The 57,671-nt window shown below is 39.2% G+C and carries 47 protein-coding genes and 2 pseudogenes (1 of these 49 running past the window's edge); 21 read left to right on the forward strand and 28 right to left on the reverse strand.

Annotated elements, in window-relative coordinates:
* Window positions 1-105 precede the first annotated feature (105 nt).
* Window positions 106-1,695, reverse strand: a complete 1,590-nt coding sequence (locus A33S_RS0107160) for an L-lactate permease (protein ID WP_017176677.1) — start codon at window positions 1,693-1,695, stop codon at window positions 106-108.
* A gap of 249 nt (window positions 1,696-1,944) precedes the next feature.
* Here A33S_RS0107160 and A33S_RS0107165 point away from each other — a divergent pair, with 249 nt between their 5' ends.
* Complete coding sequence (locus tag A33S_RS0107165; RefSeq protein ID WP_009382252.1) at window positions 1,945-2,406, forward strand: AP2/ERF family transcription factor; 462 nt, start codon at window positions 1,945-1,947, stop codon at window positions 2,404-2,406.
* Between the two features lie 83 nt (window positions 2,407-2,489).
* On the opposite strand, the gene A33S_RS0107170 is transcribed toward A33S_RS0107165, so the two are convergent.
* The 8 genes from A33S_RS0107170 to A33S_RS0107205 all read right to left on the reverse strand — a co-directional run bounded on the left by A33S_RS0107170 (window position 2,490) and on the right by A33S_RS0107205 (window position 13,801).
* Window positions 2,490-3,200: a poly-gamma-glutamate hydrolase family protein gene (locus tag A33S_RS0107170; RefSeq protein ID WP_009382254.1), complete on the reverse strand. Its 711-nt coding sequence runs from the start codon at window positions 3,198-3,200 to the stop codon at window positions 2,490-2,492.
* Window positions 3,201-3,315: 115 nt separating this feature from the next.
* A complete protein-coding gene (locus tag A33S_RS0107175) occupies window positions 3,316-4,182 on the reverse strand; it encodes a fructosamine kinase family protein (protein ID WP_009382255.1) in 867 nt (288 codons plus the stop codon).
* A 176-nt stretch (window positions 4,183-4,358) separates the two neighbouring features.
* The gene (locus A33S_RS0107180; RefSeq protein ID WP_009382256.1) at window positions 4,359-7,223 is read right to left on the reverse strand and encodes a DEAD/DEAH box helicase; all 2,865 of its coding nucleotides are present in this window, start codon (window positions 7,221-7,223) and stop codon (window positions 4,359-4,361) included.
* Between the two features lie 4 nt (window positions 7,224-7,227).
* Window positions 7,228-7,620: a (deoxy)nucleoside triphosphate pyrophosphohydrolase gene (locus A33S_RS0107185; protein ID WP_009382257.1), complete on the reverse strand. Its 393-nt coding sequence runs from the start codon at window positions 7,618-7,620 to the stop codon at window positions 7,228-7,230.
* Window positions 7,621-7,757: 137 nt separating this feature from the next.
* The gene (locus tag A33S_RS0107190; RefSeq protein ID WP_009382258.1) at window positions 7,758-8,105 is read right to left on the reverse strand and encodes a DoxX family protein; all 348 of its coding nucleotides are present in this window, start codon (window positions 8,103-8,105) and stop codon (window positions 7,758-7,760) included.
* A gap of 231 nt (window positions 8,106-8,336) precedes the next feature.
* Entirely contained in the window at window positions 8,337-9,713 is a 1,377-nt protein-coding gene (locus A33S_RS0107195; RefSeq protein ID WP_009382259.1) for an MFS transporter, read from the reverse strand.
* A 13-nt stretch (window positions 9,714-9,726) separates the two neighbouring features.
* Window positions 9,727-12,759 (reverse strand): NADH-dependent flavin oxidoreductase, encoded by a 3,033-nt coding sequence (locus tag A33S_RS0107200; protein ID WP_009382260.1) that lies wholly within the window; start codon window positions 12,757-12,759, stop codon window positions 9,727-9,729.
* Window positions 12,760-12,871: 112 nt separating this feature from the next.
* Window positions 12,872-13,801 (reverse strand): FAD:protein FMN transferase, encoded by a 930-nt coding sequence (locus tag A33S_RS0107205; RefSeq protein WP_026048976.1) that lies wholly within the window; start codon window positions 13,799-13,801, stop codon window positions 12,872-12,874.
* Between the two features lie 307 nt (window positions 13,802-14,108).
* On the opposite strand from A33S_RS0107205, the gene A33S_RS0107210 reads away from it, so the two are divergent.
* Window positions 14,109-15,308 (forward strand): putative multidrug effflux MFS transporter TcaB, encoded by a 1,200-nt coding sequence (locus A33S_RS0107210; RefSeq protein WP_009382263.1) that lies wholly within the window; start codon window positions 14,109-14,111, stop codon window positions 15,306-15,308.
* A 398-nt stretch (window positions 15,309-15,706) separates the two neighbouring features.
* Here the strand turns inward: A33S_RS0107210 and A33S_RS0107215 are convergent, their stop codons facing one another.
* On the reverse strand, window positions 15,707-16,318 hold the full coding sequence (locus A33S_RS0107215; protein WP_017176679.1) for a YIP1 family protein: 612 nt from the start codon (window positions 16,316-16,318) through the stop codon (window positions 15,707-15,709).
* 223 nt (window positions 16,319-16,541) lie between these two features.
* Here A33S_RS0107215 and A33S_RS0107220 point away from each other — a divergent pair, with 223 nt between their 5' ends.
* The 5 genes from A33S_RS0107220 to A33S_RS0107240 all read left to right on the forward strand — a co-directional run bounded on the left by A33S_RS0107220 (window position 16,542) and on the right by A33S_RS0107240 (window position 20,937).
* Window positions 16,542-17,708, forward strand: coding sequence for a permuted SH3 domain-containing protein (locus A33S_RS0107220; protein WP_017176680.1), 1,167 nt, complete (start codon window positions 16,542-16,544; stop codon window positions 17,706-17,708).
* The gene (locus tag A33S_RS0107225; RefSeq protein ID WP_009382269.1) at window positions 17,705-18,385 is read left to right on the forward strand and encodes an ABC transporter ATP-binding protein; all 681 of its coding nucleotides are present in this window, start codon (window positions 17,705-17,707) and stop codon (window positions 18,383-18,385) included. The genes A33S_RS0107220 and A33S_RS0107225 overlap by 4 nt, the downstream gene beginning before the upstream one ends.
* Window positions 18,382-19,557 (forward strand): ABC transporter permease, encoded by a 1,176-nt coding sequence (locus tag A33S_RS0107230; RefSeq protein ID WP_017176681.1) that lies wholly within the window; start codon window positions 18,382-18,384, stop codon window positions 19,555-19,557. The genes A33S_RS0107225 and A33S_RS0107230 overlap by 4 nt, the downstream gene beginning before the upstream one ends.
* Window positions 19,558-20,072: 515 nt before the next feature.
* The gene (locus A33S_RS0107235; protein WP_009382272.1) at window positions 20,073-20,315 is read left to right on the forward strand and encodes a hypothetical protein; all 243 of its coding nucleotides are present in this window, start codon (window positions 20,073-20,075) and stop codon (window positions 20,313-20,315) included.
* Window positions 20,316-20,670: 355 nt separating this feature from the next.
* Window positions 20,671-20,937 carry a hypothetical protein gene (locus A33S_RS0107240; RefSeq protein WP_009382274.1) on the forward strand — a complete coding sequence of 89 codons (267 nt, stop codon included), beginning with the start codon at window positions 20,671-20,673 and terminating at the stop codon, window positions 20,935-20,937.
* Between the two features lie 80 nt (window positions 20,938-21,017).
* Here the strand turns inward: A33S_RS0107240 and A33S_RS0107245 are convergent, their stop codons facing one another.
* The 4 genes from A33S_RS0107245 to A33S_RS0107260 form a co-directional block, all read right to left on the reverse strand.
* Window positions 21,018-22,667: an FAD-dependent oxidoreductase gene (locus A33S_RS0107245; protein ID WP_009382277.1), complete on the reverse strand. Its 1,650-nt coding sequence runs from the start codon at window positions 22,665-22,667 to the stop codon at window positions 21,018-21,020.
* A 619-nt stretch (window positions 22,668-23,286) separates the two neighbouring features.
* Window positions 23,287-24,519 (reverse strand): acetylornithine deacetylase, encoded by a 1,233-nt coding sequence (locus A33S_RS0107250; RefSeq protein ID WP_009382279.1) that lies wholly within the window; start codon window positions 24,517-24,519, stop codon window positions 23,287-23,289.
* A gap of 217 nt (window positions 24,520-24,736) precedes the next feature.
* A complete protein-coding gene (locus tag A33S_RS0107255) occupies window positions 24,737-25,363 on the reverse strand; it encodes an ABC-2 transporter permease (protein ID WP_009382281.1) in 627 nt (208 codons plus the stop codon).
* Window positions 25,360-26,214, reverse strand: a complete 855-nt coding sequence (locus A33S_RS0107260; protein ID WP_017176682.1) for an ABC transporter ATP-binding protein — start codon at window positions 26,212-26,214, stop codon at window positions 25,360-25,362. The genes A33S_RS0107255 and A33S_RS0107260 overlap by 4 nt, the downstream gene beginning before the upstream one ends.
* Window positions 26,215-26,652: 438 nt before the next feature.
* Here A33S_RS0107260 and A33S_RS0107265 point away from each other — a divergent pair, with 438 nt between their 5' ends.
* Complete coding sequence (locus A33S_RS0107265; RefSeq protein WP_017176683.1) at window positions 26,653-28,608, forward strand: fructose-bisphosphatase class III; 1,956 nt, start codon at window positions 26,653-26,655, stop codon at window positions 28,606-28,608.
* Between the two features lie 434 nt (window positions 28,609-29,042).
* Complete coding sequence (locus A33S_RS0107270; RefSeq protein ID WP_017176684.1) at window positions 29,043-30,032, forward strand: choloylglycine hydrolase family protein; 990 nt, start codon at window positions 29,043-29,045, stop codon at window positions 30,030-30,032.
* A 493-nt stretch (window positions 30,033-30,525) separates the two neighbouring features.
* Here the strand turns inward: A33S_RS0107270 and A33S_RS11705 are convergent, their stop codons facing one another.
* The 4 genes from A33S_RS11705 to A33S_RS0107295 all read right to left on the reverse strand — a co-directional run bounded on the left by A33S_RS11705 (window position 30,526) and on the right by A33S_RS0107295 (window position 35,748).
* Window positions 30,526-30,891 carry a hypothetical protein gene (locus A33S_RS11705; protein WP_009382287.1) on the reverse strand — a complete coding sequence of 122 codons (366 nt, stop codon included), beginning with the start codon at window positions 30,889-30,891 and terminating at the stop codon, window positions 30,526-30,528.
* Window positions 30,892-30,933: 42 nt separating this feature from the next.
* Window positions 30,934-32,706: an ABC transporter ATP-binding protein gene (locus tag A33S_RS0107285; RefSeq protein WP_017176686.1), complete on the reverse strand. Its 1,773-nt coding sequence runs from the start codon at window positions 32,704-32,706 to the stop codon at window positions 30,934-30,936.
* A complete protein-coding gene (locus tag A33S_RS0107290; RefSeq protein ID WP_017176687.1) occupies window positions 32,687-34,480 on the reverse strand; it encodes an ABC transporter ATP-binding protein in 1,794 nt (597 codons plus the stop codon). The genes A33S_RS0107285 and A33S_RS0107290 overlap by 20 nt, the downstream gene beginning before the upstream one ends.
* Window positions 34,481-34,875: 395 nt before the next feature.
* Complete coding sequence (locus A33S_RS0107295) at window positions 34,876-35,748, reverse strand: nuclease-related domain-containing protein (protein ID WP_009382290.1); 873 nt, start codon at window positions 35,746-35,748, stop codon at window positions 34,876-34,878.
* A 271-nt stretch (window positions 35,749-36,019) separates the two neighbouring features.
* Between A33S_RS0107295 and A33S_RS0107300 the strand changes: the two genes are divergently transcribed.
* The 3 genes and pseudogenes from A33S_RS0107300 to A33S_RS0107310 all read left to right on the forward strand — a co-directional run bounded on the left by A33S_RS0107300 (window position 36,020) and on the right by A33S_RS0107310 (window position 38,046).
* Window positions 36,020-36,274: an autorepressor SdpR family transcription factor gene (locus A33S_RS0107300; RefSeq protein WP_009382291.1), complete on the forward strand. Its 255-nt coding sequence runs from the start codon at window positions 36,020-36,022 to the stop codon at window positions 36,272-36,274.
* 21 nt (window positions 36,275-36,295) lie between these two features.
* Window positions 36,296-36,931 carry an SdpI family protein gene (locus tag A33S_RS0107305; protein ID WP_009382292.1) on the forward strand — a complete coding sequence of 212 codons (636 nt, stop codon included), beginning with the start codon at window positions 36,296-36,298 and terminating at the stop codon, window positions 36,929-36,931.
* Window positions 36,932-37,098: 167 nt separating this feature from the next.
* Window positions 37,099-38,046 (forward strand): annotated as a pseudogene (locus tag A33S_RS0107310) (DUF1002 domain-containing protein).
* A gap of 492 nt (window positions 38,047-38,538) precedes the next feature.
* On the opposite strand, the gene lip reads toward A33S_RS0107310, so the two are convergent.
* The 3 genes from lip to A33S_RS0107325 form a co-directional block, all read right to left on the reverse strand.
* Window positions 38,539-39,972 carry a YSIRK-targeted triacylglycerol lipase gene (gene lip, locus A33S_RS11710; RefSeq protein ID WP_009382294.1) on the reverse strand — a complete coding sequence of 478 codons (1,434 nt, stop codon included), beginning with the start codon at window positions 39,970-39,972 and terminating at the stop codon, window positions 38,539-38,541.
* 417 nt (window positions 39,973-40,389) lie between these two features.
* Entirely contained in the window at window positions 40,390-41,877 is a 1,488-nt protein-coding gene (locus A33S_RS0107320; protein ID WP_009382295.1) for an aldehyde dehydrogenase family protein, read from the reverse strand.
* A 157-nt stretch (window positions 41,878-42,034) separates the two neighbouring features.
* On the reverse strand, window positions 42,035-43,678 hold the full coding sequence (locus tag A33S_RS0107325; protein ID WP_009382296.1) for an alpha-keto acid decarboxylase family protein: 1,644 nt from the start codon (window positions 43,676-43,678) through the stop codon (window positions 42,035-42,037).
* A gap of 203 nt (window positions 43,679-43,881) precedes the next feature.
* On the opposite strand from A33S_RS0107325, the gene A33S_RS0107330 reads away from it, so the two are divergent.
* Complete coding sequence (locus A33S_RS0107330) at window positions 43,882-44,301, forward strand: DUF2871 domain-containing protein (protein ID WP_009382297.1); 420 nt, start codon at window positions 43,882-43,884, stop codon at window positions 44,299-44,301.
* A 486-nt stretch (window positions 44,302-44,787) separates the two neighbouring features.
* Here the strand turns inward: A33S_RS0107330 and A33S_RS0107335 are convergent, their stop codons facing one another.
* Both A33S_RS0107335 and A33S_RS0107340 read right to left on the reverse strand, forming a co-directional pair.
* Window positions 44,788-44,988, reverse strand: coding sequence for a cold-shock protein (locus A33S_RS0107335; protein WP_009382298.1), 201 nt, complete (start codon window positions 44,986-44,988; stop codon window positions 44,788-44,790).
* A gap of 299 nt (window positions 44,989-45,287) precedes the next feature.
* Window positions 45,288-45,914: a metallophosphoesterase gene (locus A33S_RS0107340; protein ID WP_009382299.1), complete on the reverse strand. Its 627-nt coding sequence runs from the start codon at window positions 45,912-45,914 to the stop codon at window positions 45,288-45,290.
* Window positions 45,915-46,197: 283 nt separating this feature from the next.
* Here A33S_RS0107340 and A33S_RS12235 point away from each other — a divergent pair, with 283 nt between their 5' ends.
* Window positions 46,198-46,374: a hypothetical protein gene (locus tag A33S_RS12235; RefSeq protein WP_017176688.1), complete on the forward strand. Its 177-nt coding sequence runs from the start codon at window positions 46,198-46,200 to the stop codon at window positions 46,372-46,374.
* Between the two features lie 68 nt (window positions 46,375-46,442).
* On the opposite strand, the gene A33S_RS0107350 is transcribed toward A33S_RS12235, so the two are convergent.
* Entirely contained in the window at window positions 46,443-46,775 is a 333-nt protein-coding gene (locus A33S_RS0107350) for an antibiotic biosynthesis monooxygenase (RefSeq protein WP_009382300.1), read from the reverse strand.
* A 212-nt stretch (window positions 46,776-46,987) separates the two neighbouring features.
* Between A33S_RS0107350 and A33S_RS0107355 the strand changes: the two genes are divergently transcribed.
* From A33S_RS0107355 to A33S_RS0107365, 3 genes are all read left to right on the forward strand, one after another.
* On the forward strand, window positions 46,988-48,256 hold the full coding sequence (locus A33S_RS0107355; protein WP_017176689.1) for a purple acid phosphatase family protein: 1,269 nt from the start codon (window positions 46,988-46,990) through the stop codon (window positions 48,254-48,256).
* A gap of 431 nt (window positions 48,257-48,687) precedes the next feature.
* Window positions 48,688-49,449, forward strand: coding sequence for a threonine/serine exporter family protein (locus tag A33S_RS0107360; RefSeq protein WP_009382303.1), 762 nt, complete (start codon window positions 48,688-48,690; stop codon window positions 49,447-49,449).
* A gap of 13 nt (window positions 49,450-49,462) precedes the next feature.
* Entirely contained in the window at window positions 49,463-49,927 is a 465-nt protein-coding gene (locus A33S_RS0107365; protein WP_009382304.1) for a threonine/serine exporter family protein, read from the forward strand.
* A 250-nt stretch (window positions 49,928-50,177) separates the two neighbouring features.
* Here the strand turns inward: A33S_RS0107365 and panC are convergent, their stop codons facing one another.
* Together panC and panB are read right to left on the reverse strand one after the other, a co-directional pair.
* Window positions 50,178-51,020: a pantoate--beta-alanine ligase gene (panC, locus tag A33S_RS0107370; protein ID WP_009382305.1), complete on the reverse strand. Its 843-nt coding sequence runs from the start codon at window positions 51,018-51,020 to the stop codon at window positions 50,178-50,180.
* Window positions 51,004-51,834: a 3-methyl-2-oxobutanoate hydroxymethyltransferase gene (gene panB, locus A33S_RS0107375; RefSeq protein WP_017176690.1), complete on the reverse strand. Its 831-nt coding sequence runs from the start codon at window positions 51,832-51,834 to the stop codon at window positions 51,004-51,006. Before panB ends, panC begins: the two co-directional genes overlap by 17 nt.
* 77 nt (window positions 51,835-51,911) lie before the next feature.
* On the opposite strand from panB, the gene A33S_RS0107380 reads away from it, so the two are divergent.
* Window positions 51,912-52,781, forward strand: a complete 870-nt coding sequence (locus tag A33S_RS0107380; protein WP_009382307.1) for an oxidoreductase — start codon at window positions 51,912-51,914, stop codon at window positions 52,779-52,781.
* Window positions 52,782-53,160: 379 nt separating this feature from the next.
* Here A33S_RS0107380 and A33S_RS0107395 read toward each other — a convergent pair whose 3' ends face one another.
* Complete coding sequence (locus A33S_RS0107395; RefSeq protein WP_009382309.1) at window positions 53,161-53,919, reverse strand: SGNH/GDSL hydrolase family protein; 759 nt, start codon at window positions 53,917-53,919, stop codon at window positions 53,161-53,163.
* A 160-nt stretch (window positions 53,920-54,079) separates the two neighbouring features.
* On the reverse strand, window positions 54,080-55,153 hold the full coding sequence (locus tag A33S_RS0107400; RefSeq protein ID WP_017176692.1) for an AbrB family transcriptional regulator: 1,074 nt from the start codon (window positions 55,151-55,153) through the stop codon (window positions 54,080-54,082).
* 300 nt (window positions 55,154-55,453) lie between these two features.
* On the opposite strand from A33S_RS0107400, the gene A33S_RS0107405 reads away from it, so the two are divergent.
* The 3 genes and pseudogenes from A33S_RS0107405 to A33S_RS12370 form a co-directional block, all read left to right on the forward strand.
* Window positions 55,454-55,846: a lactococcin 972 family bacteriocin gene (locus tag A33S_RS0107405; protein ID WP_017176693.1), complete on the forward strand. Its 393-nt coding sequence runs from the start codon at window positions 55,454-55,456 to the stop codon at window positions 55,844-55,846.
* A 323-nt stretch (window positions 55,847-56,169) separates the two neighbouring features.
* Entirely contained in the window at window positions 56,170-56,832 is a 663-nt protein-coding gene (locus tag A33S_RS0107410) for a hypothetical protein (RefSeq protein WP_009382314.1), read from the forward strand.
* Between the two features lie 388 nt (window positions 56,833-57,220).
* Window positions 57,221-57,671: pseudogene (locus A33S_RS12370) on the forward strand (DUF1430 domain-containing protein); its annotated part runs 156 nt beyond the window's last position; the annotation flags it as partial.

A 57,671-nucleotide genomic window follows, 5' to 3' on the forward strand; every position in this document is an offset into this window, starting at 1 on the left:
GAGCGTCTCGCATCATACGAGACGCCTCCTATTCATCTTATAATTCTCTAGAACCAAATAAACAAGGCGTCTCGCACCAAGCGAGACGCCTTTTCATAATGAAAATTAAAGAATAAATGTCATGAAGATAAAGCCGCTAATACCTACAATTAAGCAATAGAACATTGCTGGTCCTAATGTCTTACGGATAACGCTACCTTCTTTACCTTCCATACCAACAACTGCACAAGCGGCTACTACGTTATGGATACAAATCATATTTCCGACTGCACCACCGATAACTTGTAACGCGAGTACAACGTTCGTGTTCATACCAATTGCTTCTGCAATATTATATTGAACTTCCGCAAACGTTAACGTCGATACTGTCGCACTACCTGTGATAAATGAACCAAGGGCACCTAAGAATGGTGAAATAAATACCCAGTTGTCACCAAATGCTTGTACCATACCATTCGCGATGTATTTCGGCATACTTAATAGTTCATTCGCATTAATACCTGAGTTACTAAAAACATGTACCATCGCAAGTGTAGCCGTTAACGTGATACCTGTTGTTTTAATCGTTTTCAAGGCATCTAAACTTGCTGTCGTGAATACACTAAATGACTTACGTTGAATAAATACGGCGCAAATTGCAGCTAACGCTAAAATCGTTCCAGGTGAGTACAAGATCGCCCATCCTGAAGAAATCTTTTCAAAGCCGAGAATCTGATTCCATGATAAATCAATTGCAGTTAACGTGAAGGCCTTTAACTGAGGCACCACGCGTGTTAATAATAATAACGCTACTACAATTAAGTATGGAGACCAAGCTGCAAATAAGTTCATATCGGACTTTGTCGTCTTACGCTTGAACGAGTCGTCTAGAACATCAAGCCATACTTTCTTAGGAATTAAGAAGTTAAATTTCGCAGTTAACACAGCTACGATAATACCTGTTAACGACGCTAAAATTGAAACGAATTCTGGACCAAAGACATGCGCGTATAGCAACGCTGAAGATGAATACACGATACCGATTAATAACGTCCAAGGTAAGATTTCAAGAATCGACTTCAGTTTGTCCTTCTTACCAAAGAACAATACCATTGTTAACACCATGATTGATGGCACTAACATACCTGTTACTAAGTCGATTAATGTAATCGTCGCACCTGTATCAAAGAACAATGTGCGGTCCGCATGCTTTAACGTACTCAAACCAACGATTACTGGTGTCCCTACTGCACCAAAAGACACAGATGTACTATCCGCAATCAAGGCAGCAGTTACGGCTGTTAAAGGTCTGAACCCAAGTGCTAACATTAACGGCGCTGTAACCATTGCTGGCGTACCGAAACCTGCCGCACCTTCAATTAATGATCCAAATAAGAATCCTACAATAATCACAAGTACACGCATATCGTCTGAGATACTTTGGAAACCTTGGTTAATTCGGTCCACTGCACCAGTACCTCTTAATGTATTTAATAATACCAACGCACCAAATAAGATCAGTAAGATCGTTAATGTCTTATGTGTACCTTGTAAAATAGATGCTAAAACGGCTTTCGTTTCTATTCCCCAAACGAAAAGACCTAGCGTTGTCACTACGATTGCACTGATAATCATCCCTTTTAAAGCAGACATACGTAGAACAACTAAAAATAAGAACGGCACGATGACCGCACTTAATGCTACGAGCATCATCATATAAACCAACCCCTCACACCTTAAGGCATTCATATAATTGATTAAGTCATCTGATGACCTTATCTCTATTATAGTAATCGTTTTCATTACGAATTTCAACAAAATTTTGAATTATATAAATTCACCTAAACAGATTTGAAAAATCAGATTTACACGCTTATAAAGGTATTGTAAAATATAAAATGATATTTAAAATGTTTCGTTTATTACGTAGTTCGCCTTTAAGAAATGAATGTGAGGTCATGATTCGTGGTTAAAAAAGTATATGTAAGAAATATTGATGATTATATATTAGTAGATGATCAAGATTATGAACGTGTTAATGCGTTTCTTTGGCATATTACATATGCACATCAAACGAGACGCTGTTTGGCTTTTATAGAAGGGAAAAAGGTGGCACTGCCGAAGTACATAACTGGTGTTAACCACGCTTATCAAAAGGAGAAGAACCTCGACTTCACGCGCCAAAACATTGGTATCGACGCACATAAATACCGTTATCGCCAACCACAGAAGAATAGCTCATGCCCATATAAAGGTGTGTCCTACCACAAATCGACGGCCTGCTCGAAGAAGTATCGCGCCATGATTTCGCTTGGTGACCGCCAAGTCTTTCTAGGTTATTTCGAGACGGATAAGGAAGCCGCACACGCTTATAACCAAGCCGTTGTGAAATATTGGAACGGCAATGGTTACATGAACGACATATAAAATCCCCACGCCTTGAAGTCTACCTCCTGACACCATCTAGTCAGAAGCGACCTCACTTACGCGTGGGGAAATTCATATATCAATTATTGTGTGATACCGCGATCTACCGCTTGAACAAACTTATCCATCTCTTCTGTATAATTTTGCGCATTACTTCGCGCAGAGCGACTTAAGTCGCCATCTTTGAAGAACGTCTTGACCGTGTCACTTGATAGCTCCAGTTGCACGCCAGCACCCTTTTGATTGCGATTCACAATATTATCAGGGTTCGTACCAGCTATGCCGTCCGTACCAGCAGCTACACGAAATCCTTGAGCCTCGAGCTCGTCTTTAATCTTCGCCTGCAAGTCTTTGTCTAAACCACCAATATAAACGTCATATTCAGACTGCTTCGTCTTATGAATCGACACCGTCTTATTCGAAGCCTTTACCATCTCTAACGCTTTTGGCTCATCGAAATGTGACGACGTAACGTGTAGTTCACTATTATCAGATGCGCGCATACCTTTGAACGTATAATAACTTGAGATCGTGTTACTCGCGATGCGCTTCGCAACCTCTGACGTACCAGGCTCAATACCTCCACCATGTGGCGCCATAACTAACGATTTACGACCTTCATTTAGCGTCTCAATCACCCAGTCCTCACCTTTAGTCGTTTCTGTCATTAGATCCGTCATCGAATCATATGTATCCTCCGCATGCGCTGTACCATGTGGCATCATAAGCGACATAGATAGTACACCTACTGCACATAATCCCGTGATACGTCCAACTAATCTCTTCGTATTCATCGTTACCTCACCTTTACATATAAATTTAATCGTACATCTTTAGCATACCTAAATGATATAAATGACATATAAATTTATTCATAATATTTATTAACCTTTTGAAAAGGCCTTTTAACTAAGCATTCGCACTTTCTAAGATTTTAGACATCGAACGATTCACACCATGACGATACATATCGCCGAACTTCACAAGATGCACAAGCAACAACCAGAGCGCATAGAACTCAATACGCAATTCAGCGCCCTCATCAAGCGGATACGCCGCATGATAAGCCTCATAGAAATCTTGAGAGAAACCACCAAACACCTTCGTCGCACCTAAATCAAACTCACGATCACCATAAAGCGGTGCAGGATCAAATAGCGCCGGCTGACCATTCGTCAAGAACATATAATTGCCACTCCATAAATCCCCGTGCAACAACGACGGCTCAGACTCATGCGCCTTCAATTCATCAACCATAATTTCACGAACCGCTTCATACTGCTTCACATCTTCCTCCTTGAAAAGCCCTTTCGATACAAGGATGTCACGCAAATGATCCATACGCTTTTCAATGAATAACTCAGACCACGTGTCCGTCCACGTATTATCAAACGAAATATCGCCACCTTCGTATGGTAAATCATAGCCAAACTTCGTTTCATTAAGACGATATTGATGAAGTTTCGCAACAAGATGACCCAGTGCACGTTGGTCACCCTCATAACTTTCATCTAAGAAAGTAAGTAGAAGATATGCATTCCCTTCTATCTCACCAGACTCAATCACACGAGGAGCCGTAACATCAGCCTTCTCAAAGTCCTTCAAACCTTGAATCTCAGCCGCATAAAAATCAACCGTACGATTAGGCTGTACCAGCAAGAAATACGTCTCATGCGTCGACTCAATACGGAACGCCTCATTGACAGAACCGCCACCAACAGCCGTTACATGTACTATCGGATCAATCGGAAGTTGTTCAAACCATGCATCATTCATAACATAGCCTCCTAAAAAAGTTGATATATGTATACACCCGTTGTAACAAAAAGTTTGGGTGAAAGCTATTGAAAGGGTATAGGTAACAATTATTTAAAAAATTAGGAATTAGTCTAGATTTTATTCACAAAAATAAGGCTAGAACGAGCAAGTTCTAACCTCACAAAAGTTTTTTATTAAGTTTGAACAATGTATCTATAAATGTCATCTCTAACAGGTGTTTCTAAACCTAATCGCATTGTTACTACACTTTTACCATTAGGCATATGGTCTTCTTCAGCACTTCCGTCAATGACATTCGCTTTTCCTAGGTAATAATATTCCATACCTTCAGCACTTTCTTTTTTTACGAAAAGATAAATTAGTGAATTCGATTCCTTATGATTTAATATAGGTTGCACTTCACTAGATGTTAATTTTCTAGGTGATCTTGTGAACCATTTCATTTCATCTTGGCTTAGAAAACGATCTTCGTATTGAGTATTTTCACTAATATCATCTTCTTTATGATAATTAATAAAAATTGGACAAGTTTGATACTTCATCTTGTAGCCGTTTACAACTCCTGATTCATCACTTTTCCAATTAAGTATTTTGATTACATCTTTTCGCGTATATTTTTTATATAATTCTAACTCAGAACTTGAATTATGATAATTTATGTTCTTAAACATACTAACTTTCATAATATCTTCAAATAACAGATTAAACGGGGGTTTTTTCATGGCTTCCACTAAAGTTTTACTTACTCGTATCTTTTCACCATTAGTCTCAATTAGTGGCTTACCATAAGTCTTTTCAATATCATTTTTGAAATAAGAAAAATCAAAAATCCTTAGTGCCGTGTCTACATCACTTAAAGTAATTGTATTACGCTTTGTTCTTACATCTTCTAGAAGTTCTTCTTGGTTTTTTGACGATCTAACTAATGATTGTAATACTAAGTAATCTACATCACGAATACCCGACATAATTTCACGTGACAGCATCGTAAGATTTTTAGATTCATTACTTGTTAGGACGTTATCCATACATTTTACATAGCGTAGAAATTCATAGTAGTTTTTAAAGTTATCTAGGATGACATTGGGATCTATAGAATGCTGTTCAACGAAATCCATCAACATAGGCGTTCGACCTAAACGTTCTTTTAATTTATTAAAAGCATTTTTAATTACGAGTTTTCCATTTAATGAAACTTTGTTTAAAGACTCAAATATTTTGGTCTTAGCAACTGCCTCAAAATTAATTGTAGACACGCCATCTAACACAGTATTATCCGTTAGAAACTTACGATAATTATCCTTATTTTGTGACTGATCGCCTGACAGAGCAATAGGTATTAAATAGTTATTATCATAGTTACCAATAAAGTCTATCACCGTTACGTAATCTTTATTCGTACTCTTACGTAGCCCTCGCCCAAGTTGCTGAATAAATATAATACTAGATTTAGTTGCTCTTAACATAATAACTTGATTAACTTCTGGAATGTCGATGCCCTCGTTAAAAAGGTCCACAGTTATAATATAGTTAATAACGCCGTCCTTTAATTGCTGCATTACTTCATCTCGATAAACCTGAGAATCTTCACCTGACAAAGCAACCGTTGGAACGTTTAGTGAAGTTAGTTTTGTTGCTAGCTCTTTAGCCTCTGACACATTGCTAACAAATATAAGTCCCTTTAGAACATCACCTGAATAGCCATAGTAATGTGTTTTTTCAAGTATATAGTGTACCCTTTCATCTGAAGCTAATTTTTGTAGTGCTTTAGGGTCATCCTCTTCAACTTCATCCTTCACATATTCCGTTACGCCAAAATAATGAAAAGGACATAAAATTTCGCTTTCAAGCGCTTTTTGAAGACGTATTTCATAAGCAATGTTGTAATCAAACATTTCAAATATATTACGTTCGTCAGTTCTCTCAGGTGTAGCAGTCATACCTAATAAGAACTTAGGTTTGAAATAATTATATACACGTAAATATGATCTAGCTGCAGAACGATGGGCTTCATCAAAAATAACGTAATCAAAATGATTTTCACTAAACTTTTTATATACATCAGGTTTAGAAATTGTTTGAACCGTAGCAAACACATATTTTGCATCTATTTTCTTATTCTTACCTGTTAGCAAGCCAAATTCGTTATCATCTTCAAATGGAAGTACTTTTTTAAATTCTTCGATTGCTTTTTTCAAAATTCCTTCGTTGTGTACAATAAACAACGTTCTTTCTGGTTGATAGGCTCTAACATCTAAAGCACATAATATTGTTTTACCGGTACCAGTTGCAGAAATGATTAATGCTTTGTCTGCTTTCTTATCTCTTAAATTCCTTAATGAATTGAGAGCTTCTTCCTGCATGATATTGGGAACGATTTCTTTCGATATCGTTAATTTTTTCTCAGCTTCCTTTTGAATTTCAACAATTTGCTTGAAATCTTTGACCTTTTGATATTGAAATGTTTCTTCATAAGTTTTAATCCATTCTTCATTTAAAATAAAACTATCATTCCATAATTCTTCAAATTGCTGTTTAACATGATAAATGAGATCGCCGTTTTTATGAGTTGATAAAAATAAGTTTTGTTCATAGTTCTGTTTAAGTGCATCTGATGTAAGATTAGAACTACCCACAATCAATGTAGAATAATTTTCGTGGTCAAAGATATAGCCTTTAGCATGAAATCCTTTTATATCAGTTAAACGAACATCTATATTATCAAGCTTCAATAATTCTCTAAACATTTTTGGGCTATTAAAGCCGAGATAATTTGATGTTAATATTCTTCCTTTTACGCCTTTTTGATTTAGGTCGTATAAGTGAGATTTTAAACTAGCTAAACCACTTTCCGTGATGAATGCTACAGAAATCGTAAATTCACGACATTTATGTAGTTCATCTATAATGGTAGATAATACATTTTCTTTTTTATTATTAATAAGTAACTTAGGTGCAAAGTTGCCTTGGTGTGAAATGGAACGATCTATAAAACCTTTTTGTAATGATTGATTAAAGTCCTTGATCAGCTTTTCCATTTTATTAACCCTCTTTTGCAAGAATATCAACAGCTGGTATATCTGCAGGTGCCCATTCTAATTGGTGTAATTCATTAGCCGCTAACCACTTAATTTCTTTATGTTCTGTTAAAGTAGGTAGTGTTTTATTTAAAACACAACGATATGTAGTTAGTTCAATGATCCCGAAATCGTATTCGTATGTAGTAGTTGTAACTTTGTCTTTAACTTCTAAGTCGCACTTCATTTCCTCTTTAATTTCTCTTTTAAGTGCTTCGACATCTGTTTCATCTTTTTCGATCTTACCACCTGGAAATTCCCACATGAGTGGTAAAGACATAGACTCACTTCTTTGAGCACATAAGATTTTGTTATCAGAAAAGATTACTGCTCCTACAACTTTAATTACCTTTTTCACGTGTAACACCTCTTAGTATTTGTTCTTTATTATATTTTATCAAATAAAAGCTAATGAGTAGAAAAATTTAATTCTCTAAAGTAAAAACTTATAAAATAAAACCTAGGATTTCTCCTAGGTTCAGTTTCTTTTAATATTTATTTTTCGTCGTTTTCGAATAATAGCCAGAAGTTAATTAAACTAATACCAAATGAAGGGATACATCTTAGGATAGAGTCTTTTGCTAGGAAGATGTGTGATAGTGACGCTACGATCATTGTGCCTAAGATGAGTAGGTTAGCAAGGTAACCGAAGACACGTTTCCATAAACCTACGATAAGTCCAATGGCACCTAGTAATTCAAATACTCCTGTCAATTTACTGAAACCATCTGGATAGCCGAAGTCATCGAAGTCTTGATCCATGTTCCCCTTCATTAAATTGAAACTTACTATCACGAAGAAAAACGCGACAATACTTTGTACAATTTTGGCTGCTTTTGACATGTAATACCTCCTCCGAATCAAATTTATTATATATGCATTAGTTTACTTCTAACCTATTTTTTAAAATTTTATACCTGTTTTTGACAAATTTTGGTTACATAAGTACCTAAATTTCTTTCAAGGCAATTTAAACAAGAGCCAAAAATTTAACGATTTGGCTTTTCAAGGAGAAAAAAGAGCTGGGACTATATTAAGTCCCAACTCCGTGTCAAAATTTAAGTCTCTATATATTCACGTTTCTACATTTGATTTAGGAATGACGCTAAACGCCACGATAAAGGCAGTGAGTACCATGAAGGCACCAACAAGTAGTGCTATCGTTGCTGCTACGTGCGGTGTTTGTGTCGCTGCGAGTGTCGCATATACGGTTGTCACAACGGCGATACCGAATGCAGCGCCAAGAGTCGATGTCATCTTAATGATACCTGATGCCATGCCGACCTTTTCAGAAGGGGCATTAGAAACTGCAGTTGATAAGGCTGGTGTCGCGAAGAAACCGAGTCCTAGTCCAATGAGTGAGAAGCCTACAAGCGCTACGGCGTAATACGCAATGCTCGGTAAGAAGTTCAGCGCGAGTAATGAAATGCCGACGCAAATGGCTATTGGACCGACCATTAAAGGTACTTGCGGCCCTTTCTTCTGCATGTAACGTTCGCCGACACGAATCATCACTAAACTACCGATCATATAAGGTATTGTGATGAGGCCAGCTTGTGCGCCAGTTAGGTGTAAACCGTCTTGTGCGAAGATGTTAAATAACGCGAGTGAACCGATTACGGTATTCACAAGCAAGTTCGCAATCGTAGTACCAATATACACCTTGTTTGAGAATAAGCTAAAGTCGATGAATGGATGTTTCTGCCTTTGTTCAAAGATGTAAAACAGGATCAATGTAATGATGAAGATGGCATCGAGCGTTAGGATAATTGGGTTAAGCCATCCGAATTTAGAACCTTGTGTAATGACAATATTAATACTAATCATCATCACGACGAAGATAAAGATACCCATTACATCAAACTTTTTATGCTTACTTGATTCATCTTTAGATTCAGGGATGTCTTTTAACATCAGCATCGCGATCACGGCGAAGATGATTGAGAGCACGAAGATGAATCGCCAGTTCAGATACGTTGCGATGGTGCCTGCGAAGAGTGAGGCGAGCCCTGTACCACCGTATGATCCGAATGACCAGTAACTCAGTGCTTTCTGTCTTTCCTCACCTGAAAAGAACTGATTGATTAACGCGATGGTTGACGGTAATAAACATGCTGCTGAGAGTCCTTGGAAGACACGACCTGCAAGTAATAATGCAGGTATGTTCGTAAGGATGACGCATGCTGAACCGATAATGCTGAGTATGAGACCGATTTGCGCGATTTTTACGCGGCCGAGTTTGTCTGATAAACCACCTGCGACGACGATAAAGACGCCTGTTAATAAGGAGGTCAGACTGACGGCTATGTTCACGACGCTCATGTCAATGTTGTAATCTTTCTGAACGTGTGGCGCGATATTGAGTAACGATTGCGCAAAGAGCCAATACGTGAGTATCCCTAGAATAATACCAATGATGAGTTGTTTACCTTTACGAAAGTTTGCTGTCATCAGATATCACGTCCTATTCTTCAATGACTGGATTTTGTGAAGCGGTTTGTGCTGCAATGCGTCCAAATGTGAAGATGTCAGCTAACGCGTTACCACCTAAGCGGTTACCTGCGTGAATACCACCTGCAACTTCACCAGATGCATATAAACCTTCAATGACTTGGTCATCGATATTGAGTACTTGTGCACGTTCGTTGATGCTTAAGCCACCCATCGTATGGTGAACGGCTGGTTTACGTGGTGTTGCGTAGAACGGTGCTTTCTCAATTTTTAAGTCGAAGGCATTTTTATCGAACGCGTCGTCATGACCTTGGTCGACGAAGCGGTTATATGCTTTGATCGTTTCGACGAGCGCCGCTTCAGGCATGCCTAATTTCTGTGCAAGTTCTTCAAGCGTGTCTGCTTTAACTAACGTGCCATCGTCTAGCTCGTTTTGAATTTTCTCTTCAGATGTGTTCATTGCGAGCGCTTTAATGTTTTCGTCCGCAATCATGTAGAAAATGCCGTCTCTTTGGTTAAGTGCCGCTTTCGATAACACGTCACGACTTTCAAATTCGTTCACGAAACGCTTACCTTCTTTGTTGACGAAGACGAAGTTAGATGGCGTTACAACGAGTCCTGTAAATAACGCACCTGTCTTCGGATCTGAGATTGGCATCATTTGTGAAAAGCCCATGCCAACCAGTTTCGCACCTGCCTGTGTACCTAATCGTATACCGTCACCTTTTATCGCTGGTGAGTTCGTTGTTTTAATATCATCAGGAATGTTATCCCAATACGTGTTGTATTGTTGTAGCATCTTCGTATTCGCACCAAAGCCACCAGTCGCTAAGATGACACCATGACGTGCATAAATTTTAACTTTGGCACCGTTTGTTCTACGTGCCTCTACACCTACAACTTTGTTGTCTTCTACGATAAGCTTTTCAGCAGTCGTTTCTGTGTATATACGGCCGTTATTGGCTTTTACAAAACCGCTCAACGTTTCAACGTATTCAAGACCTTGAGATTTCATCGGTTTATGACCGCGGCGCCATAGAGCACCTACAGGCATATCCACGAATGAACGGTCGAAGTGTACACCTTTGTCTGTCAGCCAGTTTACTGATTCTAATACGTTGTCAGTAAGCGTCTTAACAAGGTTGTATTGACCGATAATCTCTTTACCGTGTTTGTCGGTACGTTTACCACCTAGGTATGTTTGAATACGGTGTAACTCAACTGAGTCAAAGAGATAAGCTTTATCGTCATTTGTTTCTTCAAGATACGCTTTGATTTGTGCTTTAAGTTTTCTAAAGTCTTCGATGTAAGCGTCATCGATTTCAGATTCGTCAGTTTCGATTAAATGGCTTAATGTTTCGCGTTCACCTGATAATGCGTGGAAACTGTTCTGCCATTTCGGTTCTGGCGCGTTAACTTGTCCACCTGTACGGATTGTATTACCACCGATTGCTGGGAATTTCTCAAGCATTGTCACCGTTTTACCACAATCAATTGCGGTTGCGGCTGCACTTAGTCCTGCACCACCTGTACCGATAACGACCATGTCTGTTGTTTCTTCGATGACTTCATTAGACCATTTCACGACAGGTTTTGGACGTGCACGTAAGACATCTGGGTTCTCACCTGCAAGTTCAATCGCATCGGCAATACCGTCGATAATACCTTGGCTCGTTACAGTTGCGCCAGAGATTACGTCTACGTTTAATGTTTGGCCATCAATAATATCTTGAGGTAAGCGTTCAAATACTGGGTTCGCGATACCTTCAGATTCACCGCTGTCGTCTACATGAACGCTTAAGATACGGTCTTTAGAAAGTTCGACTTTCATCGGTAAATTACCATTGTGACCTTTCGCAAATACGTTGTACGTACCAGGTTTAAATTCAACTTTTTTATTCTGTAGTTTCTTAAGTCGTTCATATTTACGATGTTCTTCTTCTTTATCTAGAATCATGAAGTCCATGATCTTCCATAATGGTGAAGGTAGATGTAAGATACGTTGGTCGTGAATATCAACGAATTCTTCAATCTTTTCATGTCGTTTAATCTTCTCAACCCAGTCAGGTTCTACAAGGTAAGCTTTACCAACACTGAATAGGTCATAGCCTAGAGATAATGCTTCTTCAGCGTGTTCACGTTGTGAAATACTACCTACACCCATGAGTGGGATAGATGCTAATTTATCACTTTGAAGCTTTAAGTACTTATTAATTAAAGATTCAGTATCTTCTTGATTTACGATAGATGTACGTTTGTAGCTGTTTGCTGAGATGTGGAAGTAGTCTGGGTCGTACTCTGCTAACGTGTTTAAAAGGAACATTGTGTCTTCGAATCGAATACCAGGCTCTTCAATTTCTTCCGGTGAAAAACGGTAACCAATGATAAAGTCTTTAGCGTTATGTGCTTTCGCGACTTCTTGTACTTGTTTCAGTACTTCTACAGGGAATTTCGTACGATTCTCACGAGTGCCACCCCATTCGTCTTGACGACGGTTAGAGTGTGGTGAGAAGAATTGTTGAATTAAATACGTGTTAGCACCATGAATTTCAACGCCGTCAAAGCCTGCTTCGATTGCACGACGCGTCGCTTCTTTAAAGTAATCAATCATTTGTTCAATTTGATGCGTCGTCATTTCTCGCGGCACGGATGCGTCTGGTCTTAAGGCTGCGACTGGGCTTGCTGAAATTGGCGTTTCGCCTGCGTTTAACCTAGGATTCGCCATACGACCAGCGTGATAAATTTGCAAGATAGCCTTAGAGCCCTTTTCCTTGATGGCAGAGGCTAATCGTTTTAAACCTACAATTTTATCGTCTGTGTCGATACCGATGGCGCCTGGGAACCCACGTCCATGATCTTCAATAAAACAACTTTCGACGATAAGTGCTGCGGCATCGCCTGATCGGAATCTATAGTAATCGACCATTTCGGATGTGACACTACCGTCAAAGTAGCCCGCTTGAATTGTCATAGGTGCCATGAATACTCTGTTTTTTAGTTTCGCACCAGAGTTAAGTGTGATTTCATCGAATATGTGTTTCGTCATTCTTACTTCCTCCAAGTTTGTTTTAGGGGTATAGCGTTAAAGCTTGGTGGCGTGTTATTTTTGTGATTTTTTTCACAAATATACCTAAAAAATATATGCCCACTTGAGCACGTTACTTAAATATGGTTACGTTTTGCCGTATACGAGAACTGCACTTGATTTCATTGTTCCTTTTAATGATCACTCCCTCGATACCTTCAACCTGATTAAGCATTTCAATATTTTGGTCTGCATGGCCGAAGCTACAAATGGTCGACCAAATTTCACCATCAATCGAACGGTCCGAAATAATCGTCACGCTTTGTATATCGTTTTCAACGGGGTAGCCTGTCTGACTATCAAGGATGTGGTGATAAATGCGATCACCCTTTTTGAAAAAGCGTTCGTAAATCCCTGATGTAACGACGGATTGCTGTGTAACGTCTACTTTCGCGATGGGACGTCCACTCTGATGAAAGGGGTCTCGAATACCGACGCCAAACGTTTGATTTTGGTCCTGGTTCTGGTTGATTGTGATGACGTTGCCACCGAGATTAATGATACCCTTAGTGACGCCATTCTGAGTGAACAGTTGTTGTAATTCATCTGCGAAGTATCCTTTAACAGTCGCACCTAGGTCAAGTTCCATACCTGGTTGCTTGAGGTACACTTCTTGGGTCTCGTCGTTTAGCACCATGTCATTCGGGTTAATTCGTGTAAGGGCTTTGTCTATGTTGCTTTGAGATGGTACATTCGCGCCTTCGAAGCCGATTTTCCAAAGTTTAACTAAAGGACCAATCAGGACATTCATCTTCTGGTTCGATGATAGACTGACGTGATGCGCATGCTTGATCATCTGATATAACTCCGCGTTCACTTTGACGGGTGACAGACCTGCTTGATGATTAATCGCCATAAGCTCCGACGTTTCAGCGTTCGCACTAAATCGATGTTCCCATTCTTTGATTTTAGCTTCCGCCTTTTTGAAAAGCCCAGCCGATTCTTGATGTTCAATTGAAAGACTGATGAGCGTTCCCATAGCTTTGATTTCATGTGTGTTCAAAGTTATTATCTCCTTCACTATCTCATCCACCTTTAATATAGCACACTGAATTATATTTTAAGTTATTTTATTTGATGTTTTAATAAATTGATAAAAAGATGCCACATATAAGTCATTAATTTTTCATAATTGATTAATTAGAGAATTTGTTTTGTTGATTAAACTAATTTAAATAGTGAGGTTGAATGTTGTATTTTGGGGTGGTACTTTAGTTTACAAATGTTTATACTGTATAAGTAACTTTTCAAATATAAAATATAGACAAATTAAAAGATATATTTCATTCATTTAATTGGAGGTTCACACCATGAATTCAAAGACATATCAAAAGATTAATTTCTCCATATTTATTATTTTACTCGGCGTTATGACAACGTTTGGACCTTTACTATCCGACCTCTATACCCCTTCGTTACCGGGTGTCGCAGAAGATTTAAATACGTCCGCTTCAAGCGTTCAGTTATCGTTATCTATTGCGATGATTGGTATTGCGCTCGGTCAATTTATCTTTGGTCCCTTATCTGATAAATATGGTAAGAAGTTATCGACTTTAGGTCTTATGTTGGTCTTTATCTTAAGTTCGATTGGCTGCATGTTCGCACACAACATTACATTATTAATTGTGTTCCGCTTCATCCAAGGACTTATGGGTGGTGGTGCGATTGTCATCGCGCGTGCCACTGCAGGTAACTTATATAATGGTAAGAAGTTGGCTAAATTTTTAGCGATATTAATGGTGATTAATGGAATTCTAACGATCATTATTCCATTAATTTCAGGGCTCTTGTTAAGTTATTCAACTTGGCGTTCAATCTTTACCCTACTCGCGATCATTGGTGTTGTATTAATGATTGTGGCCTTTTTCTCTATGAAAAGCGACCGCGATGACGTGAAGGCGTCGCCGATTTCCTTTAAAGAAGTGATTGAAGACTTCGGCCGCCTGTTAAAGACGAAACGCTATATGGTGCCGTTACTCATTCAAAGTATTACGTACATCATGCTATTTAGCTATGCATCGAGCGCGCCGTTTATTACACAAACGATTTATCATTTATCGCCGCAACAATATAGTATCTTTATGACAGTCATCGGCATCGGACTTATTATTTCGAGTCAGACTGCTGGTAAACTGGTTGATTATTTCGACCGCGGTAATATTATATTTGGGATGTTCGGGCTACAAGTCCTAGGTGGCATTCTCGTGATTATCGCGCTCCTTATGCATCTACCAGTATGGGTTTATATGATTTCCGTCTTCTTTACGGTCGTTCCCGTTGCGGGCGTTGGCCCATTGGCCTTTTCAATTGCGATGGAAGAACGAACTGGCGGTAGTGGTAACGCGGCTAGCCTACTTGGTTTAACCCAGTTTATTATCGGGAGTATCATTGCGCCGCTTGCAGGTATTATGGGCGCAAGCAACGTATGGCCTTATGTGACAATTATTTCCATAACAATCGTATTAATCTTCATCATTTCTTTCCTCAGCAAAAAGACCTTTAAAGCATAAAACAAACTGTGAAGTTCCCCCTTTCGAGCGGGTGAGCTTCACAGTTTTTTTGTTGGTTTGGGTTTATAGGTTGAGGCAGTTACATTGGCATAAGCAGTTTTAGTTTTAAAGGCGGATGCAGTTTTTGAGAAACTGCTTGAATATTGCATAAGAATAGAGTTAAGGTCGGACTTCACGATTCTGAGACTTGATTAGAAATCCGTAATCAAGTCTCAGGTCGTTTGAAACGTGATGGTGAAACCGTAATCAAGTCTCAGAGTGCTTGAAACTTGATGACGAAACCGTAATCAAGTCTCAGAGCGTTTGAAACTTGATGGCGAAATGCTCATCAAGTTTCAACCTATTAGATATAAGAAAAACACCCTCGTTGTTGTAACGAGGGTGTTCATTTTAAAAGATTAACCGCCTAAACCGCCTAGCATGCCTAATAGAACGCTTATAACAAAGAATACTAAACCGAAGATAGTAGCGGCTTTACCACTCATACCGATAACTTTGTAAATGACTAAGCCGAATAGATAAGATTGTAATAAAGTCTGTAAGCTGAGTGCTTTTAAGATATTATTTCCTGGATCAAAGATATTTAAGCTTGAGATGTTTACGTCTTGCGGATCTAATCCAAAGATAAGTTGAATTAAGTTAATGATTAATGAAAAAGCTGTTGAGATAACTAAGAATAATAGCGTCGCTGCGAAAAGGCTACGTTTTTTAGCTTGTGAACGAACGATACTTGCGATAATTAGAAAGATAAGCCAATAGATTAAGATACTAAATAATAAACCAAATACAGCCCCGACGATTGTGCTAATTTTTAAGAAATCTTCATTAATAGTTCCTTCAGTACCTGGTTGTGACATTTTCTCTAATGCTTTACCAAAGTCTGTTGCTTGAATGGATAAGAATACGGATATTGCTGCGAGAACGATGTACGTTAAAAGTTTGAGTGGCCACTTAGGATTTTCACGACATTGACCGAATTCATGACCGAGCACTAGTTTTTCATCTTTCATTTACAAAATCCTTTCAATTTTAATAATTTATGATACCTTTATTATGTTATCATTCATCTTATAGAATATAATATCTGAATTTAATTGGAGATGGTTAATTCACTATTTATTATACTAATAATTTATATTATTTATCAAATTGCAATATTTGACTTTTTGATGTGATAATTAATTATAAAAAAATTTTAAACATTCATTATATAGAAATAGGAGTGGGTTGAATTTGAAAAACAAATTATTCTGGATTATTAGTGCGATTGTCATTGTGTTACTGATTATCGTGGCTTTTATAGTGAAACAAACGAGTGACAGCAATAAAAGTAAGAAGGAAAATGAGTATCAAACATACAAAGTTGAAAATGAAGCACCTTTAAGTGTTTCTGGTAAATCATCACCAAATAAAATTAAAACGTACAATAATAATGAACAATTTGGAAAAGTATCTAACATCAATGTTAAAGACGGACAAAAAGTAAGTGAAGGCGAAACGTTACTTTCTTACGATGGTTCAGGTGAGAAACGTCAACAACTACAAGAAAGTGTAGACCAAGCATCTCAAGCCGTTGAACAAACACGTCAACAAATGAGCGACGCGAAAGGTTCTGAACAAGAGAAATTACAAAAAGAATTAGAAAAGCAACAACAAGAACAACAAAAAGCACAGAAACAACTATCTCAATACGATGAACAAATGAACCAAAGTCAAACAGCTGAATTCTCAGGTAAGGTTGAAGTAGTAGATGGTGCTAATGCTGAAAGTGGTAAGCCTGTCTTAAAATTAATCGCTGACAAACCTGAAATTGAAACTGAACTTTCTGAGTTTGATGTTACTAAAGTTGATGAAGGTGACAAAGTTAACATCAAAGTAAACAGTACTGGTGAAAAAGGTAAAGGTGAAATTAAACAAGTTTCAGAATTACCTACAAGCTATGAAGAACAAGGACAAAGTGCTGGTGGCGCGAGTCAAATGGCTCAAGCTCAAGGCGGACAAGCTGCAGGCGGTGAATCTGAAGGTGGCGAAGCTAGCGGTGTTGAAGCACAAGGTACATCTCAAGCTTCTAACCCAGTATCAAGCGCACCAACTGGTGGTTCTGGTGAATCATCTAAATATAAAGTGATTATTGGTAACTTAAGCATTCCAGTTCGTGCTGGTTTCTCTGTTGAAGGTGAAATTCCATTAGATACAGTTAAGATTCCTAAATCAGTATTAACTAAGAACAACGAAGTTTATGTCGTAGATAAGAACAACAAAGTTAAGAAGAAGAAACTTGAAATTCAAAAACGTAACGGAGAAATCTTCGTTAAGAAAGGACTTAAAACTGGCGAAAAAGTTTTAAAGAACCCTAAAAAGTCTTTAAAAGATGGCGATAAAGTTGAGGTGTCTTCATGATAAAACTCATCGATGTCAATCGCTCCTTTAAAAACGGCAACGAAGAAAACCACATTCTAAAAGACATTAATTTATCCATCAAAGCGGGAGAATTTATCGCGATTATGGGACCTTCGGGTTCTGGTAAAAGTACGCTCATCAATATCTTAGGATTTATTGATCGTGGGTACGAAGGTGGATACCTTTTCAATGATAAGAATTATAAAAATACATCAGATAATAAACTATCTGAAATTAGAAATAAAACAGTGGGATTTGTATTCCAAAACTTTAAGTTAATTCAAAACAACACGATTTTAGAAAATGTTAGTATTCCCCTACTTTACCGTGGATTAACTGGGTCTGACCGTAAAGACCGCGTTATGTCTATCCTTGATAAAGTTGGGTTAAAAGGTAAAGAACAATTAGTTCCAAATAAATTATCAGGTGGTCAACAACAGCGTGTCGCAATTGCGCGTGCTGTTGTGAATGAACCGAAGTTCATCATTGCCGATGAGCCTACAGGTGCGCTTGATTCTAAGACATCTGAAGATATTATGGATTTATTCGTTGAACTGAATCGTGACCAAAAGACAACGATGATTCTTGTTACGCATGATCCTAAGGTAGCTGAAAAAGCTGACCGTGTGATTCATATTCTTGATGGTCGCATTCAAAGAGAAGAGGTGCTATCATGAGTAACTTTATGAATATCCTCTCTGTCTCAATGAAATCGATAATGAAGAATAAGCGACGTAATATTTTCACAATGATTGGTATCGTTATCGGAATTGCAGCCGTAATTACCATCATGTCTTTAGGTGAAGGTTTTAAACAATCTTCACAAAAGGAATTTGAAAGCTCTGGTGCATCTAAGGATTCAGCTTTAATCATGTACAATACGATGGATCAAGGTAAGGGTAGTAATCCTTTTGATGAACAAACCCAACAAGTTGCGAAACAAGTTGAGGGTGTAAAGGACGTTAAGATTAAGGAAAACGACCAAGAAGGTTACAGCGCTAAAATGACGAACCCTCAAAAGCAAGGTGACATCACGATTAAGAAGAAAGATAATCTTAAAAAGACCGAAAAAGGTGAGGGCTTTTCAAAGGAAGACAACGAATTATTTAAAAAGGTTGTAACTGTTGATACGAGTCTTGCGGAAGATGCCTTTAACGGCGACGCTATCGGTAAGAATTTATTTATCGATGGCCAAGGCTTCAAGATTGTTGGTGTGACGGCGAAGGATCAAATGGCTGAAAACGGTGTAAACATGCCGAAGAAGACGTTTGACCGTTACTTACCGAACTTACAGCAAAATACGTCTCAACTTGAAGTGAAGATTAAGGACGGCAGTGAGAAGAAAGAAGTTGCTAAGAAAGTTGAAGAAGAACTCAATAAGAAAGGTGCTGGCGCAGGCTCTGGTCAGTATTCATTCACGGATATGCAACAAATGATGAAGCAGTTTAATAAGATATTTGATTCAATTACGGCATTCGTTGCCGCGGTTGCAGGTATTTCGTTATTCATCGCGGGTATCGGTGTTATGAATGTGATGTATATTTCAGTAGCTGAGCGTACTGAGGAGATTGCGATTCGCCGAGCATTTGGTGCGAAAGCGCGTGATATTGAGCTTCAATTCTTAGTTGAGAGTATCGTGCTATGTCTGATTGGTGGTATTATCGGTTTAATTCTCGGTATTATCTTCGCTAAATTGGTAGAAGTTCTGACGCCAGAATTTATTAAGAGTGCGGTTACGTTAACTTCTGTTCTGATTGCGGTTGGCGTATCGACGCTGATTGGTATTGTGTTCGGTTGGATTCCAGCGAGAGCCGCTGCTAAGAAAGAGTTAATTGATATTATTAAATAAGTTTAGAAGGATTTAGACAGTAACTGAATATCTATGATTGCTTGGAGAGCTGATGGCGCCGGCGACGGTATGGCGGATACGGTGTTAAACGGCCGGTGCGTCTGCATACTTAAATGCGCGCGACGTCATAACGCGGACTAAGTAATACAGGTATTGAGTTGGGTTGTATCGTGATGAAAGTTCACGACAACCCGGTCTAAATCCTTTTTTTATTACATATTGAACAGATTAATTAGGTGATATATACATGCTCACCTCGTAATTTAAATATTATTTTGCTTAAAGTTCAATTTTCAAACAGCTGACTCCTAGGGGTGGGGCCCCGGCACAGAAATTTGCGCTAGCAAATTATCAAGCTATGCAAGCTGGGGCTTTCAAAATTATGAGCAAAGAAGCTCTAGCTTCTTTGTAAGTTCAACTAATGAATTAAAATTCGAGTTGAGCTTTACAGGAAAGCATGCCGTTTAAGGAAATTGAAGTCATAGATCTAAATTTAAAATTTGGAGGTTTTGGACGTGAAGCGATTTTTAAAGGCATCAGGCAATGGCTTTTTTATTATCATCGGAAGCTATATTCTTCTTTTCATTATGGATTTCTTAAATCTGGAGGCTAAGGATACTAAAGTATTACGCATGTTGAGTGACATTGGTATCGTTCACTTATTTAAAGAGCCTTTATTTAATGGGCTTTTCACATTGATGATTGTAATCTCAATCGGCGTATTCATTCAAAATTTAATCGGTAAAGATGAGGATTAGTATGTCAGGAGAAGTTTTGTCATTTTCTAAAATATATGATATTTAAATATATAAATAATCAATAATTAGGTGATTTAAATGTCTCCACATACTATCTATGTAATCTTTAATGTTATTTGTGCTATAGCTTTAATATTGACCCTTTTCAAATTAAGTTTGCGTGTATTTTGCAGCGTTCTCATAATTCATTCCATAGGCGCGTTCATCTACAGATACTTCTTCAACCATGAATCTCTTGGCCACGCTATATTGTATTCAATTGAGCTTTTGCCGTTGGTCATTCTAGGATTTTATTTATGGAAGCGCGCTCAGCGTAAGAAGCAAACGTCGCAATCTCATAATAAAGGATGATTTCATGACGCCTTATAACTTTATGCTCGGTGTTACGATTCTTATGATCGTGATTATGATTATATTCTTATTTAAGTTACGTTTTTTACACATCGCTTGGTTATTAACCATTCATAGCATCATTTTATTTCTTGCACGTTTCTTTTGGGAAAAGCAAGATCTTTGGAAAGCACTTTTCGATTCGTTCGATATATTCCCGTTCCTCATCTTCGCATATTACATTTGGAAGCACTATGACCGTAAGAAAGACAATAAGGAATCCGAGTCTTAAACACAAATAAACCTGAGTGATTTTGTGGCCATAGAGCCATCTTTTCACTCAGGTTTTTTTATATCAACGCTCATGCTTGTTTACGGGCGCAGCTGATTCAAGTAATTTTCAATTTCGCTTATTTCGGTAACCTCTGTCGCTAATCCAATATAGCCATCCGGTCTCACAATAAGTACTGTCCCGTTATAGATTTTTTGTTTACTAAGGTCTTTTGACCAAGGGAAATAATGCACATTCATCTCATATAAATCCGCAATTTCATCGATTTCGGGCACGTTTTGACCGAACACGAGGAACTGCCATGCTACGTTCTGAAGAGGTTCGAACGTATCTATTTGAAGTCGATTGATCCATGGCAAACGGTCACCACCCTTGAACCTTCCGACCTCCCCTTTACTCAACTTACTCTTCCGATAATTGATTTCAGTTTGAGAAATACGCTTAAAGAACGCGCGTTTCATCTTTTGGCTTTTCGCTAAGAGAGGCGCAAGTTTAGGCATGATAAACAAGCGCAACAACTTACTATGAATCATCATCGTGAACATCTTATCCGTCGTCTTCACTAATTTCTTCGCAAAAGCCCTACGCTCAGTATCGTATGTTTCAAGGAGTTCGGGGTTGAGCTTGTCCTGTAAGACGCCGCTCAACTTCCAAGCTAAATTAAAGGCATCGATTATGCCAGTGTTCATACCTTGGCCGCCTGCTGGACTGTGAATATGTCCGGCATCGCCAAGTATAAAGGTACGCTTGGTCTTGAAGGTATCGGCCACGCGATGGTGAATCTTGTACGGCGCGTACCAGTTCACTTTACTGATGTCGAAGGCATAAATGTCTTTGACAAACGGAATGAGTGGTTCGAATGTTTCAGGCGCCTTACCTTCGAAGGATTTCGGTATGACACCAATCAGGCGCATACTATTCTCATTACGAACGCGCATCGCGATGCAGAAATGATTACCTTTGAAACCGATGTTTAAGTCATCAAGCATTTGGTCGGTTTCGACATCTGCCACGAAGAAACGCTCTTCGTATGTACCACCTGGGAAGTTAATGTTTTGCGATTTACGTACGACGCTGTGGGCACCGTCGCAACCGCAGACGTATTTGAAGGACTGCGTTTCTGTTTGGTCGTTCGGCGTCGATTCACTATCATGATGGTTGATACTTGGGGATGTATGGTCTGATGGTGTTTCAGTTTGTGCAGAATCAGATGACGTAACGTCTGAATGGGCTTTGTTGTTGGTTGAAGGTTCTTGGTTTCGGGATTCTGAAGTAGCTGTGTTTGTGTTATTGGTCCTTTCAAAAGTGACCTCGACGTGATCATCATATTCCTTAACGTCCGTTACGGTCGTTTGCCACTCGACTTGAATGCCGCGCTCGTTCAGAAGGTTCACGAGCGTCTTCTCATGGACGTCTTGTGCAAGACTGAGTGCGAACGGATAAGGGCTTATGCCGTGGCCGATGTCGTTGAAGTCGACCCTCGCGACGTGCTTGTTGGACTTGTACATGTTGAGCCCTTTGATTGGGAAGCCTTTGCTAATGATTTCTTGGTCGATGCCGTACTGCTGGTAAGCTTCGAGCGTTCGAGCCTGTACGACGATTGCGCGTGATTCTTGAGCTGGGCCACTCGCTTGTTCGACAATGCGAAACGGCGTCCCTTGTTCGTGAAGTGCGAGTGCAAGAGCAAGACCTGTAGGCCCAGCACCTATGATGAGTACCTCTGCTTTCATATAAGTCACTCCTTGTAAGATTAAGTTGGTTATTAAGTGGCGGTAGGCTTGGTTGGTGTGGCTACGAATTGTGCATTGGTGCAGTATGTTGGCATAGGTATTTGCGAGCGTTCATATGGTTGTAAGCAATTTCGTGTGGTTTATGCTAATTTCATGCAGTTTTTGAAAAATTTAGTCCATGTTACATTGTTTGAGTTAGTCTTTGTAATATGGCTTCCTTGTTACATTGTTTGACTCAGTCTATGTAACATGGCTTCCTTATTACATTGTTTGACTCTAACTTTGTAACATGGCTTCCTTGTTACATTGTTTGCCTCAGTCTTTGTAATATGGGCTTCTTGTTACATTGTTTACCTCTATCTTTGTAACATGGAAAATTTTCGTAATCGAAAATTTCTCATTATTTGAAATTTAGGTGTAAATTTTGATTTAGATTTCTATATGGTAATAGGGGCGTTATGCGATTGTTTCAATTTTCTTTCGCATAACGGGGCCGACCGTTACTCTCGACAACACAAAGTATCACCGACTAACCGCTAATTCAAGAAAGCAAGCGCCGGACCGAAAGCAATTACACGTCTAGAGAGCCCGACGCCCACATTCCTCAATCCACTAACACCTACTTAACCGGCGCTTGGTACCATCTTTTCAAGAATCCATATAGTACCTGTTCAAACGATTCTAAGTCTTTGATTTCGATTTTTTCGTCGACGCTATGGGCTTCTGTTAATTTACCTGGTCCGAATAAAATGGTAGGAACGCCGAAGTCTTCTAACCAACCACCATCAGTCACTGTCGTACTCATGCCTGAAGGTAGTTTGTCGCCGTGGACTTCTTTGTACACGTCTTCAAGAAGTGCGTATCCTTGATGGGCTTTTGGCAAGGTGAAACTAGGAAAGATTTCGCCCTTGTCTTCGATCATGGACGTGCCGCCCCACTCGAATTTGAGCGGGTTCTCGCGTAACCAAATGTCCGCTTCGGCCATCTTATTCAAGTGGTCTTCGATTTCGCGAACGACATCGTTATAATGCTCGTTCGGCAGGTAGTGAACGGTAAACCACAGCTTACATTCGTCGGCAATAAATGCGGGATGACGGCCACCTTCGATATAGGCAGGGTTGATTGTTGTCGAACCACTCGGCATATCGGGGTACGACTTCATGACCGCCCAGTGTTGTTCGAGTTCGCGCAGGCTCGCAATGACCTTCGTCATCTTCTCAATCGCGCTCGCGCCGAAGAGACCACCGCCCGCGTGAACCATTTGTTGACGGGCACCGTCGTGAATCGTCGTCTTACTTTGAACGGTAACCCAGCCCGTAATGACGCCGCCTTGACCGAGTGCCATCTGTTCACTCGTATCAAGCACAAGTCCGAGGTCCGCTTTAGGCCCGTGCTCACATGCGACCTTCGTGCCTGCTTCACCTACTTCTTCACCGACAACGGATTGCACGATGATGTCGCCTTTAGGACGTAGCCCTTCTTCTTGAAGCTTCTCAAGCGTATACAGTAGCGTCGCAAAGCCACCTTTCATGTCACTAACACCGCGTCCGTATAGATAGTCGTCCACCTGAGTCACCTCAAACGGTGGGTACTGCCACTCGCGGTCGTCGCCTACATTCGCGACATCGACATGACCGTTTATAATCAGTTTCGGTGCGTCTGAATCCGTACCTTTCAGGATCGCGTTAATCACACTGTCGTTCTCATATAGTGGAATTCGCGTTGTTTCAAATCCTAGGTCTTTCAATAGCGCTTCAATTTCATCTTGGAGTGGGTCGGTATTTCGTGCTGGCGGGCTTTCGGTATTGTATTTAACTAGTAGTTCAAGTAAATCTAAATGACGTTTTTCCATAATTATCCCCCTTAATTTGTTATCGTTCGTTTCGTGTGTTACTCCTTCTATTCCCGAATTTCTTCATATTTAAAAAGTACGAGACACAATTACGTATCCCGTGCTTTGTTTGGCACCTTTTTGAAAAGTACTTTAGAAAAGTATTTAGTTGAAAAGTCAGCCCGTAACTCGATAGGGCTTTTCAAGGAGGGGCAAGGGGCATAACGAATGTTGTCGATTATAAATCCTTGTTCATAAATGATTTGGTTGCGATGGCGTACCCAATGTATGCAACAACAATACCAAGGAGGAGTAGGATGACTCTTGAGTAAAAGAATGCCAGTGTGTCAGGTAATTTCAGAACTGTTGTAAAGAAAATCATCGGCGCAATCGTCAGAAACAGGATGAATAGTACGCACAATAGAATCGTCACGATTTGTGCGCCTTTCGAATCGCTTGCGCCCTTCTTAATAATAACGGCCAATATGACTGACATGTTCAAAGCGAAGCCAATTCCAAAGATACCGTTTGAAAATGCCTTCAACGCGCTATGATGGATGATTAACGTCATGATTGACGCAAATATCGTAATAGCTAGACTAATAGCTAAGAACGTGGCATAAACTGATTGTACGTATGCTTTACGTGAAACGGGTGTTGTTGAAAGAAATTGAACCCAACCGCTCGTTTCATCTTGTCGGATGCTTTCGATTAACACTGTAGTCGGTAAAATATAGATAATCATACCGGAATTTAGATGTGGATCATTAAATAAATTAATTATGGTAACAAAGCATGACAATACAAAGAACAGGGTCAAACGACCTTTCATCATGTCGATTTGATTAAGCATTAAACCTTTCATACTAATTTACCTCGCATTAGAATTTTTGTGACATCATCAATCGTTTGGATGTTTGAAACGTCTACGCCTTCAACGTTAATAGGTTCAGTGAGCACGAGTTTAACGCTACCCTTTCGTTCGTGATAGGCGTAAACGGCTGACTTCGGAATTGAACTTAAATCATCAAGCGTTGTTTCACCAATAAAGTATTTCTCGTAAAGGTCTTGTTTCGACACTGTCAATTGAACGTTTCCATTTCTTAAAAAGACCAGTGTGTCGGCAATCTTCTCAATATCTTCTGACATGTGTGACGAAATTAGAATTCCGTTACCGCGGTCGACGTACGTTTCTAGATGTTCTAAAATTTCCTCTTTACTCGTGACGTCGATACCTGCCGTCGCCTCATCTAAAATAAGAAGTTCACTTCTGTGTGACAGCGCAACGGCGAGCGTTAATTTCATTGACATACCGCGTGAGAACTTCTTAAGCTGACGATCTTTCGGTAGGTTAAAGTACTCGAGGTATGACTTGTATGTATCGCTTTCCCATTGGTCGTATATACGGTTAAAGTAGCGACTTAGCTCAAGCGCCGTTAATTTCTCGGGAAATTTCATCGTATCGAATACAACGCCGATTTGATTTCGGTGTTTCGACATTTCGCTATCAACCAATTGGTCTTTAAACCAAATTTCACCTGCCGTTTTAATCGTTGTGCCGACAACTGTCTTCATTGACGTTGATTTACCACAGCCATTACGGCCGATGAGCGCGACTACTTCGCCTCTATGTATATTGAAATTAATATCTCGTAATTGGAATTCTGAGTCTTCAAATCTTTTACTAAGATTTTTTACTTCAAGCAAGTTTTCCATACATTCACTCCTTTTCATTTATTTAGGTGGTGTCGTAAATTCGAAGGTTCGAGTTTGACGTAATCCCTAACAGCTTGTGCCTATTGGGGGCCGGTCCCCTAATCTCAAGTTCAGCCTACGAATGGAAAATTGGGTCGCACTCTTACATGAAATTAAGCTCTCAACACTTCATCACTCCGCGAATTCATCAACATCCCTCAATATATAATTATTTTATTAAAAGTAAATTATATTCAATTAAACTATATCATTAATCACGCATAATTATTACCTTTAAAAAGAATTTATTACAAATTCTAAACATTTCCGCGCGAGCCATCGTAAAGCCCTACTTTTAAATAAGCTTCTACTTAAAAAATGCTATGAAATCATGCTATGATGAATGTAACCGCTTTAAATAATTTGATAAAAATTAAAATTTTACAGGTGAGTGAAAAAATGAGTATGACGAGTGAAAGAGAATTAAAGAATAAGTATTTAGATTTATTGGAACAAAAGTACAATCATGAAGAAGAGCTTGCCACAGAAATTATTAATTTAGAATCTGTCTTAGAGTTACCTAAGGGTACAGAACACTTTGTAAGTGACTTGCATGGTGAGTATGAATCATTCCAACATGTGCTAAGAAATGGTTCGGGAAATGTACGTGTTAAGATTAATGACCTTTTCAAAGATGAATTAACGAACAATGAAATTAGTGAGCTTGCAGCGCTCGTATATTATCCGGAAGAGAAGTTAATGCATGTGAAGAATCAATTTGATAATCGTGATGAGCTGAACGAATGGTATAAAGTCACAATTAATCGCTTAATTAAATTAATTGGCTATTGTGCGTCGAAGTATACGCGTGCGAAGCTTAAGAAGGCGTTACCTAAGCGCTATGTGTACATCGTTGAGGAGCTATTATACAAGCGCCATGAGTACAACAATAAGAAGTCCTATTATCAAACGATCTTAAATCAAGTGATTGAGTTAGAACAATCTGACGACTTAATTATTGGGCTATCTTATTCGGTACAACGCCTTGTAGTCGACCATTTACATGTGGTTGGTGACATTTATGACCGTGGCCCACACCCTGAGAAGATTATGGAGACGTTAACAAAGTATCATTCTCTTGATATTCAATGGGGTAACCACGACGTGCTTTGGATGGGTGCGTACGCGGGGTCTAAGGTATGTCTTGCGAACTTGTTACGTATTTGTGCGCGTTATGACAACCTTGACATTATCGAGGATGCTTATGGTATCAACCTGCGTCCACTTTTAACACTCGCTGAAAAGTACTACGACGATAACCCTGCATTCCGTCCTAAGAAGAATGCTGAGAAACATATTAATGAATTAGAGAAGATTCAAATTACGAAGATGCATCAAGCGATTGCGATGATTCAATTTAAGCTTGAAATGCCAATTATTAAACGTCGTCCGACATTTGAAATGGAAGAGCGTCTCGTTCTTGAAAAGACCGACTATGATAATCAAACGCTGAATATGAATGGTACGGTTTATGATTTAGAGAACACGTGCTTCCAAACGGTAGACCCTGAAGACCCTGCGAAGTTTTTAGATGAGGAAGCTGAAGTGATGGATAAAATCTTGCTTTCTTTCCAAAAATCTGAAAAGCTACGCCGTCATATGATGTTACTCCTTCAAAAAGGTAACTTATACTTACGTTACAACGGCAATTTACTGATTCATGGCTGTATCCCAGTTGATGAAAATGGTGATATGGAAGCGATGGAAATTGAAGGTAAGTCTTATAGCGGTCGCGAGTTGCTCGACCAATTTGAATATTATGTGCGTAAGGCTTTTGAAGATAAAGAAGTGACAGACGATATCGCGACGGACTTAGTTTGGTACTTATGGACAGGTAAATATTCATCATTATTTGGTAAACGTGCAATGACGACGTTCGAACGTTACTTTATTTCTGACAAAGCATCTCATAAGGAAGAGAAGAACCCGTATTACCACTTACGTGAGAACGCGGACATGTGCCGTAAGTTATTGAATGACTTCGGTTTAGATCCTGAAAACGGCCATATTATCAATGGTCACACGCCTGTTAAAGAGATTAAGGGTGAGGACCCAATTAAAGCTGACGGCAAGATGTTAGTCATTGATGGTGGCTTTTCAAAGGCATATCAATCAACAACAGGTATCGCGGGTTACACACTACTGTACAACTCTTATGGCATGCAGTTAGTGGCGCATCAACATTTCAATACGAAGGAGAAAGTGTTGCACGATGGTGCCGATGAGTTGTCAACGCGCCGTGTGGTTGATGAAGAGTTAGAGCGTAAGAAGATTCGCGATACGAATAAAGGTAAGGCAATTCAGGAAGACATCGACATCTTAAAAGAATTGCTACACGACCGTTATTTAAAGTAAGATAATGATGTAAGTAGTCTTAGTTCGAGGGCTGCGTGCTAAGTTGTATGTAAGACGATTGCGGAATTAAGTTTTCTTCAAGGTGGATTGACGTTTTGCCACCTTTGAAAAGCCCTATGCTTGAACTTTCATAAATGCATATTGTACGGAAGTGAACCCTAGATGACGTGTGTTGTCGGCGGTTCACTTCTTTTATCAAGGTGAGGAGGAACTTTAGATAACGGATGTTGTCGACGTTCAACTCTTTTATCAAATTAATGGGGAACTCTAGATAACGGATGTTGTCAGCGGTTCACTTCTTTTAACAAATTAAGGGGGAACTCTAGATAACGGATGTTGTCGACGTTCGCTTCTTTTAACAAATTAAGGGGGAACTCTAGATAACGGATGTTGTCGACGTTCGCTTCTTTTAACAAATTAAGGGGGAACTCTAAATGTGTACAGGATTTTCGTATTTGTTCAAGAGCAATACTAATTTATTAGGACGTACAATGGACTTCGCATTTGGTTTACAAGGGAAGCAGACTGTTGTGCAGCGCGGTTATGAATTTGATTCTATGACAGGCTATAATGAAAAGCTTGATTATGGCTTTTTAGGGACTGGCGTTTTAATGGACCGCGCGTTATTTGCAGACGGCGTGAACGAACACGGCTTATCGATTTCCGTGCATTACTTTACTAAGGAAGCGACGTACTCTGAGGAAAGTATTCCGAACAAGATTAATATTACGGCGGAAGAAGTGATTCTTTGGGTACTTGGCTTTAACAAAGGTATCGAGGACCTTAAGCGTAATGCGACGAACGTGAATATTGTAGATTACAAGAATCAAATTATCGATAAAGTTGTACCGCTTCACTTTATTGTTACGGACCCAAGTGGCCAAACGATTGTCATCGAGCCGACGAACGGTAATTTAGTGATTAAGGATAACCCGCTTCACGTGTTGACGAACAATCCAAACTTAGATTGGCATATGCGTAACGTGAAGAGCTATTGTGCCTTTTCACCGATGCATCCGAAAAAGGGTTCATTAGGAGAAGCCTTTGATTACGATCTTGGTAACGGGGCTGGGACACATGGTTTACCGGGTGGTTATACTGCTGCGGAGCGTTTTGTAAAAGTCGCGTACTTAACTCATAATATGGAAAATACTGAAGACGACAATGTTAACTTAGCGAATACATTTAAAATCTTAGAGACGATGAGTGTACCGCGTGGGGCCGTTCTTGAACAAGATACAGGTGAGTACCACTTCACGCAGTATGTGGCTGTGATGGATACAACGAATCGCGCGTTCTATTTCAAGCCGTATTTTAGTAGTGAAATCACGGCCGTAAAGCTTACGGAAGAACTTCTAAATAAAGACGAACCTACTACATTCGAACCCGTAGACGACTTTAAATTTCATATGATGAACGACTAAATTTAAATGTGGGTGCGTCTGGAAGTGTGCCAGACGCTTCCTTTATGGGATTAAATAAGGAAATGCTAGATACGCGATGGGCGCATCTAGCATTTTTCATTGTTCGGGTTGATGAGTTATGGGCGGTTGTAGGAAGTACGGGTCGAGGGACCGTTATGCGATTGTTTTTATTTTCTTTCGCATAACAGCCCCCTTATGCGATTGTTTTTATTTTCTTTCGCATAACGGCCGCCTTATGCGATTGTTTCAAATTTCTTTCGCACAACGGCCGCTCTATGCGATTGTTTCTAATTTCTTTCGCACAACGGCCGCCTTATGCGATTGTTTCAAATTTCTTTCGCACAACGGCCGCCTTATGCGATTGTTTTAAATTTCTTTCGCACAACAGCCCCCTTATGCGATTGTTTCAAATTTCTTTCGCACAACGGACTCCCGCTATCAGGTCCGTTACCGATACCGGCCTTATCCACTTTCTACTTACCCCTCTTACAACCTATCCTCTTTTATGCATTTGATTCATATATGATCGGTACTCATCGATGGTAAAAACCTTATCCCTAGGCTTAATCCCGTAATCTTCAATGAAGATACCGTCACGTTTTTTCACATAGGGCACGACGGTTGCTTTAAATTTAACGCGTTTTCCTATTAGACTCTTAAATCGCTTATAGTACTTATTACGCTCATATAGCCAAATATGGTCGATTCTTTCACCTCCAATATGCACCTTCGTCATTAGAATTCTAACGTTAGGTTCAAATGTCTCCTGTATATTAAATTGACTTTGATAAAACACTTTATTAACAGTAGCTGTGACAGTAATGTTCTTATTTCGAAAAGGTTGTAAACTTTCTCTCATAATATTCAATCCTTTCACGCTCTTAAATATCGTCCTTAATCCCTAACCATTCTGCAATAAATACATTTTATGATAAATGCCGCCTTGCTTAATCAATGATTCGTGGTTACCGCGTTCTACAATCTCCCCGCGATTAAGCACTAGAATATGATCGGCATTTTGAATGGTCGATAGTCTATGCGCTATAGCGATGGTCGTACGGCCCCTACGCATTTTATCGAGGGCCAGTTGAATCTGCTCTTCAGTTTCTGAGTCGATATTCGCCGTAGCTTCATCAAGTATCAAGATTTTCGGGTCCATAGCCATCGTTCTCGCGAAAGCTAAGAGTTGGCGTTCCCCGCTTGAAAAGGCAGCCCCTTTTTCGACTACTTTAAAGTCATATTGACCTGGCAAAGCTTCGATAAATTTATCTGCTTGGACAAATTCAGCTGCTGCCTTCACTTGTTGAAAGGTCATCTTAGGATGGTACAACTTAATATTAGATGCGACAGTACCGTAAAAGATAAAAGCATCCTGCAGTACTAAACCGATGCGACGTTTCAGTTCTTGTTTAGGGATGGCTTTTATCGAATGACCATCGATCGTAATATCTCCTTGGTCAAACTCGTAAAATCGCATAAACAAATTAACAATTGAACTCTTACCAGATCCTGTGTGACCAACTAGCGCAACGGTTTCACCTTGATTTACTTTAAAGGAAATGTTCCTTAATACATCGCGACTACCGTCATAACTGAACGTCACGTTTTTAAATTCGATGACGCCGTCAGTAATCGCGTAATCGGGGTTGGGCTTTTGCTTGGGTTCTAACGTGTCATCGTCAATTAACTTAAACACGCGACTCCCTGCTACAAGTGCACGCTGGAGGATGCTCAAATTCTGACTCACCTGGTTTATCGGTTCGATGAAATTCTGCATATATTGTAGGAACGCGTACACAAGACCAGCTGTAATCACGTGGTTGAAACTGAACACGCCGTAGTACCCTAGAATGAGCACCATCGAAATAATTGAAATCAATGAAATCGCTGGGCGTAAGAGTAGGCCATCTAGACGAATCGTTTTCATGTTAAAGCCATAATGTTCGTCATTCGTACGCTCAAACGCCCTGTGCAAGCGCTTTTCCTGATTGAAAGCCTGGATAATCTTCATGCCTTCGATCGATTCCGCAAGTTTCGCATTCAACATCGACAGTCGATGTCTCGCCTCTGAAAAGTAAATTGAGGCATACTTTCGATAAATGGCTAACGTTAAAATAATGATTGGAATGAAGATGAGTGAGATAAACGCGAGCTTCACGTCCAGCACAAACATCATTGTGTAACTCGCGATTACCATGAACACGGCCGTTATCGCCGTTGAAAAGACATAAATAAACATGTCGACAATTGCTTCGGTATCATTTGTAAGACGTGAAACGACACTACCGCCTGGAACTTTGTCGAAGTAACGCATACCGAGTCGACCGATTTTACTGAAGGCATCAATGCGTAGTTGTTGGATAACCTTAAGCGCGAGATATTCAAAGTAATACGTTTGAAGGTAAGCCGTTACTGCGCCGCCGATTTCAGCAAGGATAAAGATGCCGATGAGCAATGTGATTTCGTTCGGTGGAAAGTGGTCCTGCGTTAAATATTGATCGATGAAAATCTTGACCAAGAACGGTGACGCCATCATGCAGGCAGTCGAAATCGCAAGCATGATGAACGCGAGAATAATCATGCGTTTATGCGGCGACGTGTAAGCAAGTAATCGCTTTAAGACGCGTCCTTGCTCCTTTGCAGATAAGTTTATATTATGATCTTGTTGTTCCATCATGCTCACCTCCTTGCACAAGGTCGTCTAAGTCGTGCGTTAAAGATGCCTGTAACGCTTGTGCTTGGTACGTTTCGTAGTACCAACCTGCTTCTGCCATTAAGGTTTCATGCGTACTGCGCTCGATGATTCGCCCTTCATCCATCACGATAATGAGGTCCGCATGACTAATCGCACTCATGCGATGCGCGGTAATGATATTCGTCTTACCTTTACGCTCGTCGTGTAAGTTGTTCAGAATGCGTGATTCCGTTTCCGCATCAACTGCCGACAATGAGTCATCAAGAATCAGTACATCTGGATCTGTAATGAGTGCGCGGGCGATTGAGATACGTTGTTTCTGACCGCCAGAAAGCGAGACACCGCGCTCCCCGATAACTGTTTCATAGCCATCTGTGAACTGCGTGATATCGTCATGAATCGCACTTAGACGACTCGCCGCTTCGATGTGCGCTTGATCAATGTCCGGATTACTAAACGCAATGTTCTCGCGAATCGTCGTCGAGAATAGGAAATGATCTTGTGGCACGTAGCCGAACTTCGAACGTAATTTCGAAAGTTGATAGTCGCGAAGAGGTCGTTCGCCGTAAGTGATGTCACCCGGTTTCTCGGTATCAAATTCCCTCAGCAACAACCGTATGAGCGTACTCTTTCCTGACCCCGTTCGACCGACGATGCCAATCGTCGCCCCTTCTTCTACTTGAAAGCGGATATCTTTGAGTAAGGGCTTTTCATCACCCGGGTAATAAAATTGGTCAATATCATACGTAATCGTTCCTTGTGGCACCGCCTCCGTTTGAAAAGCCACGTCGATATCGCTCTCAGTGTTAAGGATCTCTTCAATACGTTCGTACGATGCGCGACCCTTTTGCACAATGTTAAAGAAGAACCCGAGCGCAAGTAGCGGCCAAATCATCATACTGAGATACGTCGTGAAGGTTACAAGCTGGCCGATCGTGATTTCGTCGTTGAAGACCATATGCGCGCCAAAGTATAACGACAGAAAGTAACTCGCGCCTACGACCAGCATAATTGTTGGGTCGAAAAACGCGTCGATCTTCGTCACACGGATATTTCGTTGAACGACATCGTTACTAAGTTTAACGAAGTCTTCGTGATCTTCATTCTCGTAACCGAACGACTTCGTCACTTTAATACCTGCGATACTTTCTTGAGCCTTGTCATTCAATTGGCTAAAGGCCTCTTGTGCCTTTCTAAAGGACGCATTGAGTAACTTACCGAGGTAACTCGTGATAATTACCATGAGTGGTAGTGGGATGATGGCGATCAGCATGAGCTTCGGACTAACGGTAACCGCCATTGAAATGAGAATCATACCGCCCATGACCATAGCGTCGACAATTGTAAAGACGCCGGGCCCCGCAGTCTGTTGCACCGCGTTAATATCATTTGTCGCATGCGCCATTAAGTCCCCTGTACGTCTTCTTTGGAAAAATGGCGGACTCATGGAGGTATATTTCTTGTAGAGCCGCGCGCGTAAGGTCCGCCCGAGGTTAAAGCTAGCTCCGAAAATGAAAATTCTAAATAAATATCTAAAACCGTATGTAAGGATACCCGTCGCGAGCAGTACCGCGAGTAGTAGCGTTAGTTTCTCGGGCGTTAACGTCTTAGTCGTAAGCGCGTCGATAACCCGCCCGATGATCTGCGGAGGTACGAGCTGCAAGAGCGCTATGAATACGAGCATCGTAATCCCGATTGCATACCGTTTCCACTCCATCTTGAAAAACCAACCTAATTTCTTAAAAACGATCATTCCGTCACCTCCTAGGAAAACTGTAGGTAAACGTTTTGTTGGGTTTGATACCGTTATAGGTGTATTCCGGTCGTTTACCATGAGTCTGTAAGTATAAGTTTACCACAATTTTCAGTTTTTTCAGATAATAGGTGGATGATGAAGGGGGCGGTGACTCGTTATGCGATTGTTTTTATTTTCTTTCGCATAACGGGGCCCTTATGCGATTGTTTTTATTTTCTTTCGCATAACGGGGCCCTTATGCGATTGTTTTATTTTTCTTTCGCATAATGAGGCCCTTATGCGATTGTTTTATTTTTCTTTCGCGTAACGAGGTCCTTATGCGATTGTTTTATTTTTCTTTCGCGTAACGAGGTCCTTATGCGATTGTTTTTATTTTCTTTCGCATAACGAATCTAGAGACTATATAAAGTATTGCGGCTCTTATGAAATTTATAGTTTTTCTTTAATAATACTCTGATAGTAGTATCATCTCCTTCTCCTAACCAGCTCTGTGCTTCTTTAGCCGTAAAGGGTTCGCCTTTTAAATAGTAAAGTTCATTTATGTTATACAAATACAGGTCTGCCCGGCGAAGTCGCGAATGACAGAACGTGCAGTCGACGTATTTCTTACGACGGCCGACGTAAATGTGCCCGACTTTCTTACAGCCCGGGCATTTAATTCCTGGTTTAACTCCTGTATACTTAATGGGCTTTTGCGAAAGTGGATAATGCCCCAGACTATGCGACTGTAATAAATCACGTGTTTGAAAGTCTTTCGTGATGGGCCTTTTGAAAAGGGAAGGAATCTTGTGAAGTTCGGTTGGAAGTAAAATATGATCGCGGTTCGGTATAGAACCGGTCAAAGTGAAGTTCGGGTTCGTGAAGACAAGGTGTGCGGACATTGGTAAATTGAGGCTCTCTTGTTGCAGAAGTTGTCGCAACGCGTTCGATTGCTTGGTTAATTGAGACAGCGGGTTCGGGATTCTAAAATCACTGGACGACCGTAAGTCCCCGCCTTCAAAGGTGTAATCACCAATAAAATGCTTGATTTCAAATAGTAAAAGTTGGTTGCGGTTGATGATGAGGAAGTCGATTTCTAGCGGATGATATGGATTGAAGTAAAAATTCTGTAGGTACGGTATACGAGGATGCACGGGTAATTGCTTCTGGAAAATGGCTTCACCCTCAAGACCCGCCTTAACCTTAGCAATCTTACTTTCGATCTCGAAATCGTCAACTCGCCCCTCTAAAGACAGCCAATACTGACTCGAGTGAAATGGCGCCATGGCGTCAGCTCCTTTACTTTAATTAAGCTTACTATAGCACCACCGCTCCCATTTGAAAAGCCCAATAGTTGTAATATGACACTTTCTCAAATACTGCATCACTACCCTTACAGAAAAATAAAATTTGACAATTCTCGAATTTCATTTTAACATTTAAGTAAATACTTAAATGATTAATTGTTCTCTTACTAAACACAAAACCCTTTAATAATTTAAGTATCTATAAACCTCATGACTAAACACTTAATTAACGAGATAGGAATGGTGAAAAATGCGCGATATTTTCAAAGCATTATCCGACCCAACAAGGCGAGGTATACTTGAACTTTTAAAAGAACAAAAGTTAACCGTAAGTGAAATTGCAGAGCACTTTGACATGAGTACGGCAAGTGTCTCCCAGCATCTAAAAATTCTTAAATTTAACGACCTCATCTATGCAGAACGAAAAGGTAAGTATATTTACTACCACTTGAACTTGTCAGTTTTTGAGGAACTGATCACTTGGGTAAGCAAATTCAACAATTAAGTAAGAAAGAAGGAAATTAACATGAAACTTAAACATTCAAAAATCGGTATTGTTTTCATTGTGTTAACATTAGTAGCTTGGTTAATTGCTTTACCATTTCTACCAACTGATGTGCCAATGCAATATACAAGCGATGATCAAGTTAATTGGAAAGCTCACAAATTTCTAGCGCCATTATTTTTCCTAGGACTAGCACTTTTAACGTATTTGATTGCTGCGACGAAAGGTCATTCAGAAACACGTAAAAATTCGCATGAGAACTTCACAAGTCTAAATAACTTTTTCCATGCGCTCGGTCCAATTATCGCATTCATTATTTCAATTGTAGTAATCTTCAACGCACTCGGTTTCAATATTTCAGTAAAATTATTTGCCCTACTCCTTGTAGGCTGTCTATTAATCATCATTGGCAACCTGCTTCAAAAGATTCCTCAAAACAAAATTATGGGTATTCGTAACAAATGGACTCTTAAAAATGAACGCGTATGGAAGAAAACACAGCGCTTTAGCTCACGACTATATATCATCATCGGTGTCTTATTCGTCATTTCCGCGTTCTTACCTGCCGCAATAGTAGGTATTTCATCAATCGTACTAATTCTAATTCTAGTCGCTGCGCCAATGTTATATTCGTACAAATTGTCACACTCGTCATAACGCATCCACGCATGCGCCCATTCTCCCCTACGTCCAAGCGCTTAATTATAAATGCGTCTTTAGGATGATGTAAATTTTATAAAATAAGGTATGATTCAGATAATCAATTAATACTCATTCATATAATTGTATACAACAATTTGAAATGACAGAATGGAGAGAATCGTATGTATAAAAAATGGATGACAAGTGGTTTAGTAGCTGCAATGTTGCTTGTACCAACGGCTGGCGTTGCGTCGGCAGAAGAGTTGAAGGAAGATATTTTCGTGCACGGTGCTGACTTAAATCAGTCACAACTGAACGAAACGAAATCGAAATTAAACGTTAAAGATAATACGAAAACTTACAATGTAACGACGTCGGATGTCGCGAAATACACGGGTAACCAAAACTTAGCTTATATTCACTCAAGCGTGACGATTCATCCGAAATCTTTTCGAAAAGGCATATCTGTAGAAATCACGACGCCTGAGAATATTACGAAAGTGACGAAAGCACAATATACAAACGCTGCAATCACAGCCGGTATTCAAAACGCCGACATTAAAATCGCGAGCGTCGACCAAGTAACTGGTGAAGGTGCTCTTTCAGGTATCTACAAGGCATACGAAGCTGAAGGCCACACGCTTGATATGAACGATATTCAAAATTCTCAATCTGAATTAAATCAATTATCGAATATCAGTCAACAAAACCAAGGTCAAAACGGTTATTCTGACGAAGCCTTAAACCATGCCGTTGCCGATATGAAACGTGAAATCGCGCAAGAAGTTCAGAAGAATCAGAACGTGTCGAATACAACGATTACAAATATCGTGAACACACACCTTGAGAACAATGGCCTGATCAACATTCTGAGCGACAATCAAATCAATCAGATCATCAACATTATGAATAATGTCGCAAATTCGAAAGCGATTACTGAAGATCCTAAAGCCTTCGAACAGCAAGCCAAGGATTTAACTGAACAAATTAAGAAATCATCTGGTGACCTCTTAGAAAAAGCCAAGTCACTAGATTCATAAGAAAATCGTAATTTATTACAACAAATCTGGGATGCTATCGTGAACTTCTTCAATAGCATTTGGAACTTTATTACGTCATTCTTTAAGTAATTAAAGAACATAAACCCTTTTATACTGAAAAATTGATTTGAAATGAACCACCTAGAATAGCGGACTCCTAGGGGTGGGCCCCGGCATATATTAAAGAACAAAGAAGCTCATGCTTCTTTGTAAGTTCAACCAACGAATTGGAAATTCGGGTTGAGCTTTATGCGTAAGCAAATTATCAAGCTAAGGAAGCCGGGGCTTAAGCGTGGTACAAAGTAGCATTGCTACTTTGTAAGTCCAACTAACGTATTGAAAATACGAGTTGGGCTTTACAGGAAAGCATACTATTCTAGGTGATTTTTAAATTTTTAAAAGTCCTTTTCCAAAAATATAAAAAAAAATAAAATCCCCTTAATAACATGTAACATTCATTCAAAACGATTTAGCACGATCATTAGCTTCAGAATTCAATGTGTAGCCCATACATTTGTCGTAAGCTTCGCTAAATCACTAATTAAAGAATGTAATCATCATGTGTTAAGGGGATTTCTTATATTATGATTCTTTCTCTGTTTGCATTAAGTTGTGAACGATTCCTTCATAGAAATCTTTCAATTCTTCATTCGAACGGTCTTTATCTAAAGCATCTTGACCTGTGAAGTCTGTATGATCAAAGCCTTGCATACTAGGCGTCACTTGCCAAATACCTTTTATCGGTGCATCAGGCGCTTCCACATTTTTAAACGCTTCGTCGCTCGGATGTAGCGCTGAAATTACAGACACTAAGCCATCACTTGGGCGCCAAGCTTTATCTTGATATCTACCGATAATATTACCAGTCAGACGGTGACCAATGTTCACACTCGGATCCACACGATGATTACCAAGCGGACCTTCATGCGTCGCTAAACCATTAAATGTACGATAGTAAATGTTAGGGTTAAGTGTCGTCTTCTGATTCAACTTCTCAGCACCCTCGCGTGTTAAATCATAAAGCGCTGTATCATTCGTCTTCCAAATCGGACTCTTGTCCGCACGTTTAGAATATTGAATGTAGTTCTCACCTTCACGTTGTTCAAGACCCCATTGCTTAAGTCCGAAGTCTAACTTAGAGTTACGATGGCCTTCGAATTTCGCCATTTCATATAATAAATGCTTAATAAAGTCTTTATTACCTACTTCATCTGAAACAACGGTGCCGTCGTGAGGCGTCGCAATCGTTGTAATTGATTTAACCATTTTGTCATGGTTACCTTCAAATAAAGGGCTAATTGGTTTACCCGTCTTTTCATGGAAGGCACGCTCCTCAGGACTACCGTGACGCAGATACTCTTCAAGGAGACGAATCGTTTGGCCACCCATACTATGTCCTACAAGATGCACTTTCTGACCAGGTTTCCAGTTCGGGTACACGCCTTTATACGTTTTACCAAATCGCGCGTGACCATACTTCTTAGCATGCGCCGCACCATAATCCACGCGACCACCTTTAATGTAGTAATACAGCTCAACAGCGCGGTCGTGGTTACTACCAAATGCACTGATACTCGCCTCGTGCACTTCATAACCTTCATGACCTAAATCATGCGCAAGCTTATACTTGTTGCCGCCCCAATAATTCATATTCATTGGTGCGTTATCGCCCACAAATCCTGAAAAGCCATGCACGAATATGAATGGATCTTTGTTCTTAAACTTACGCTCAAGGCCAATATTGCCGCCAGTTGATTCAATCGGTTTCTCGGCATTATCTTCAATATCTTGCATTGGAAGTTGACCGGGCTTGTCACTCGGTTTTAACGGCACAAAGTCCGTTGCGATGCCGTCTTGAGTCACCGTTTCAGATGATGAACTCTGAGCTCCATCTTGTTCCGCTGCATGTGTGTCGACCGTCGATGATAAAAATAAGCTCGATGATAAAACAGTTGCAGATGCGCCAAATAAACATTTTTTTAACCATTTCTTTTGAAAAGTACTTTTAATTTTCATCACTCTAATCTCCAATCTACATATAATAGCCAGTTGCTAATCCGACAATTACGATACGTTTATTATTCATTATTAAAATAATAAACTTTAGTTTGATTACTTTAAATTATTTATCCATTAAATAATTTAATATTAGCAACGATTGTTAACTTAGAGTGATATATTGCGTATATTATAGTAAATAATGCACGACTGTTGTGATAACTTACTTAGTGATAACATTTAGGCATTCTAAACTGTTTGGATTAGCGTGTTTAAACAAGTTAAAAATGCGAACATATCTCATCTCTTTACATAACCACTTTAAAAACAGACTAGACCATTGATACAATTCCTTAAATCTCCCCATAAAAAAACTACCAACAAAGCCAATACTTTGTTGGTAGCATATCTATTAACTAAGCGCTAGTGGTTAACTTAGAATAAACCTTTTGTTGTGTTGCTTGTATCGATATAAATGTTTTTAACTTGTTGATAGTTCTTGATAGCGTCTTTGTAAGTTTCACGGCCGATACCTGATTTCTTGTAACCGCCGAATGGAGCGCCTTCAGGTACTTGGTTGTAAGTGTTAATCCATACACGGCCTGTTCTTACGTTCTTAGCAATGTTTAACGCACGGTTGATATCTGTTGAGAATACACCGCCAGCTAAGCCGTATTCAGAGTCGTTCGCAATTTTGATTGCTTCTTCATCATCTTTAATTTTAATAACTGTTAATACAGGACCGAAGATTTCTTCTTGAGCAAGTTTGTTGTCGTTGCTGTCTACTTCGATAATTGTTGGTTCGAAGAAATGACCTTTATCTAAGCCATTGTCAGTGATGCGGTTACCACCAATTACGATGTTTGCACCTGATTCTTTAGCATAGTCAATGTAGCTTTGGATTTTATCAATTTGAGCTTTACCAGTTTGACTACCCATAGTCGTTTCCATGTCAGTTGGGTCACCAACTTTGATGTTTTCAAACGCTTCTTTTAAGCGAGACATAACGTCATCATATACATCTTCGTGTAATAATAAGCGTGAACCAGCACTGCAAACTTCACCTTGGTTGAATAAGATACCTAATTGAATACCTTCAATTGCAACGTCCATGTTTGCATCATCTAAAATGATGTTGGCACTCTTACCACCAAGTTCTAATGTTGCTGGTACGATACGTTTCGCACCTGCTTCAGCTACACCGTAACCAACGTCAGTAGAACCAGTGAATGATAATTTATCCACGTCTTCGTGATTGAAGATCGCGTCACCTGATTCAGAACCTTTACCAGTTACAACGTTTACAACACCTTTTGGTAATACTTCTTGGAAGATTTTAGCAAGTTCTAATAAACTTACTGGTGTTGATGAAGATGGTTGGATAACAACAGTGTTACCTGCTGCTAAAGCTGGACCTAATTTCCAAGCAGCTAATAACATTGGGAAGTTCCATGCTACTACTGCACCAACTACACCAATTGGTTCATGACGGATGATACTCATTGTGTGTTCATCCATGTCATTTACTGAACCTTCGTCAGTGTCTAATACACTTGCGAAATAGTTATAGTGTCTAGCTGCGAATGGAATATCAATCATTGAAGATTCGCGTAAAGCTTTACCAGTATTGATTGTTTCAGCCATTGCTAATTTATCTTTATTTTCAAGGATTTTTTGAGAGATTTCTTGTAACATTTGAACACGTTCAGTTTTAGGTTTCTTACTCCATTCAGGGAATGCAGCGCGTGCAGCTTTAACCGCTTCGTCTACATCCTCTTTACCAGCACGTGCAATTTTAGTAATAACTTCGCTTGTTGCTGGACTTGTAACTTCTAGTGTTTCGTTAGACTTACTTGGTACAAATTCACCGTTGATAAACATGCCATAGCTTTCTTGGATATAATCTTTAACATTTACTGCCATATCGTTCCAACCTCCATTAATTTGTATTTCAAGCGTTATCTATCTTTAATATTTGTATACTTATTTTCCTTTTCGAAAAGAGAGATCCTAAAGCGTCCGCAATCTCTCTTTCAATTCTATTCTAAATCGACAACACGCTTCCATCAAAAGTTGTGCTTTAGTCGTTAAGCGCGGCGAATGCCTTACTAATCTTTTCAAGTTTCTCAGGTGCATCTTGTTTCGCCATCTTGATTTCAGCTAAATGCATATAATCGCCTTTCGCATTAATTGCTTCGAACATGCGTTTTAAGTCGTTTGTTGACTCAACATCATGAACTTTAACTTGGTCTTTAGCACCAAACACTTCTGGAAGTTTCTTGTAATCCCACATTGGAATATCGTTGTAAGGTGCTGTTTCACCATGAATCTTACGTTCAACTGTGTAACCGTCATTGTTAATAACGAACAGCACTGGTTTGATTCCTTCTTTAATCATTGTTGAAATATCTTGAACTGTTAATTGAAGTGAACCATCACCAATTAGAAGTAAGTTACGGCGACCTTCGTCAGCAATTTGAGAACCTAATGTTGCTGGAAGTGTGTAACCGATAGAACCCCATAATGGTTGACCAATGAACGTATTATCTTTAGTTAAGCGTAAGCTATACGCACCAAAGAATGATGTACCTTGGTCTGCAAGGATAACGTCATCTTGACCGACGAAGTCTTTTAACATTCTGAAATAGTTTTCTTGCGTTAATGGTTCGTCGTTTAATGGCGCTTCACCTTCAATTGTAGGTTCGAATTCTGGGAAGTCATTGTCATTCTTGTAATCCATATCGTTTAAGCCTCTTAAGATATCAGGTAAACGAATGTCTGTTACTTTCTCATCACCGCATTTGAAATCGTGGTGATTTAACATAATCACTTCATCAAATTCGAATTCATAAGAGAAACCTGCAGTTGCAGAGTCTGTTAATTTTGCACCGATGTTAAGAATTGCATCACTGTTGTCAACGTACTCTCTTAGGTTAGGTTCTGCAACACTACCATCATACATACCAATGTAGTAGTCGCTTTCTTCATTAAAAGCCCCTTTACCTAGAGATAATTGCGCAACAGGAATTTGTTTCTCTTCAGCGAATTTGAGTAATTCATCATGAAGATCAAAGCTGTTAATCTCATGACCAGTTAAGATAACCGGTTTAGAAGCGTTTTCTAACTTGGCTTTTACCATATCGATATATTTAGAAACATCTTGTGCTTCTGGTAGTTGTGGTTTGAACGTTTCTTCAACTTCAATTTCTGATAACGCAACATCAATTGGTAAATGAAGATGAACAGGACGTTTCTCAGCGAGCGCCGCATTGATTAAACGCGGAATTTCAGTTGTCGCATTGTCAGTTGTGATATAGCCTTGATCTGTCGTAATTTCTTTGAACATTTTACGATAACTATCAAAGATACCTTCACCTAGTGAATGGTGTACATAGTTTCCAGCTTGTTCAGAAGCAGTTGTAGGCGCACCTGTGATTGCGATAACTGGCACGCGTTCTGCATATGAACCTGCGATACCGTTCACCGCACTGAGTTCACCTACACCAAAAGTCGTTACAAGTGCACTTAAACCTTTCATTCGTGCATAACCGTCAGCTGCGTAACTACCGTTAAGTTCATTTGTGTTGCCAACCCATTCTACTTTGTCGTGGCTAATAATATCGTCTAAGAATGCAAGATTGAAGTCACCTGGAACACCAAAGATCTTCTCTACATCCATTTCACTTAAGCAATCCATTAAATATTGTCCGACACGTCTTTTCAATGTATACACTCCTTTTATAGATTTTTAAGCTTTAAAATGTATTTAAATCATAATCATTAAAAAATCACTTTTATAAGCATTTTCCCTAATTCAAGGTTAAAGAAACATATTGAGAAATGCATGAAATCTGCCTATAGTTCACATTGAGTTCACAAAGAGTGGATATAGTACGAGTATAGAAAAAGAAAACGGAGGTATGATTTATGTTAAAGAAATTCGCATTTAGTTCAGCATTTTATACTGTCCTAGGCTTACTAGCAGGATTATTTTATAGAGAATTCTCAAAAGGTGAAAACTTCGAAGGTTATTCACAATTAAACGTTACACACGTTCACTTACTTGTACTTGGTACCGTGATGTTCTTAATCTTTTTACTACTTGAAAAGGTCTTCAAGTTATCTAAGCATAGTAAAGGTGCTACAAAAGCATTCTTCTGGATTTATCATTTAGGCTTACTTGTAACAGTAGCAATGCAATTTGTTAACGGCATTATGACAATGAAAGGATTAGAAGCAAGTCCAGCAATCGCAGGTATTTCCGGTTTAGGACACATCTTCTTATCACTTGCATTTATCTTCTTCTTCGTAAGCCTATTTAAATCATTAAAACATGATAAACAATAAAACTAATGAGGATTCGAGCCTTATGTGATGTTAAAGTCACATAAGGTTTTTTGTTTGAAACAGTGGTTTTATTAGAAATTCTTCTGGTTTTAAGTTAATATTTCTATTGAGTCACTTATAGTCACCTCTACAATTTTTCTTGGCCGATTACATTGTTTTAAAGTGAGCTATAAATGACTCTTTTTTATTGCATTATAAATTGGGGTTTAACGATTTCGATAAAGCTTTTGAAGTTTCGAGATCTTGAGACTTGATGACGGTTTACTCATCAAGTTTGAAACGCCCTGAGACTTGATTACGGTTTACTCATCACGTTTCAGACACCCTGAGACTTGATGGCGGTTTACTCATCAAGTTTCAACTCGCACCCCTACCTCTAAAACAACCCGTACCTTCAACCATCCCCCATTTTCAAAAATAAAAAAGTGAAGCAAGGTCAGAAACCCGCTTCACTATAATTTATATAAATAATGACGTATTGTTGATTTAGTTAGCGACTACATTAGTAGCTTGGTCACCGCGTTGGCCTTCTGTAATTTCGAATGCCACGGCTTGACCTTCTTCTAGAGTTTTGTAACCTTCACCGGCAATACCTGAGAAGTGAACGAAGATGTCGCCACCATTATCTTTTTCGATGAAGCCAAAACCTTTGTCTGCGTTAAACCATTTTACTGTACCGTTATTCATATAGAATACCTCCATGTGCTTTTGCACGAATATTTGTAATAAATTCATAATATAAAAAAGAGGATATTCTAAAAATACACTACGATTAAAAACATGAGCTTTTATTACTGATTTCAACTATACACCCTAAATTGATAAATGTATACATTTATTTACAAATTCACGTACTTTTCTTTTAAAAGGAGGGGCCTAACCGCACACAAAATTCCTACTTTCTTCTATTTAAAATAGCGTCACAACACTGTTTCAGGTGAGCACCAATCGACTTGAAAAATGCTCGAACTCGAAATCAATTTATTTTACTTTGCTGGCGTCGGAATTTGAATTGAAGTCGCTTTAACTTTGTTCTTCTTCGACACAGGTACGGTATACTGTTTCTTATTCGTCAAATCCACCAACGATAAATAATGACCTTTCCCAGCGCCTGTATCTAAAGCAAGGGAATGCTTCGTCACATGAACGTCCCCTTTATCACACCCGTAATGATACGTAGGAACATGGCCGTGAATCATAAATAGCGAACCTTTATAATATGTATCAATATTCTTTTTCTTATAACCTGTCACCTCAAGCGGCGACTGTTTTTTCAAAGATTTATCCTTATTAATACCCGCATGCACAAACAAGTACGGCCCAATTTTCTCCATTGTTGGCAACGAACATAAGAACGTGTGCCAAGCCGCCTTCTTTTTATCTTTAGATTTCATCCACTTAATTTCGTGGTTACCAAGTAGTGCCACGGCACCCTTTTTCTTTAAACGCTTCACAATTTTCAAAGTCCCAAACGAATCCTTACCATTGTTCACATAGTCACCAACGAGCACGAGCTTATCTTTCTTCGGGTTATACTTCGCCTCTTCTAACAGCGTTAACAATTTCTCACCATATCCATGAATATCTGAAGATACTAAAACGCGTTGCTTCATGACAGTCAACCTTCCTAATCCATCTTGATGCTTATAATCACTTTCTTTTTTTAAAAGCAAATTAATTAAAGTTATTTTATCACATTAAATTTTCCAATTGAATAGAATAAATATTTAATTTTTATTAAGATTAGAATCAAAAAGCAGTTAACTGTAAGCGCTTAAACACTCAGAATTTTGATAATTGTCAAAAATATTTAAGCATAAAGTAAGTAAAATCGGTTATATGTATAAGGTAAGAGCATTTAGATTTCTTACTTAAATCCAAGGGGGTTACAATTACATGTTTATTGAATCATTCAAAGGCGACATTTCTCGTAGTCCAAATTTACTAGACGAAGAGGTTAATGCCTTTACTGCACAAGATCACGTAGAACCAATCGAAATCCAAACAAACAGTTCAGCTTTCGATGGTAGCGTTTATTACGTGGTAACTGTCATTTACAATGAAAAGAAATAACTGCATATAAATAAAAATCGGGTTAAAGGTATATTTCTTTACTAAGATTCACACCTTTAACCCCTTTTTTATGTCAAGGATTCCTTCATATAATGATAACCGATTTCATAACCGTGCACGCTGTTTTTAATAATCGGACTCTTACTATCCTCACTCTGATGTCTCACATTTTTATGTGCCGCTTTAAAAACATCTGACTTAAGCCAATTTTTAAAGCAAGCTTCGCATTCCCAAATCGTTAAAATCTTAACTTCATCATGCGAATCGAGTTCTAACGTTTTCGTCACAAACATTCCTTTAAATCCTTCAACTGTTTCTATGCCTTGTCGCTTTTCAAAGCGTTTAATAATACCATCCGCACTGCCTTTGTCTAATTGTAAGCGATTCTCCGCCATATACATAGATGTCTCACCTCGGTGTCATTTTATATTACACTTTAAATATACGATAATTGAGAATTGTTATCAATTATTTTTGCGACTATTACACTAAATATCTTTTAGATTTTTAAACATAAATCATTAGAAATTAATACGCCCTCAACTTTTATGTGCTACGTTAACCTTAGTCAACGTTTAAATGACTTGATAATCTACATAGAGGAGCGACGTTTATGAAGAAAGTGAGATTAAGTTTAGCGGTACTCATGATGCTTGGTCTTGTTCTTACAATCATAACCCCTTTCGCAAAAGCCAATGATCATCAGTATCCGCAACTTACAGTAGGTAAAGACAAAAGCGAACGCAATTTTACTTGGTACCATCAAAGTGATGCACAAGGTTATATTCAAATAGCAGAGTCGAATGACGCAAAGGACTTTTCACAAGGGAAGACGATTAAAGGTGAAACCCACCAAGGCAGCAACGCTGGTCCGAATTATACGCAGGTGACGATGCCTGACCTTAAGCAGAACACGACGTACATGTATCGTTATTATAATGGCGAGAACGGTGAGAAGTCGGAGGTCCGTCACTTTGAAACGCATGATGATGGGAATACGAGTTTCATTGCAGTGGCTGACCCGCAGCTCGGTGCCTCTGGAGACCTTGGTTCTGACATTCAAGGATGGCAACATACGTTGAGCCAAATGCCTAAATTAAATGACTCGCCGAACTTTCTACTGAGTCTTGGCGACCAGGTGAATTGGCCGGACGACGAGGATGCTTATGCTGGTTTCATTGAGCAAAAGGACATGGAAAAATATGCGCTTGCACCAACTGTTGGTAACCATGATGCTTTAAACCGTACGTATTCTGAGCATTTCAAAGTGCCGAATAAACTTGAACATGGTCAAACACCTGCAGGTTCAAATTATTTCTTTGTGCAAAATCATACACTTTTCATTAATTTAAATGTTGAAAGCACAAATTATCGCGAACATGAAGCAACGATTCAGAAAGCACTTGAAGCAACCAAAGACCAAGATATTAAATGGAAAGTTGCCGTTTATCATCGCGGTCCATTCTCAGCAGGAAAGCATTCGAACACGCTAGCGACGAAAGACCGCCGCCAACATTTAGCACCGATGATGAATAAATATGGCATGGATTTAGTACTGAACGGCCATGATCATTCGTATGCGCGTAGCCACGTGATGAATGGTACTAACCCTGATGTGAAGTGGGATGAAAACGGTGACGCACCGTCGAATTATCAAGATCCTGAAGGACCGATTTACATCACGATGAATTCTGCGAGCGGCAGTAAGTTCTATGATTTAGTCGACAATCACGATTACTTAGCTAAGCGCGATCAAAGCGAGAAGCCGTCGTTCACGCGCGTTGACATCGACGATCAAGCTTTAAAAGTGAAGTCATACTTTGTTCCTGAAGGCGACCAACCTTTAGGTGAACCAATGGATGAAGTTACTATTCAAAAATAATGTTAAATAAGGAGCGGAACGCTTGGTGGCGTTCCGTTTCTTTATTGGAAGTGGGCTGGCGGTAAGGGATAGGGTAATGTCGGGTGGGCCCGGTTGGTTGAAACTTGATTAGGTTCTCGCCATCAAGTTTCAACAGCCTTGAGACTTGATTAGGTTTTCGCCATCAAGTTTCAAACGCCAGACGTACCACATCAGTCCTTAAAACGCTCACCAAACGGACGACCTGCAACCGACTAGCTACCGAACCTCAACTGTCCCTATTCCCTAAACCCCATAAATGTATCAAATTTAAGACAATTTCCATTTCTTATGTTTTAAAAACATTTTAAGTGATATTGTATTATCGGATTGTATGTCAAATACTGGTAACACGTACACGCTTATAAATTTCAGACCACGGTTGAGTGGTCTTTTTTAAAAGGAGGGCGCATATGCAACAACACAAACGACATCCAGATCCTGAGCTTGTGATAGATGTCATCTTGAAGGCAAGTCGAATCTTACTTGATTCAGGAGCTGAGACGACGCGTGTTGAGGAAACGATGTTCTACATATCTCGCGCGATGGGCTATCACCAAAGTCAAGGCTACGTCGTGAGTAACATGATTAACTTCTCACTTGAACACGGTCGCGACTCACGTATCCTAAGAATCGACGCTAACGGTACCGATCTTACGAAGATTCACCAAGTTAATGCGATTTCGCGTAAAATTTGTCACCATACATTATCGCTCGAGGAAGCCCACAGAGAACTTAAACGTATAGAGAAGAATAACATTCCTTATAAGTTCTCGACGGCAATCTTCTTTGCGGCAGTCATCTCATTCTGCTTCTTATTCTTACAAGGCGGTACATGGGCTGACGTTATCACAGCTGTCGTCGCTGGTACAATCGGTTTCATTGTTACTGAGAGTATTAAGAAACATTTCTTAATTCTATTCATTCCGGACTTTTTAGGTGCAGCTGCAGTCGGTATCATCACGTACCTTGGTCATAAACTGACGCCAGGAACCGATATCATGCCGGTGCTTATCGCAGGTATCATGCCGATTGTGCCGGGTGTCTTAATCACAACAGCTATTCAAGACTTGCTTGGTAGTCATATGATTATGTTTACAGCAAAAGCACTTCAAGCACTCGTTATCAGTTTCGCAATCGGTTCAGGCATTGCGATCCCATTATTCTTAAATTAAAGGAGGGAAACTCATGTCAATCCTAATTGTCATTGTCTTAAGTTTCATCGCGTCATTATCATTTATTTTCATTTTCAATGCGCCAAAAAGACTTGCCATACCGGCTGGCTTAGCAGGATGTTGTGGTTTCCTTGTGTCATATATTCTAGACACTTATTTCCACTGGGATCCAATGTACGCTAAATTCGTAGCTGGCCTGACTTTAGGCATTATCAGTCAAATTCTCGTACGCTTTTACAAAACACCGGTTATCAACTTCTTAGTTACAGGCATCATTCCGCTCGTTCCAGGTGCCATTTTGTCAAAAGCCACTGAGAAGCTATTCTCACTTGATTTCGCACAAGCGATTAATACATTTATTCATGGTATGTTAATTGCTGGCGCTATCGCATTAGGCTTAATTATCGCGAACACGATTGCACGTGTACTTCGCTTTAACTTATTACTTAATCGTGAAGACCGCCCAGAGTCTTACTAATACAAATAACGCCCGTAAGTGTTCAACCGCACTTACGGGCTTTTTTAATTCAAAATATATTAGATTGTAGCAAGTTTTAAAGGTATTTAACTCTTAATCATACGTTAATACTTCGTTTAAAAAATACCAATGCTTTAATTTCCTAATAGCGGACTCCTAGGGGAGTAGCGTGAGTCTGGAGACTACAGGCTCCAGACTCACGCCCCAGGAAAGCATGCTATTAAGGAAATTAAAGTGCTTTTTTCATGGGTTAGATAATGATATTGTCGATTAAACGAGCTTTACTAAACTTAACAGCTAGCGAGATAAATACACGATCCTCAATGTGCTCAACCTTCTCAAGCTCGGGATAACGATAAATCTCAACTTCAACAACATCGCCTGAAACATGTTCTTCTAAATACGTCGTAATGTAGTCAATAATTACGTCCGCACGCGTTTCACCCGCTTCAATCTCAGCCTTCGCTTTTAATAACGATTGATGGAGATGTGGCGCTTCCTGTCGTTCTTCTGCCGTCAAATAGACGTTACGCGAGCTCTTCGCTAGACCATCTGACTCACGAATAATATCCACGCCGCGAATCTCGACAGGATGATTGAACTCCTGAACCATCTTTTCAACGATAGCTAATTGCTGGGCATCTTTCTTACCGAAATACGCTCGCGTAGGGTTCACGATATTAAATAATTTATTGACGACCGTGACCACCCCTTCGAAATGCCCGGGTCTCAGACGTCCCTCTAACACAGATGACATCGATTTAATCGAAATTAGCATTTCGCGTTCGCTTGGATACATGTCTGAAACAGATGGATAAAAGACATAGTCCACACCTGCAGAGGCTGCTTGTTCTAAATCCGCTTCAATATCTCTCGGATATGACTCGAAATCCTCATTCGGCCCAAATTGTAATGGATTCACGAACACGCTTGCGACACTGAGGTCATTTTCCTTATGTGCCATACGCATCATTGTTAAATGACCATCGTGAAGCGCACCCATTGTTGGTGTGAAACCAATCGTAAGACCTTGGCTACGCTTTTCAAGCATTAACGCTTGCATCTCCTTAACTGATTTAATACATGTTGTCATAACGTTCACGCTCCCCTTCTTCCATACGCGCCTTAAATGAATGCTGAGGCTCTGGAAATGCTTTATGCTTCACGTCTTCGTGATACTGACGCAGTGCCTCGACGCCGTTTGAAAAGTCACCATAGCGTTTCACGAACTTCGGCTTGAAATCAACACCATAATTTAAGACATCGTGATACACCAACACTTGTCCATCCGTATCCGGCCCAGCGCCAATCCCAATCACAGGAATACGCAATTGCTCGGTTATAAAAGCCGCAACATCTTGAGGTACCGCTTCAAGCACTAACATAACTGCACCATCATCTTCCATGCGCTTCGCCTCATCAATTAATTTACGTCTTGTCGCCTCAGACTGACCTTGAACTTTAAAACCTGTAAGTCCTACACTTTGCGGCGTCAAACCTAAGTGACCGACAATTGGTATGCCGATTTCCTGACACCCTTTGATAAAGTCACTTGTGTGCGCACCTTCAACTTTAAGCGCATTAGCATGTGTCGCTTGATACAGTTTGACCGCACGTTCGATAGCTACGTTTGTATCTCGCGCTACTGCGCCAAATGGCATGTCTACAACCATAAATGTATCTGGCGCGCCACGTCTCACTGCTTTACCATGATGTATCATGTCGTCTAAAGTTACAGAGACTGTGTCGTCATACCCTAAAACCGTCATGCCAAGCGAATCCCCTACTAGCACAATATCAATACCTGCTGCTTCTGCTTGTTTCGCACTCGGATAATCGTACGCCGTTAACATTGATATTTTTTCGAAATCATTTTTAAATCGATAAAAATCTTTTAGAAACTTCAATTGAATCCCCTATCTTTATATTCGTAATTAATTTATAATTTAATTATCATTTTAACACTGAAAGGTGATTATCTCATATGAAAACGTTTGCAGTGATTGGACCTGGTGCAGTGGGTACAACGATTGCGAAAGCAATACAAGATTCAGGGCTAGACTTGACGCTTTATGGTCGCGAAGACAAGAACGTGATCTTAGAGGACTTTTCAAGTGGGGAAGAAACGAGGCTACGTGTGAAGGCATTGAATCAAGCTACGGAACACGTTGATGTTATATTTATCGCTGTTAAGGCGCCGCAACTTCAAAGCGTGCTCGACGATTTGCCACGGCTCTGTCATCAGGATACGTGCGTCGTTCTGTGCCAGAATGGTATGGGGCAGCTTAAGCATCTCAGCTCGTACAACGCGTACCATGCCGTGATTTATATTAGTGGTCAGAAATCAGGTGATCACATCACGCACTATAGGGATTACGATATTCATGTTCAGAACACGAAGACCACTTCCCATTTAAAAGCCACGTTGCAACACAGTGCGCTTAACGTTCATTTAAGTGATGATGTAGCGCGTAAACAGTGGTATAAGCTACTCGTTAATATTGGCATTAACTCTGTTACGGCGTACTACGCGGAACCCGCTTCCGTGCTTAAGAACAAGGAAGCATATCACATGACGAAAGCTTTGATTCAAGAAGGATTCAATGTTGCAGTGGCGCAAGGAATCGACTTTGAAGACACTATCATGACTAAAATCATGCGGATTTACGAGGGGTACCCAGATGAAATGGGCACAAGCATGTACTATGACATCATAAATAAAAGACCTCTAGAGCTAGAGGTCATACATGGTTACGTGCGTCGCGTCGCTCATATTAACGAAGTTTCGACACCGACGCTCAATAAGGTTTATCATGATTTGAAAGATACTGAAAAACGTTACTTGGAGGTATAAATCTTGGATAATGAAACACTATATAAGAGCGTTATAAACATATTGTTAGTTTTAACTATAATAAATTTTGTTAATTTACTTCTAAACCCGAACGAATCTATAAAAGTTACGATTTCGCTAATCATTTTCGTACTAATCATTTTACTAGCGGTTGGTTCATTCATATATGTTCGAATGAAGTCGTGATGTCAGACGTTTTTAGGCATAATGTAATAGAAAAGTAGGATCGCGATGAGTACAAACATCACGATTTTAATACCCATTATAATTGTTAAAAGTGATCCCGGCACAAAACTTTGGACAAGTAGTGCTGGGATCATTAATATGATTAAAGTGATGATTAACACCCTAAACCACTTTGACATCACATCCACCATCCCTATTGATCAAAGTATTTTAAAAGATATTTCACAAAAATTGGCGTGTAAATATAGCGATACCCTTTAAACGTAGGATGCGCATCATCAGCCATCATCGTTTTGTCTTTCTTCGCCATTTTATTCGCACGTTTATGATGCTTGATATCGATAATGTCGAAGCCCCACTTATCACTTAGACGGTAAAGCGTCTCGATTAAATATTCATAGTAAGGGTCGCTTTGTCGTAAGCATGTACAAAAGATGAGCTTACAATCCCATCTGTTATAAATATACGCGATAATATACTCAATCGCCCCGATCGTCGTTTCAACGTCGAAGTCTTGAATGTGTTTCGATTCGATAATTTCCCCTAAATGTCTATCAAATCGACCGTCATTCGTTGATAACTGACACACGAAGGCATCAAGATGCTTCACGTCTTTGAAGTCATCTCGAAGTCGCATCACATAACTTTTACCGTATCGACTCGCAACGTTACCTGAGAGCGTCGTCCCAGACTTCGCGGACTTATGCGTATTCACGCCGTACTCTTCCCTTAAATACTCTACAAATGACTGTCCGCGCGATACTGCCCCGTAGGTTACTGAAGATCCTAAGAAGGCAATCTCCTTGTGAGATAAAGCTGTTTCACGTCTAAATTTCTTGTTCGGTCTGAACTTGTATCGATTCCCTTTTCGAATACGATTCGTATTTTTTAAAAGAACAACCGCTTGTTTAACAAGCTTCACGTTTTGGCCAATCCTCTTTGAGACTGTCACAAATCTCTCCCCCTGATGAATGCACTTTTATCATTAAAATGTTTATTAACACATTCAATATTATCAAATTAATTCCTAGATAACAAAGATGTTAAACATTGTGAAAACGTGCGTTTGAGGGCTTTTCAAAATGATAAATAATCATGAAATGATTTAAAAATTATTCCTTCTTAACGAATAAATGAATTAAAGGTGCGATTATAAATAAGATAAAGAAGATTCTAAAGATGTGGTAACTTGAAATCATTGCGACGTCGGCATGTGTTGCGATTGCGATAATCACGATTTGTGTCATGCCACCTGGTGCCGCACTTAAGAAGAGTTGGTTGATACCATGTTCGCTGAAGATGTTGATGATAAATACGAGCACCACCGACACGAGAATGAGTGTAATATTTTGAAAAGCAATTGCGATGGCGATGCGCCCATGAAGTTGATTGAGTAATTCTGAAATTTGTTTACCTATACGCACCATGTAGAAGATTTGTGCAAGCGCCATTAACCAATTATCGACGGTGAAATTGATATCTGTAATGAGGTTCCAAACCATCATCACGACAATTGGCGCAAGTAGATAGCGCGTTGGGAATTTGATCTTCTTCATGATGTAGTACGTGATCGCGATACCAATGCCTATAATGATAAGTTGAGGTAGGTTGATGACTTCTGTAAGCGGTTTGATGTCTGGTTGACTGGATGCCTCGCCACTTGGTTCCTTGAAGAAAAAGGACAATAGCGGTACTAGGACGACGACGAATAACATACGAGATGTTTGAGTAAGTCCGACGACTAAAATATCCGCACGTTTATTCTCCTCAGCCATCATAAGCATTTGACTGATGCCACCAGGTACGACGCTTAAAATCGCCGTTTCAAAATTCACTTTGCCGATTCGTTTGAAGCCTATTGCGATGATGAAAGCTGATAATATAATTAAAAGTGAAACGAGTATGATGAGGATTAAATCGTTTTGGATGTCTTTTAGAACCCTTTTGGTAAAAGTCGTGCCAATTTCGAGCCCTAAAATAATGAGCCCTAAGTTACTGAGCCAGTTAGGCCATTTGCTGAGATCGAGTTTAAAGATTTTAATGCAAATGATGCTGGCGATGATAGGCCCGAACATCCATGGAAGCATGATATGAAGCCCGTTTAGAATGCCTCCTATTAAAAGAGATAATATGATAACAATCATGATGTTTAAATATTGTTTAAGCGCGTTGCTTTTTATAGACATACTTCCCTCCTCTAAAAAGACTAATGAGAGGCTAGCATAACATCTAAAGGTTAATTTAATATAAAGATTTAATTTAAAAATATGTAATTTAATTGAAAATTAGAAATAATTTAGAGGGAATAAAAGATGAGGATTGGTGTTGCTACATTAGATTACTTAGATAGCATTATCTTTTCATAAAAGTTTTATATATTATTTTATTTAAGTTTTGTGAATGATATTGATTTTAAATTTTAACGATGGTAATTTTTATTTGGTAAATGTTTTATTTACTAAATATTTTATAGGAGTTGTAGCTTTATGAAAAAACAATTTATTTTAGCATCTGTTGTTACTCTTGGTGTAACCAGCTTAGGCTTAATGGGTCACGCTAACGCTGATTCATCTAAATTAAACGGTGGATCTGAGAACGTAAATCATTATCACGGTTTAAAATCTTCTAATACATATGATGATAAGGCGTCTATACAATCAATTCAGCAAGGTAAAAAATCAGGCGGTTATTGGGTTCGCGGAACTACAAGCAAAAATGTTAAATCTAAATATAAACACTACACTCATAAAGGTCACGCTTCAGTAATCAATGGTAAAGGTGATACAAGAAGTGGTGGTTGGAAAGCAATCGGAGTATGGTCTAGCGCAGTACTTAAAAAAACAAAACACGGTAATAAAGCTTTTTATGACCATACTTAAATTAACTTATAACTAAGTAAGGGGCTGGGACAAAAATCGTGAAATAGAGCATTTAAGCTTTATTTCATACAATTCTCAAAACAGCTGACTCAGAGGGCGGGGCCCCGGCAAAGAAATTTGCGTAGCAAATTAACAAGCTATGCAAGCCGGGGCTCTTTATTATGATCAAAGAAGCCTGAGCTTCTTTGTAAGTCCAACTACCGTATTAAAAATACGAGTTGGACTTTAGAAGACTACAGGATCCGGCCATGCCCCAGGAAAGCATGCTGTTAGAGAGAATTGTAGTAATATGTCCCAGCCCCTTCAATGAAAGGTATTCATTTATGAAGAAAATCATCACTTTTTTACTTATTTCTCTAACTTTAATGGTGAGTTTAGTCGTCACCAATATTGCTAAAGAGACATCCCTTTACAACTTAATTATGAAAGACCACGATAAGTTCGTATACAACAATCCTGGACGTGAACTGAAGCATACCCAACATGCCACAATATATTTTAACGAGGTTACAAAAAAGCATAACGTTGGATTAACCAAAGTAACTTATCTTAATAATCATCGTATATTGTTGAACACTAACGAATCACGATTGTTAAAATTACGAGATCAGAATCACAATATTCACCTATTTGATCGTACATTACATATTGAAGTTCAAGATTTGAAATCAACACAACATTTCTCACCAGTCGGTACATACTTTATAAATGGCACCACAAATGATAAGAAACAAGTTTTAGCGCTTATCAATCAAAATGTCGGTGACACAATCAATGAAGACAGTGAACATTTACTTTCATATTTAACTTTAGATCAATATACATTATCGCTTTTAGGTTTGTTAACTTTACTTTTAGTTATTGTTTTATGTCATTACTTACAAAGAAATAAAGCGCATTTCAAAACTTTATCGGACCTTGGTTATTCAATTAAAGACTTACTTAAATACACTTTTAGAGATTTAAAAACCACGCTTATTATATAATGTTTTATTATCAATCATTATCACGATTTTAGCTTATTTCATCATTTATAAAGATACACATTTCATATACATATTTCTAATCGTGATGGCGACAATATTTGTCACTCTATGTTCTTTTTACCTTATTATTATTTTCAATTTGATTATATTTAATAGAAACTCTTATACCAATCATTTCAAAATGAATGTCCATTTAGTGATTTATAGTTATATACTTTTAACTATTGTGATGGCCATATTTTTCACTACATCTGTACATGCTGTTATGGCACATCGTCATGAGATAGCAACTAAAAGTGATACTTTTGACAGTTGGCGCAACACCAGAAATACATATCAACCTAATGTACAGGACAATGGTGTTACATATGATAAGGATTTAGAAATGATGCGCGATCGTAAGCTTGAGGACCTTTTCAAGAGTGAAGATAATCCAGGTTTCTTAATTGATACGGAGAATTTTACAGGTGAAAATGAAAACGACCCGCTATATGCGATGAATGAAATTGAGAATAGAGATATAGAGCCAGATGGTAAAACAATCACCGTCGACCGTAATTATTTAAAACGTCACCATATTATAGCTCAGGATGGTCTAGATGTTCTAAACCTATTGAAGTATGATTCTAAAACACGTAATCTCTTAGTTCCTTCTAAATTTAAAAAGTATGAAAAGACCATTATTCATAACTTTAAAGATGATTTTAAATTTAAGCGTACTTTAAAAGACAATTATAAAAAAGATCAAACACCTGTGCGAATCAATATAATCTATGTGAAAAACAGCTCACAATACCCTACTTATAACAAGGACATTGGCGGAAATGATAATAAAATTA

The organism is Staphylococcus massiliensis CCUG 55927 (genome assembly GCF_000298075.1).
Lineage (GTDB): Bacteria > Bacillota > Bacilli > Staphylococcales > Staphylococcaceae > Staphylococcus > Staphylococcus massiliensis.

What these genes read in the sequence shown, in the direction of transcription:
- A33S_RS0107215 (WP_017176679.1), bottom strand. Translation starts at nt 16,318, where the DNA reads ATGAAAGATGAAAAACTAGTGCTCGGTCATGAATTCGGTCAATGTCGT.
- A33S_RS0107255 (WP_009382281.1), bottom strand. Translation starts at nt 25,363, where the DNA reads ATGAAAGGTTTAATGCTTAATCAAATCGACATGATGAAAGGTCGTTTG.
- A33S_RS0107335 (WP_009382298.1), bottom strand. Translation starts at nt 44,988, where the DNA reads ATGAATAACGGTACAGTAAAATGGTTTAACGCAGACAAAGGTTTTGGC.
- A33S_RS0107260 (WP_017176682.1), bottom strand. Translation starts at nt 26,214, where the DNA reads ATGGAAAACTTGCTTGAAGTAAAAAATCTTAGTAAAAGATTTGAAGAC.
- A33S_RS0107180 (WP_009382256.1), bottom strand. Translation starts at nt 7,223, where the DNA reads ATGGAAAAGCTGATCAAGGACTTTAATCAATCATTACAAAAAGGTTTT.
- A33S_RS0107380 (WP_009382307.1), top strand. Translation starts at nt 51,912, where the DNA reads ATGAAAACGTTTGCAGTGATTGGACCTGGTGCAGTGGGTACAACGATT.
- A33S_RS12235 (WP_017176688.1), top strand. Translation starts at nt 46,198, where the DNA reads ATGTTTATTGAATCATTCAAAGGCGACATTTCTCGTAGTCCAAATTTA.
- A33S_RS0107365 (WP_009382304.1), top strand. Translation starts at nt 49,463, where the DNA reads ATGTCAATCCTAATTGTCATTGTCTTAAGTTTCATCGCGTCATTATCA.
- A33S_RS0107240 (WP_009382274.1), top strand. Translation starts at nt 20,671, where the DNA reads ATGACGCCTTATAACTTTATGCTCGGTGTTACGATTCTTATGATCGTG.
- A33S_RS0107190 (WP_009382258.1), bottom strand. Translation starts at nt 8,105, where the DNA reads ATGTCAAAAGCAGCCAAAATTGTACAAAGTATTGTCGCGTTTTTCTTC.
- A33S_RS0107285 (WP_017176686.1), bottom strand. Translation starts at nt 32,706, where the DNA reads ATGGAACAACAAGATCATAATATAAACTTATCTGCAAAGGAGCAAGGA.
- A33S_RS0107320 (WP_009382295.1), bottom strand. Translation starts at nt 41,877, where the DNA reads ATGGCAGTAAATGTTAAAGATTATATCCAAGAAAGCTATGGCATGTTT.
- A33S_RS0107355 (WP_017176689.1), top strand. Translation starts at nt 46,988, where the DNA reads ATGAAGAAAGTGAGATTAAGTTTAGCGGTACTCATGATGCTTGGTCTT.
- A33S_RS0107250 (WP_009382279.1), bottom strand. Translation starts at nt 24,519, where the DNA reads ATGGAAAAACGTCATTTAGATTTACTTGAACTACTAGTTAAATACAAT.
- A33S_RS0107340 (WP_009382299.1), bottom strand. Translation starts at nt 45,914, where the DNA reads ATGAAGCAACGCGTTTTAGTATCTTCAGATATTCATGGATATGGTGAG.
- A33S_RS0107170 (WP_009382254.1), bottom strand. Translation starts at nt 3,200, where the DNA reads ATGAATACGAAGAGATTAGTTGGACGTATCACGGGATTATGTGCAGTA.
- A33S_RS0107410 (WP_009382314.1), top strand. Translation starts at nt 56,170, where the DNA reads ATGAAGAAAATCATCACTTTTTTACTTATTTCTCTAACTTTAATGGTG.
- panC (WP_009382305.1), bottom strand. Translation starts at nt 51,020, where the DNA reads ATGACAACATGTATTAAATCAGTTAAGGAGATGCAAGCGTTAATGCTT.
- A33S_RS0107230 (WP_017176681.1), top strand. Translation starts at nt 18,382, where the DNA reads ATGAGTAACTTTATGAATATCCTCTCTGTCTCAATGAAATCGATAATG.
- A33S_RS0107195 (WP_009382259.1), bottom strand. Translation starts at nt 9,713, where the DNA reads ATGACAGCAAACTTTCGTAAAGGTAAACAACTCATCATTGGTATTATT.
- A33S_RS0107290 (WP_017176687.1), bottom strand. Translation starts at nt 34,480, where the DNA reads ATGATCGTTTTTAAGAAATTAGGTTGGTTTTTCAAGATGGAGTGGAAA.
- lip (WP_009382294.1), bottom strand. Translation starts at nt 39,972, where the DNA reads ATGAAAATTAAAAGTACTTTTCAAAAGAAATGGTTAAAAAAATGTTTA.
- A33S_RS0107210 (WP_009382263.1), top strand. Translation starts at nt 14,109, where the DNA reads ATGAATTCAAAGACATATCAAAAGATTAATTTCTCCATATTTATTATT.
- A33S_RS0107300 (WP_009382291.1), top strand. Translation starts at nt 36,020, where the DNA reads ATGCGCGATATTTTCAAAGCATTATCCGACCCAACAAGGCGAGGTATA.
- A33S_RS0107160 (WP_017176677.1), bottom strand. Translation starts at nt 1,695, where the DNA reads ATGATGATGCTCGTAGCATTAAGTGCGGTCATCGTGCCGTTCTTATTT.
- A33S_RS0107400 (WP_017176692.1), bottom strand. Translation starts at nt 55,153, where the DNA reads ATGTCTATAAAAAGCAACGCGCTTAAACAATATTTAAACATCATGATT.
- A33S_RS0107295 (WP_009382290.1), bottom strand. Translation starts at nt 35,748, where the DNA reads ATGGCGCCATTTCACTCGAGTCAGTATTGGCTGTCTTTAGAGGGGCGA.
- A33S_RS0107305 (WP_009382292.1), top strand. Translation starts at nt 36,296, where the DNA reads ATGAAACTTAAACATTCAAAAATCGGTATTGTTTTCATTGTGTTAACA.
- A33S_RS0107245 (WP_009382277.1), bottom strand. Translation starts at nt 22,667, where the DNA reads ATGAAAGCAGAGGTACTCATCATAGGTGCTGGGCCTACAGGTCTTGCT.
- A33S_RS0107330 (WP_009382297.1), top strand. Translation starts at nt 43,882, where the DNA reads ATGTTAAAGAAATTCGCATTTAGTTCAGCATTTTATACTGTCCTAGGC.
- A33S_RS0107200 (WP_009382260.1), bottom strand. Translation starts at nt 12,759, where the DNA reads ATGACGAAACACATATTCGATGAAATCACACTTAACTCTGGTGCGAAA.
- A33S_RS0107175 (WP_009382255.1), bottom strand. Translation starts at nt 4,182, where the DNA reads ATGAATGATGCATGGTTTGAACAACTTCCGATTGATCCGATAGTACAT.
- A33S_RS0107405 (WP_017176693.1), top strand. Translation starts at nt 55,454, where the DNA reads ATGAAAAAACAATTTATTTTAGCATCTGTTGTTACTCTTGGTGTAACC.
- A33S_RS0107225 (WP_009382269.1), top strand. Translation starts at nt 17,705, where the DNA reads ATGATAAAACTCATCGATGTCAATCGCTCCTTTAAAAACGGCAACGAA.
- A33S_RS11705 (WP_009382287.1), bottom strand. Translation starts at nt 30,891, where the DNA reads ATGAGAGAAAGTTTACAACCTTTTCGAAATAAGAACATTACTGTCACA.
- A33S_RS0107270 (WP_017176684.1), top strand. Translation starts at nt 29,043, where the DNA reads ATGTGTACAGGATTTTCGTATTTGTTCAAGAGCAATACTAATTTATTA.
- A33S_RS0107360 (WP_009382303.1), top strand. Translation starts at nt 48,688, where the DNA reads ATGCAACAACACAAACGACATCCAGATCCTGAGCTTGTGATAGATGTC.
- A33S_RS0107265 (WP_017176683.1), top strand. Translation starts at nt 26,653, where the DNA reads ATGAGTATGACGAGTGAAAGAGAATTAAAGAATAAGTATTTAGATTTA.
- A33S_RS0107350 (WP_009382300.1), bottom strand. Translation starts at nt 46,775, where the DNA reads ATGTATATGGCGGAGAATCGCTTACAATTAGACAAAGGCAGTGCGGAT.